General features: G+C 66.0%; 48 protein-coding genes and 3 pseudogenes (2 of these 51 running past the window's edge). 13 read left to right on the top strand and 38 right to left on the bottom strand.

The features are described 5' to 3' along the window. The 3 genes from trhA to EKK97_RS00765 all read left to right on the top strand — a co-directional run. Nucleotides 1-559 carry the 3' portion of a PAQR family membrane homeostasis protein TrhA gene (gene trhA, locus EKK97_RS00775; RefSeq protein WP_159548006.1) on the top strand. Its footprint begins 116 nt before the window's first position, so only the last 559 of its 675 coding nucleotides appear in the window; its start codon lies off the left edge, out of view; it ends in the stop codon at nucleotides 557-559. Nucleotides 560-987: 428 nt separating this feature from the next. Continuing rightward, nucleotides 988-1,848: a dienelactone hydrolase family protein gene (locus EKK97_RS00770; protein ID WP_159548004.1), complete on the top strand. Its 861-nt coding sequence runs from the start codon at nucleotides 988-990 to the stop codon at nucleotides 1,846-1,848. A gap of 35 nt (nucleotides 1,849-1,883) precedes the next feature. Further along, nucleotides 1,884-2,432 (top strand): thioredoxin family protein, encoded by a 549-nt coding sequence (locus EKK97_RS00765; RefSeq protein ID WP_159548002.1) that lies wholly within the window; start codon nucleotides 1,884-1,886, stop codon nucleotides 2,430-2,432. A gap of 40 nt (nucleotides 2,433-2,472) precedes the next feature. Here the strand turns inward: EKK97_RS00765 and EKK97_RS00760 are convergent, their stop codons facing one another. From EKK97_RS00760 to EKK97_RS00745, 5 genes are read right to left on the bottom strand one after another with little or no spacing between them, the layout of a single operon-like run. After that, entirely contained in the window at nucleotides 2,473-3,336 is an 864-nt protein-coding gene (locus tag EKK97_RS00760) for a DUF6999 family protein (RefSeq protein WP_159548000.1), read from the bottom strand. Next, entirely contained in the window at nucleotides 3,329-4,012 is a 684-nt protein-coding gene (locus EKK97_RS00755) for an iron-containing redox enzyme family protein (protein ID WP_159547998.1), read from the bottom strand. The genes EKK97_RS00760 and EKK97_RS00755 overlap by 8 nt, the downstream gene beginning before the upstream one ends. A gap of 2 nt (nucleotides 4,013-4,014) precedes the next feature. Then, nucleotides 4,015-4,275, bottom strand: coding sequence for a 3-oxoacyl-[acyl-carrier-protein] synthase III C-terminal domain-containing protein (locus EKK97_RS24135; RefSeq protein WP_236551338.1), 261 nt, complete (start codon nucleotides 4,273-4,275; stop codon nucleotides 4,015-4,017). Nucleotides 4,276-4,313: 38 nt separating this feature from the next. After that, the gene (locus tag EKK97_RS00750) at nucleotides 4,314-5,114 is read right to left on the bottom strand and encodes a 3-oxoacyl-ACP synthase (protein WP_236551337.1); all 801 of its coding nucleotides are present in this window, start codon (nucleotides 5,112-5,114) and stop codon (nucleotides 4,314-4,316) included. After that, on the bottom strand, nucleotides 5,111-5,626 hold the full coding sequence (locus EKK97_RS00745; RefSeq protein ID WP_236551336.1) for a diguanylate cyclase: 516 nt from the start codon (nucleotides 5,624-5,626) through the stop codon (nucleotides 5,111-5,113). Before EKK97_RS00745 ends, EKK97_RS00750 begins: the two co-directional genes overlap by 4 nt. Nucleotides 5,627-5,908: 282 nt before the next feature. On the opposite strand from EKK97_RS00745, the gene EKK97_RS00740 reads away from it, so the two are divergent. Further along, nucleotides 5,909-7,183 (top strand): acyltransferase family protein, encoded by a 1,275-nt coding sequence (locus tag EKK97_RS00740; RefSeq protein ID WP_277987347.1) that lies wholly within the window; start codon nucleotides 5,909-5,911, stop codon nucleotides 7,181-7,183. Between the two features lie 280 nt (nucleotides 7,184-7,463). On the opposite strand, the gene EKK97_RS00735 is transcribed toward EKK97_RS00740, so the two are convergent. The 26 genes and pseudogenes from EKK97_RS00735 to EKK97_RS00615 form a co-directional block, all read right to left on the bottom strand. Further along, entirely contained in the window at nucleotides 7,464-8,096 is a 633-nt protein-coding gene (locus tag EKK97_RS00735) for a hypothetical protein (protein ID WP_159547994.1), read from the bottom strand. 330 nt (nucleotides 8,097-8,426) lie between these two features. Then, on the bottom strand, nucleotides 8,427-9,428 hold the full coding sequence (locus tag EKK97_RS00730) for a hypothetical protein (RefSeq protein ID WP_159547992.1): 1,002 nt from the start codon (nucleotides 9,426-9,428) through the stop codon (nucleotides 8,427-8,429). 389 nt (nucleotides 9,429-9,817) lie between these two features. Continuing rightward, on the bottom strand, nucleotides 9,818-13,147 hold the full coding sequence (locus EKK97_RS00725; protein ID WP_159547990.1) for a toxin VasX: 3,330 nt from the start codon (nucleotides 13,145-13,147) through the stop codon (nucleotides 9,818-9,820). Continuing rightward, complete coding sequence (locus EKK97_RS00720) at nucleotides 13,144-14,040, bottom strand: DUF4123 domain-containing protein (protein WP_201296978.1); 897 nt, start codon at nucleotides 14,038-14,040, stop codon at nucleotides 13,144-13,146. Before EKK97_RS00720 ends, EKK97_RS00725 begins: the two co-directional genes overlap by 4 nt. Nucleotides 14,041-14,048: 8 nt before the next feature. Then, nucleotides 14,049-16,136 carry a type VI secretion system Vgr family protein gene (locus EKK97_RS00715; protein WP_159547986.1) on the bottom strand — a complete coding sequence of 696 codons (2,088 nt, stop codon included), beginning with the start codon at nucleotides 16,134-16,136 and terminating at the stop codon, nucleotides 14,049-14,051. Nucleotide 16,137: 1 nt separating this feature from the next. Beyond that, nucleotides 16,138-16,425 carry a type VI secretion system PAAR protein gene (locus EKK97_RS00710; protein ID WP_159547984.1) on the bottom strand — a complete coding sequence of 96 codons (288 nt, stop codon included), beginning with the start codon at nucleotides 16,423-16,425 and terminating at the stop codon, nucleotides 16,138-16,140. Between the two features lie 22 nt (nucleotides 16,426-16,447). Beyond that, a complete protein-coding gene (locus EKK97_RS00705; protein ID WP_159547982.1) occupies nucleotides 16,448-17,026 on the bottom strand; it encodes a GNAT family N-acetyltransferase in 579 nt (192 codons plus the stop codon). Then, nucleotides 17,010-20,681 carry a type VI secretion system membrane subunit TssM gene (gene tssM, locus EKK97_RS00700; RefSeq protein WP_159547980.1) on the bottom strand — a complete coding sequence of 1,224 codons (3,672 nt, stop codon included), beginning with the start codon at nucleotides 20,679-20,681 and terminating at the stop codon, nucleotides 17,010-17,012. Before tssM ends, EKK97_RS00705 begins: the two co-directional genes overlap by 17 nt. Before the next feature lie 94 nt (nucleotides 20,682-20,775). Further along, the gene (gene tssA / locus EKK97_RS24130; protein WP_236551335.1) at nucleotides 20,776-21,642 is read right to left on the bottom strand and encodes a type VI secretion system protein TssA; all 867 of its coding nucleotides are present in this window, start codon (nucleotides 21,640-21,642) and stop codon (nucleotides 20,776-20,778) included. A gap of 248 nt (nucleotides 21,643-21,890) precedes the next feature. Continuing rightward, nucleotides 21,891-22,091 (bottom strand): annotated as a pseudogene (locus EKK97_RS24125) (type VI secretion system ImpA family N-terminal domain-containing protein); the annotation flags it as partial. A gap of 121 nt (nucleotides 22,092-22,212) precedes the next feature. Beyond that, on the bottom strand, nucleotides 22,213-22,869 hold the full coding sequence (vasI, locus tag EKK97_RS00690) for a type VI secretion system-associated protein VasI (RefSeq protein WP_159547979.1): 657 nt from the start codon (nucleotides 22,867-22,869) through the stop codon (nucleotides 22,213-22,215). Then, nucleotides 22,866-23,816 carry a sigma-54 interaction domain-containing protein gene (locus tag EKK97_RS24120; RefSeq protein WP_236551334.1) on the bottom strand — a complete coding sequence of 317 codons (951 nt, stop codon included), beginning with the start codon at nucleotides 23,814-23,816 and terminating at the stop codon, nucleotides 22,866-22,868. The genes vasI and EKK97_RS24120 overlap by 4 nt, the downstream gene beginning before the upstream one ends. Nucleotides 23,817-24,472: 656 nt before the next feature. Continuing rightward, on the bottom strand, nucleotides 24,473-27,208 hold the full coding sequence (gene tssH, locus EKK97_RS00680; protein ID WP_159547977.1) for a type VI secretion system ATPase TssH: 2,736 nt from the start codon (nucleotides 27,206-27,208) through the stop codon (nucleotides 24,473-24,475). A gap of 8 nt (nucleotides 27,209-27,216) precedes the next feature. Continuing rightward, a pseudogene (icmH, locus tag EKK97_RS00675) lies at nucleotides 27,217-27,848 on the bottom strand (type IVB secretion system protein IcmH/DotU). Nucleotides 27,849-28,064: 216 nt separating this feature from the next. Further along, nucleotides 28,065-29,399, bottom strand: a complete 1,335-nt coding sequence (gene tssK, locus EKK97_RS00670; protein ID WP_159547975.1) for a type VI secretion system baseplate subunit TssK — start codon at nucleotides 29,397-29,399, stop codon at nucleotides 28,065-28,067. Beyond that, nucleotides 29,399-29,953 (bottom strand): type VI secretion system lipoprotein TssJ, encoded by a 555-nt coding sequence (tssJ, locus tag EKK97_RS00665; RefSeq protein ID WP_159547973.1) that lies wholly within the window; start codon nucleotides 29,951-29,953, stop codon nucleotides 29,399-29,401. Before tssJ ends, tssK begins: the two co-directional genes overlap by 1 nt. Before the next feature lie 26 nt (nucleotides 29,954-29,979). Next, a complete protein-coding gene (gene tagH, locus EKK97_RS00660; protein WP_159555639.1) occupies nucleotides 29,980-31,218 on the bottom strand; it encodes a type VI secretion system-associated FHA domain protein TagH in 1,239 nt (412 codons plus the stop codon). Then, complete coding sequence (locus EKK97_RS00655; protein WP_159547971.1) at nucleotides 31,140-31,361, bottom strand: hypothetical protein; 222 nt, start codon at nucleotides 31,359-31,361, stop codon at nucleotides 31,140-31,142. Before EKK97_RS00655 ends, tagH begins: the two co-directional genes overlap by 79 nt. Before the next feature lie 4 nt (nucleotides 31,362-31,365). Next, nucleotides 31,366-32,384, bottom strand: a pseudogene (gene tssG, locus EKK97_RS00650) (type VI secretion system baseplate subunit TssG). Continuing rightward, entirely contained in the window at nucleotides 32,348-34,111 is a 1,764-nt protein-coding gene (gene tssF, locus EKK97_RS00645; RefSeq protein ID WP_159547969.1) for a type VI secretion system baseplate subunit TssF, read from the bottom strand. The pseudogene tssG and the gene tssF overlap by 37 nt, the downstream one beginning before the upstream one ends. Nucleotides 34,112-34,171: 60 nt before the next feature. Continuing rightward, nucleotides 34,172-34,603 (bottom strand): type VI secretion system baseplate subunit TssE, encoded by a 432-nt coding sequence (gene tssE / locus EKK97_RS00640; protein ID WP_159547967.1) that lies wholly within the window; start codon nucleotides 34,601-34,603, stop codon nucleotides 34,172-34,174. A gap of 15 nt (nucleotides 34,604-34,618) precedes the next feature. Next, entirely contained in the window at nucleotides 34,619-36,100 is a 1,482-nt protein-coding gene (tssC, locus tag EKK97_RS00635; RefSeq protein WP_159547965.1) for a type VI secretion system contractile sheath large subunit, read from the bottom strand. Between the two features lie 82 nt (nucleotides 36,101-36,182). Continuing rightward, nucleotides 36,183-36,692: a type VI secretion system contractile sheath small subunit gene (tssB, locus tag EKK97_RS00630; RefSeq protein WP_159547963.1), complete on the bottom strand. Its 510-nt coding sequence runs from the start codon at nucleotides 36,690-36,692 to the stop codon at nucleotides 36,183-36,185. A gap of 514 nt (nucleotides 36,693-37,206) precedes the next feature. Then, nucleotides 37,207-39,156, bottom strand: coding sequence for a 1-deoxy-D-xylulose-5-phosphate synthase (gene dxs / locus EKK97_RS00625; protein ID WP_159547962.1), 1,950 nt, complete (start codon nucleotides 39,154-39,156; stop codon nucleotides 37,207-37,209). A 36-nt stretch (nucleotides 39,157-39,192) separates the two neighbouring features. Further along, nucleotides 39,193-40,077 carry a (2E,6E)-farnesyl diphosphate synthase gene (gene ispA, locus EKK97_RS00620; RefSeq protein ID WP_159547960.1) on the bottom strand — a complete coding sequence of 295 codons (885 nt, stop codon included), beginning with the start codon at nucleotides 40,075-40,077 and terminating at the stop codon, nucleotides 39,193-39,195. After that, nucleotides 40,067-40,360, bottom strand: coding sequence for an exodeoxyribonuclease VII small subunit (locus EKK97_RS00615; protein ID WP_159547958.1), 294 nt, complete (start codon nucleotides 40,358-40,360; stop codon nucleotides 40,067-40,069). Before EKK97_RS00615 ends, ispA begins: the two co-directional genes overlap by 11 nt. Nucleotides 40,361-40,572: 212 nt before the next feature. On the opposite strand from EKK97_RS00615, the gene serA reads away from it, so the two are divergent. Next, complete coding sequence (serA, locus tag EKK97_RS00610) at nucleotides 40,573-41,823, top strand: phosphoglycerate dehydrogenase (protein WP_159547956.1); 1,251 nt, start codon at nucleotides 40,573-40,575, stop codon at nucleotides 41,821-41,823. A 57-nt stretch (nucleotides 41,824-41,880) separates the two neighbouring features. On the opposite strand, the gene EKK97_RS00605 is transcribed toward serA, so the two are convergent. Further along, nucleotides 41,881-42,240, bottom strand: coding sequence for a hypothetical protein (locus EKK97_RS00605; RefSeq protein WP_159547955.1), 360 nt, complete (start codon nucleotides 42,238-42,240; stop codon nucleotides 41,881-41,883). Between the two features lie 120 nt (nucleotides 42,241-42,360). After that, nucleotides 42,361-43,116, bottom strand: coding sequence for an aspartate racemase/maleate isomerase family protein (locus EKK97_RS00600; RefSeq protein ID WP_159547954.1), 756 nt, complete (start codon nucleotides 43,114-43,116; stop codon nucleotides 42,361-42,363). A gap of 310 nt (nucleotides 43,117-43,426) precedes the next feature. Between EKK97_RS00600 and EKK97_RS00595 the strand changes: the two genes are divergently transcribed. Next, nucleotides 43,427-44,326, top strand: coding sequence for a DMT family transporter (locus tag EKK97_RS00595; protein ID WP_159547953.1), 900 nt, complete (start codon nucleotides 43,427-43,429; stop codon nucleotides 44,324-44,326). A 50-nt stretch (nucleotides 44,327-44,376) separates the two neighbouring features. Here EKK97_RS00595 and EKK97_RS00590 read toward each other — a convergent pair whose 3' ends face one another. Further along, nucleotides 44,377-45,615 carry an amino acid deaminase gene (locus tag EKK97_RS00590; protein ID WP_159547952.1) on the bottom strand — a complete coding sequence of 413 codons (1,239 nt, stop codon included), beginning with the start codon at nucleotides 45,613-45,615 and terminating at the stop codon, nucleotides 44,377-44,379. 120 nt (nucleotides 45,616-45,735) lie between these two features. Between EKK97_RS00590 and EKK97_RS00585 the strand changes: the two genes are divergently transcribed. Continuing rightward, complete coding sequence (locus EKK97_RS00585; protein ID WP_159547951.1) at nucleotides 45,736-46,527, top strand: enoyl-CoA hydratase; 792 nt, start codon at nucleotides 45,736-45,738, stop codon at nucleotides 46,525-46,527. A 138-nt stretch (nucleotides 46,528-46,665) separates the two neighbouring features. Next, on the top strand, nucleotides 46,666-47,517 hold the full coding sequence (locus EKK97_RS00580; protein ID WP_159547950.1) for an IclR family transcriptional regulator domain-containing protein: 852 nt from the start codon (nucleotides 46,666-46,668) through the stop codon (nucleotides 47,515-47,517). A 15-nt stretch (nucleotides 47,518-47,532) separates the two neighbouring features. Here EKK97_RS00580 and EKK97_RS00575 read toward each other — a convergent pair whose 3' ends face one another. From EKK97_RS00575 to EKK97_RS00560, 4 genes are read right to left on the bottom strand one after another with little or no spacing between them, the layout of a single operon-like run. Then, a complete protein-coding gene (locus EKK97_RS00575) occupies nucleotides 47,533-48,045 on the bottom strand; it encodes a MarR family winged helix-turn-helix transcriptional regulator (protein WP_159547949.1) in 513 nt (170 codons plus the stop codon). A gap of 31 nt (nucleotides 48,046-48,076) precedes the next feature. Next, the gene (locus EKK97_RS00570; RefSeq protein ID WP_159547896.1) at nucleotides 48,077-49,372 is read right to left on the bottom strand and encodes a TRAP transporter large permease; all 1,296 of its coding nucleotides are present in this window, start codon (nucleotides 49,370-49,372) and stop codon (nucleotides 48,077-48,079) included. Next, on the bottom strand, nucleotides 49,365-49,919 hold the full coding sequence (locus tag EKK97_RS00565) for a TRAP transporter small permease (protein WP_159547894.1): 555 nt from the start codon (nucleotides 49,917-49,919) through the stop codon (nucleotides 49,365-49,367). The genes EKK97_RS00570 and EKK97_RS00565 overlap by 8 nt, the downstream gene beginning before the upstream one ends. A gap of 27 nt (nucleotides 49,920-49,946) precedes the next feature. Beyond that, nucleotides 49,947-51,002 (bottom strand): TRAP transporter substrate-binding protein, encoded by a 1,056-nt coding sequence (locus tag EKK97_RS00560; RefSeq protein ID WP_159547947.1) that lies wholly within the window; start codon nucleotides 51,000-51,002, stop codon nucleotides 49,947-49,949. Nucleotides 51,003-51,423: 421 nt separating this feature from the next. Here EKK97_RS00560 and EKK97_RS00555 point away from each other — a divergent pair, with 421 nt between their 5' ends. From EKK97_RS00555 to EKK97_RS00535, 5 genes are all read left to right on the top strand, one after another. Beyond that, on the top strand, nucleotides 51,424-52,392 hold the full coding sequence (locus EKK97_RS00555; protein ID WP_159547945.1) for an MBL fold metallo-hydrolase: 969 nt from the start codon (nucleotides 51,424-51,426) through the stop codon (nucleotides 52,390-52,392). A gap of 95 nt (nucleotides 52,393-52,487) precedes the next feature. Then, the gene (locus EKK97_RS00550; RefSeq protein ID WP_159547943.1) at nucleotides 52,488-54,200 is read left to right on the top strand and encodes an FAD-dependent oxidoreductase; all 1,713 of its coding nucleotides are present in this window, start codon (nucleotides 52,488-52,490) and stop codon (nucleotides 54,198-54,200) included. Further along, entirely contained in the window at nucleotides 54,187-54,411 is a 225-nt protein-coding gene (locus EKK97_RS00545) for a DUF2783 domain-containing protein (protein WP_159547941.1), read from the top strand. The genes EKK97_RS00550 and EKK97_RS00545 overlap by 14 nt, the downstream gene beginning before the upstream one ends. 73 nt (nucleotides 54,412-54,484) lie before the next feature. Continuing rightward, a complete protein-coding gene (gene hmgA / locus EKK97_RS00540; protein WP_159547939.1) occupies nucleotides 54,485-55,795 on the top strand; it encodes a homogentisate 1,2-dioxygenase in 1,311 nt (436 codons plus the stop codon). Between the two features lie 90 nt (nucleotides 55,796-55,885). After that, on the top strand, nucleotides 55,886-56,723 hold the 5' portion of the coding sequence (locus EKK97_RS00535; RefSeq protein ID WP_159547937.1) for a fumarylacetoacetate hydrolase family protein. It continues 197 nt past the right edge of the window; only the first 838 of its 1,035 coding nucleotides appear in the window; it begins with the start codon at nucleotides 55,886-55,888; the stop codon falls past the right edge of the window.

The following is a 56,723-nucleotide window of genomic DNA, read 5'->3' as shown; positions in this document are numbered from 1 at the left end:
GGTACTGGCCAGCATGGCCGCCCATGTCGACCCGTGGAAGATCGTCGGCATCAGCCTCTACGGCATCACCTTGGTGCTGCTTTATACCGCCTCGACGCTCTACCACGGCGTGCGCCATCCGCGGCTCAAGCGCATGTTCCAGCAGTTGGACCACTGCGCCATCTACCTGCTGATCGCCGGTACCTACACGCCCTTCCTGCTGGTCAACATGCGTAGCCCCACCGGCTGGACGCTGTTCGCCATCGTCTGGGGCCTGGCGCTTGCCGGCATCGCCTGCAAGCTGGCCTGGCCCCACCGCTTCGGCGCACTGCGCGTGGCGATCTACCTGATCATGGGCTGGCTGATCGTGTTCGCCGGCGGCGAGCTGAGCGCCAGCCTGCCCACCGCCGGTATCGCCCTGCTCACCGCCGGCGGCATCACCTACACCCTGGGTGTGATCTTCTTCGCCATCAGCGCGATTCCCTTCAACCACGCCATCTGGCATTTGTTCGTGCTCGGCGGCAGTACCTGCCACTACTTCGCGGTGTACGCCGCGGTACTGCCATTCGGGGTGAGATGACCTCTGGGCATCGCCATCGCACCTCCGCGAAGTAAGAAATGACTTACAAGGCGTGTAGGCAATTTCCTACATGAATTCTTGCCGCAGGTTAACGCCAACCAAGCATTCGGTTGGCAAAGTGGCACTGTACCTGAGCACGGAGGCTCAGCCAGGGACGACGAGTCAGGAAGACTCAGCTATCCAGGGATGCTCGAGCGGTAGGGAGGCTCGAGGAGGATGTAAGGAAGCGAAGATCCAGCCCGGCCGCAAGGCCGGGCTTTTCGTTGGGCCGCCGCCACGGCGTTAGCGGCAGATACACCAGCCCAACCCGAAGGATTCAGGCCAGGGCAGTATACGCGGGCTTCCGAGGGCAGCTATGTTAATAAAGGGTGACTCACGCCCTCTGTCTCCTAGACCTGACCAAGAAAAACGAGCAAGGAGAGCTTCGCATGCGCCCATTATTCATGCTCTTGTGCCTGATCGCAGGGTTGATGACAGGCTCGGCCATGGCCCAGGAAGGCAGCCTACCGACAGGGGCTGACCCTGAGTCCGAGCCGGAACGCATCACCTCGTGGGGGCCTCGCGTCGAAGGCGAGACGTTCGAGTATTCGACCGGTGGCCAAACCTATCAGGGATACCTGGCGCGCAACGTCAACGACAATAGGCCCCGGCCGGCCGTCCTGGTGGTGCACGAGTGGTGGGGGCTCGACAGTTATGCCCGCGCACGTGCCGACCAGCTCGCCGCGCTGGGCTTCGTTGCATTGGCCGTGGACATGTACGGCGACGGCCAGGTCGCCACGCACCCCGATCAAGCGGGCGAGTTCTCCTCACAGGTCATGCAGGATTGGCCAGCCGCACGCGCCCGCTTCGAAGCGGCAATGTCCCAGCTGCGCCAGCATCCTGCCGTGGCGGATACCGGCATGGCGGCCCTCGGCTACTGCTTTGGCGGCAGCGTGATCATGAACATGGCATTGTCCGGCATGCCGCTCGAGGCCGTCATCAGCTTTCACGGCGCCCCCATCCAGGCGGCCTCCGCACGCGGGGGATTCAACGGTGCCGTGCAGATCCACAACGGTGGCGCGGATTCGCTCGTCGAACGTGGCGACCTATCGGCCATGGCGCGTGCGCTCGAGGCACAGGGGGCCGACGTCGATGTCATCACTTATCCCCAGGCCCTCCATGGCTTCACGAATCCCGGTGCCGGCGCGCTGGCCGAGGAATTCGGCCTGCCCCTCGGCTACAACGCCGCCGCCGACGCCTCCTCCTGGCAGGCAGCGCTGCTGTTGTTGGACAGAACCCTCAACCAATGAACTCTCGGCATCAATGAACGGGAGGCTTCGCATCCATGTCACTGACGCCTTCGAACATGATGGAACTGGGCAGTCCCTTGCCGGCATTCCGCTTGCCCGACCCACACGGCGTGGAAGTCGACAGCAAGCAGTTCCATGATATGCCCCTGCTGGTGGTCTTCATCTGCAATCACTGCCCCTTCGTGAAACACATCGCCGATGCCTTCGCCGATTTCGCTCGCGAGTACGGAGACCGGGGCCTGGCGGTGGTGGCCATCAACAGCAACGACTTTAAAGCGCACCCGGACGACCGCCCCGAGCGCATGGTCGAAGAAGCCCAGGCACGCGGTTACTCCTTTCCCTATCTAGTGGACGAATCCCAGGAAGTGGCCCGCGCCTTCCAGGCCGCCTGCACGCCGGACTTCTTTCTCTACGACCGGAACCATCGACTGGCCTACCGCGGCCAATTCGACGACAGCCGCCCCAGCAAGGAGACACCGGTAACCGGCAAGGACCTGCGTGCCGCCGCGGATGCGGTACTGGCCGATCAGGCACCGGATGCCAAGCAGATGCCTTCCATGGGCTGCAACATCAAGTGGAAATGAAGCGCCCAAGATATTGCACCTGACTTGCTACAGGTTAAGGCTAGGGGCGCGGCTTGCTTGCCACCGACGCCAGCCTGAGCCGCTCCAGCCGGGCGTAGAGGTACTCGGTGAAGAAGCCGTGCATCAGGAAGCGCTGGCTCAGGTTCCACGGCCCGACCAGGTAGTGCGGGTACTTGTTGTAGGCCATCTCGGCCAGGGTCGGGTCGCCGATCAACTGGCCGACGCGGATGGCGATGGACTGGTCGAGGTTGAAGCCATTGATCGCGTCGCGGTACTCCTCGCGGGTCAGCAGCAGGCAGAACAGGCACATGAACAGCGCATGGGCGCTCTCGAAATCGAGCACCTGGGTGCGCCTGCGCGGCAGCTCGAAGTCGCTCTCTGCCAACGGACGCCAATGCGCCCAACTGATCGCCTGCGGCGCCAGGGGGGCCGGGCGCTGCCGCCAGAGGCCCATCTCCTCGATCGCCCGGAACAGCTCCTGATCGTGCTTGACGAAGCTGGCGTCGAGCATGTCCTCAATGCGGCTCGGATAGAGCGTGAGCGGCTCCACCGAGACCTCCGGGCAGTTGTCGATGAGGAAGTTGAGGATGTTGGACTCGGTGGCGAAGTGACGCAGGATCAATTGATTGGCGCTAGGGCTGACGAAGTGGGTGCAGAACCAGCAGATCAACCGCTGCAGCAGGCCGTGAGCGCGAAACTGTGGCAGCGGCAGGCGCTTCACGAACCAGATCAGATGCAGCAGCATCGCCAGCAGGAACTGCAGCAGCGGGCGCAGCGACCAGCGCGTCGGGCTCTCGATGTCGTTCAGCCACAGCCGCACCGCCTCGGGCTGGATGGGCAGCGAATCGTCGAATTCCAGCGCACGAAGAAAGGGGCTGCGGGGCCTTCGCCTGCTGTCAGCCATGGTCGACCTCCTCCAGTTGCAGGGCATAGAGCCGCGCCACCACCCGCGCGGTACGCAGGATCGACTTCTGGTCTTCCGGCGTGAGGCAGACCCGGTCGATCAGCGAGTAGAGCTTGTCCAGGTGGGCGTCGTCGTTCTCGCCGTGGTAGCGCATGAAGCAGGTGTAGCGGCCATCGCCACCGGTGGCCTCGTCGATCCGCCGCGCCCAGTCGCTGGCCATCTTCTGCCCCAACCCTTCGATGATCCACATGGCGCCGATCAAATCCACCGGGTTGGGCTGGCTGGCGCGATACATCATGAAGGCGTGCAGCGCCTCGCTGCCGGCGTTGCGTCGGCCGGCGCGGATCTCCTCCAGCGCACCGCCCGCCGCCACGAAGTCCGCCTCCAGCATCTCGTAGTCGCGATGCTCCTCCTTGGCGTGACCGATCACTTCCGAGCGCACGTCGGCGTAGTCGCGCTCGAAGCTGGAGGCACCGCGAGTGATCCAACGCGCGCCCTCGATCACCTGCTGGCGCAGGTGCAGCAGCAGGTTGCGGTAATCCTCGCGGGTGAACCTGCCGCGCTCCAGGCGCTGGATGATCGGCACCCGCCCCAGCTGGCGCTCGAAGTCGAACCACACACGCATCAACCCTTGCAGGCACTCCTGGCCCAACTGGGTGGTGACCTTGCTTTCCATGGTTACTCCTCCACGACCGTGAGCTGCATGTAGACGTTATTGAAGCGACCGCTCTCCGGCACCATGCACAGGATGGTGTCACCGGCTCGATGACTCTGGGTGCGCCGGAACTCGTCGAGCATGATGAACATCGAGGCGCAGCCGGTGTTACCGCGGGTATAGAGATTGGTGTACCACTTCTCCTCGGGGATGGCCGCGCCGGCCTGGATCAACATGTCGAAGATCTTGCCGCGAAAGTAGTGCGACGAGTAATGGCACAGCACGTGGTCGATCCGCCCTACCTCGACCCGTCCCTCGTCGATCAGCCGCAGCAGGCCGTCCCCCCCAGCTTGACGATGTTGTCGAGCAGGCGAACGTCCTGACGGATCAGCAGGGCGCCGGCGGCCTCCGCCTCGGCGTAGGTGGCGAAGTCCTGCCAGCTGCGCCCATCGCTTTCGGCGCGGCCGACGCTCATGCACACCGGGTAGGCGTCGGCGTGGGAGAAGCCGCGAATCCAGTCGATGCGGAAGCAGCGCCGGCGCGGCTCGTTTTCCAGCAGCAGCGCCCCGGCGCCGTCCGACAGCATCCAGCGCAGGAACTCGGCATTGAAGTCGATCTCCTGCGCCACCACCTCGTAGCGGCTGGCCTTGAACAGCCGCGAGGCCAGCTCGCTGGCGATCACCAGGGCATTGTCGTGCTCGCCGGCCTTGAGCCCGGTGTAGGCCGCCTTGAGCGCCATCATGCTGCTCGAGCAGATGCCGTGACTGCTGTGCAGCTCGACATCGGCCACACCCAGCTCGGCCTGGACCATGCTGCCGAATCCCGGCAGCACCAGGTCGCCCTGGCTGGTGGCCACGCTGAGCATCTCGAGCCGCGACTTGTCCAGGTAGCTGTCGTCGAGGCAGGCCCGGCCCGCCCGGGCGGCCATCTCGCCGTTGCTGATCAGGGTGTTGTGCTCGGCATCGATGGCGTAATGGCGCTGGCATATGCCGTTGGACTGCAGGATGCGGCGCTTGAGCCGGCTCGGTTTGCCGTGCACCAGGCCGAGCACCGCCTCGATCCGCTCGTTGTCCACCGGCTCGCCAGGCAGGTAGTGGCCAGTACTGGTGATATAGACGCTCACGCCGGCTCTCCTCTGTGCTTCAGGTAATACCGCAGGCAGCGCAGGTTCTCCTCCAGATAGGGAAATACGCACAGCAGTGCCATGAAGGTCAGGTAGTAGGGCAGGTAGCGCTCGCCGCCGTGTGGCACCTCGACGGGAATCAGCCGCATCTGCCCGGCCCAGTTGAGGGAGACGAGGTCGATCACCACCGGCCAGTTGATCACCATGATCATCGCCAGCATGTAGAACGGCAGGCTGGCCAGGTAGCTGTGTGCGTGCATCTCCCAGATGCTGATGTGACGCCGGGGAGCGGCGTAGTGCACGTCCCAGTGAGCCACTGCCTCGTGCAGTACCCAGGCCAGCAGGCAGATCAGCAGCACCAGCACGTTGATGCGGTAGAGCAGGCACATGAGGATGGGGATGCCCACCTGAATACCCATCGCCGAGTGCATCAAGGTCTCCTTCAGCCCCGAGGTCTCCTCGATGTGCGTGGCACGGTGACAGCACCAGTCGACGAAGCCGGCAATTCCCATAGCGGCAGGAAAACGTACAGCAGGACATGGACCAACAGCGTGTGGGTATCCATGGCGATTTCCTCTGTTCAGCGACTCTCACGGCGTTCTTGCAAGGCGCTTACGTTTCATGGATGATGTTAGGAAACACTGTTCGATAACTAATATCCACCAGGCATATACCATTTGCAAGCGCCAAATCGAATGGGAACGAGACACCATGAAACAAGCAACCCACAGGCGAGGCCCGGCTTCGGATAGCACAGCCACACCGCAGCCAGCTCGGGATCGCTACCCGATGCCCTGCGTGCCGGCGCGCTGCTGGTGGTGGTATTCGGCCACTGGATCGCCACCCTGCCACGGCTGGAAAACGGCCTGATGACCACCACCGATCATCTGCTGCTGGTGTGGACCGGCGCCGGGGTGCTCACCTGGCTGCTGCAGGTGGTGCCGCTGTTCATCTTCGTCTCGGCCGCGGTCAGCGCCGACGGCGCCCAGCGTCGGCTGGATCAGGGCCAGCGCCAGCTGCACTGGTGGGCGGGCCGGGCACTGGGCCTGGCCCGCCCCACCGTCACCTACCTGGCGGTGCTGGTGGCCTTCGTCCTGCTGGCGGCCTACACCGGCGGACGCCTGCTCGGCCCGCTCAACCACTCGCTCACCGTACACCTCTGGTTCCTGATGATGCTGCTGGGCGTGCAGGCCCTGCTGCCGCTGAGCGTGTGGGCCGACAACCGCTGGGGGCTCAAGGCCGTGGCAGGGCTGCTGCTGATCGCCGCCGCCGTGGACCTGCTGCGCGCCGGCATTAGCACTCCCGGCGAGCTGCTGGAGCTGGGCACTCGCGTCACCGCCAACGGTGGCGGCATCGGTTGGCTCAACGCCGCGGTGGTCTGGCTGCTGCCGCAGCAGCTCGGCATCGCCTGGAAGCGCGGCCGCTTCTCGGGCCTGGGCTGCGGCCTCGCCCTGCTGCTGCTCGGGCTTCTGTGGCTGGCCGCCGCCGTGGCCTCCGGCTACCCCGTGGCCATGGTCGACGGTGCCTTCGGCGTGCCCAGCAACCTGCTGCCGCCCACCCTGGCGCTGGTCGGCGTGATGTGGATTCAGGTAGGCGCCGCGCTGACCTTCGAAGCCCCCGTGCGCCGCCTGCTGGAGCGCCGCCGAATCGACCGGACGGTGACGATCCTCGGCGCCCTGGGCATGCCGCTCTACCTCTGGCACAAGCTCGCCGAACTGCCGGCCGCCTGGCTGGGCGAGCGCCTGGGCCTGCCCATCGACGCCGGCATACCGGGCGAGGTGGGCTTCTGGCTCGGCCGCCTGTGGTGGATTGCGCTGTGCATCGTGGCCGTCGCCCCCGTGATGATCGCGGTGGTGACCTTCGAGATGCGCCGCAAGCGCGACGTGGTTTCCGCCACCGCCGCACCGGCTATCTTCGCCGGCGGCGCGGCGCTGCTCGGCGGCATCGTCGCCAGCCTGGCGCTCGGCGCCCTGCCCGGCGCCATCTTCGGCCTGACCGGCGTCGCGGCCGCTTCCTGGCTGCTGCGCGTCCATCCGCAGCCGGGAGGTGCGACACAGCGCCACGCCTGACCAACCCCACAAATGCCGAATCGACACGGGCAAGATGCTACCGGCGACTCGGAAGACGATTTTCTACCTTCTCCTTGCTACAGGTTAAGGCCGAGGGCACTTCGAGTTGGCAAAGTGAAGGCGTACTGGGCACGGAGGCTCAGCCAGGGACGACCGAGTCAGGAAGACTCGATATCCAAGGATGCTCGGGGTGGAAGGATGCCCGAGGAGGATGTAAGGAAGCGAAGATCCAGCCCGGCCGCAAGGCCGGGCTTTTTGTTGCTGGCACCTATTCGTCTCACTACTGAGGTAAAGAAGCTTCCGATATCACTGCATCATCACCCTGCCGCAGTAGGCGCTGCAACTTGGCACGGCCTAGCGCCGTCATCATGGGAAGCACCAGCAGGCTCGCAGGTGCCGTAGGCAAGGCTCCAATGCCCAGGCATGCCAGGCCAGGAATTGCCCATGCCTCGTTGCCTTCCTTATAGGCGTGCGCCATCAACGCCACCCCAAGCAGCGTGCAAGCGATACAGGCTAGAAGGATCAGAAACAGGACCGGCATATAGTTTTGGCTGGAATAAAGGAACCCGACAACAGCCACCAGGACTGCATACGCACAAACGCCGATGGCACCTAGATCATAGGTGACGTCTTGCTGACCGACACCCTCCTCCTTGAGACAGGCCAGTAGCGGTGCATCGAGGCTCCCAGCCTTCTTGAGGTGCACGATTCCTTCCTTCCCATTCATGCCAAAGAACATTTTTCCCTTGGCATTTCGAATTTCACCAAGAGCTGCCTTTTCTGCATCGCTTGTCTTACGCCCACTCTTGGTTCTCAGCAGCAGCGCAATCGAATCGTCATGCTCGCGCAACTGATGGTAGAGACGTGTGATGAATTGGATGTCGAAGGAGGTCTTGAAACTGATTGGCAGCATTTCACTATCCCTGTCGTTGGTAACATTATGGCTGCATCGATGGGCTCGCAGCCTCGCTTATAGAGCATGAAACTTCACGGGCAAATAATTAGCTTTGCCTTATAAGTTCACGCTACCGCCGGGGCAGACGCTCAGGCGCCTTCCCTGCTTTCGTCGTTTTCCGCCCCGCTGCGCGATTTCAGGCAACAGCGGGGCCAGGGCCTCCCCATAAAGGCCCAGTTATTGGCTCATTCGCTACGGCTTAGCGAAGACGGATATTCTTGCGGTACTTCTCTTCCTGGATCTTCTTCACGCTGGCTTCGTCCATGCCAAGCCAGCCCCTTTCTGGTATCAGCCTGAGTGGGCGGCAAAGGGCACGCTGGGATAGGCTGCCTTCGGCGTCTCGCCGGCACTTGGGTGCCCGAAGCGTTCCTCAACCGGCCCGAGATCGAGGAAAGTCTCGCCACGCTCGTAGGCGGCCTCTACCTGACGGGTCAGTTCGGTGAGTGCCGCCGAGGGCCTGGCCCATTGGGATTCGGGAAGCGGTTGGGACCACTCCTGTAACCAGCCCTTGGGGCTGGCCTTGGGCAGCACATGCTTGGCGCGGTACTCGGTGTACCAGCTGGCGAAGTAGGCCAGTTCCATCCAGCACTTGAGGCGGTAGCGCCAGAACGGCTTGCCCTCCCGCTCATGGCGCTTCCGTTGCCGGGCCATCTCTTCCTTGTACCAGGCCACGCTATAGTCGTCGGCGCGTTCGGGTGTCGCCTCGGGGCCCTCTTCCATGTAGCGACGGATCAGCTCCCATTGCATCATCGCCATCTGCAAGCCGGTCATGCCGGCCGAGACACCGGCACCGGCCAGGCTATAGCCCGGCCGCTCGGGGTCCGGCGGCAGGATGTGCAGTTCCCAGCCCAGCCCCGCCGGCCCACCGACGGTGACGGCCATGTTTCGGGTCGCCACCGCCACCACGTCTTCCCAGGGAACGAAGACGGTCTCCTTGCGCCAGCCGGCCAGGCGCCGCACCCAGCGGTAGAAGAGGACATAACCGATGGCCAGGGCGGGGGAGATGATCAGGTGAACAGTCGCCATCAGCGCAATGCCCTGGCGATCTAACATATGCATCTCGCCTCCGCGTCCACCGAGACTGACCAGCGTGAACATGCCACTCATGGAAAACAGGGCAAACCAGAAGCCGTACATCAGGTGCGCGCTGGGGGCCGGCAGAAAGACCTTCCGCCCAGGGCGTTCCACCACGAAGGCCACCTCGCGGCGCTGGCGGTGAAAGCGTACCGGGGCGGTACCGCGAAGCCAGAGATCGGGAATAATGAGCAAGGCGCCAAAAAACAAGAGCATCGCATAGCCCCCCCCCCCAGATACCCAGCGCATCCCCCAGGTAAAGCCGCCATAAAAGACCATAAAGACAGCTGAGGCCCAGACAAAAATAAAAAACAGCACCATCCCAACTGCCGCCCCCCCCAGGCCAGCATGCCGTTACGACTGACGTTATGCAGCAGGTCCAGCGTCGCCTCGTCGCGGCGATGGACCAGCCGGCCAATATCTGCCCCGCCGCCCGCCGTGGGCCCCAGGGGGACGGGTCGGGGGCTCAGACTATAGAGCTCGTTGGGGCCGCGTGTCAGATGCTCGCCAGCGCGCAGCGCCATGGCGGGCGCTCCCTGTTCCTTGGCTGTGGTGGTCATGGACCTTCCTTCATTCCGTGGTAACCCGTGTTGGTGCCAATTCTATCAAGCAGGCCAGGGCTCGAGGGTCATAGCCTGCCAGGCGCTGGCCTCGCGTCCCACCAAGGGTTCGATTGGCGCCCAGTCCTCCTTGGGCGCGAGGCCATCGAGGCGGCTGAATACCTTGAAGCTAGTGGTGGCGGTCGGCGACGAGGCCCCTTGGGAAGTGATACGCACCACCAGCATCAGGGTATGCCAGTCACCGACCCGCTCGGGGTCGAGGGCATAGTCCAGCCGGGAGTTGCCTTCCTCCAGAGTGATACCGGCATGGGCGAACAGATCATCGTGCAATGCTTGTTGACCGGCATGCGATACGCCCCAGAGCCCGACCCTGAGGTTGTCCGGGCCGGGCGATGTGACTCCCGGGAGGTTGAGGCGCAGGTTCAAGGAACTGGCGGGCATCTGCGGCCCCACGGGCATGGCACTGCGGCGTTCGGGCTGGTGGCCGCGACGCCAGAGTACCGGCCGGCCATGCAGCGCCGCCAGTTGCTGCTGGTGCTCTTGAAAGCTCCAGCCTTCGGGATCTTCGCCCCAGACACTTTTCTGGCACCACTGCTGCAGCGGCGAGAGCGAGTAGTACTCGTAGAGCAATTCGCCCAGCACCACCAGAGCCACGCCGACGGCGGCGACCCAGTTGAGCGACGCTGCCAGGCGCAGCAGGTGCAGCCGCAACAAGACGGCGGAGGTGCCCTTGAACTTTCCCAACAATCCTGCGATAGCGATCGGCAAGGTGCCGCCAACAATCGCCGCGTCTCCCGCCAAGGCGATGCCGGCCGCCAGACGCTGACGGTCACTATTTGCGCGTTCTAGTTTGAGACCTTGGCGGATCATATCGAAGGCTGCCGCTCCAAAAGAGGCACCCGCTACCCAGGTCATGGCGCGATTGGTCAGACGCGCCCAGTCGTCCAGGTGATCCAGGCTGCCGGCCGCCTGCTGAACGGCGCTCTTGAAGGTGCGCCCCTCGTAGAGGCGACGGTAGCGGGTATCGTGGAGGATCTCCAATACAGCGGCCGTAGCGGCGAGCGTCCCGGCGGCACCGGACAGAAAGTTCGCAAATGCTTCCCCTCCGTGTTCTTTCGTGCGCAACGCCGTGCCCAATTGCTGAATGGCGCCGCCAAACAGCCAGCCGTTGAGCAGCAACATCAAGCCGCCGAGCCCCACCGGCACGGCGCGGCCGGGAGCAATCTCACCTCGCTCATTCCGCAGCAAGGCGTCCCAGGCGCGCTCATCCTGTAACGCTTGCTTGACCAGACGCCGCTCGTTCAGCGCCACCCGGGAAGCCTGCTCACCGAGCCCTGCCACCTTGAGGGCATGGCTGCCCTGTTCACCGAGGGGATAGGTGGCCTCGGCGAGCTCATCGAGCACTTCCGTCAGGGCATCTCTTTGCGGACGCAACGCCGCACGTGCCTCGCGAATCCGCTTATCGTAGTCAGGTAACTGCTTGCGTTGGCGTTCGACGGCCTGCTCATAGCGGCTCAGCCTCTCCATGTCGTCAGCCAGCCGTTCGGCACGAGTCAACAGGCGGTTAATACGGTCGAGGATGGCTTGTTCTGGGATATCCCAGCCTAGTTGGTACGTCGAGAAGCGCGTAAACAATTCGTGGCGTACCCCGTTGGAGGTGCGCTCGAACAGGGCGGCGAAACGCTGCTCGAAATCCAGCACTTCAGTCTCGTCCAGCAGGCTTGCCAGCGCGGTGCGCCCCAGGACGCCCTCCTTGGCTGTCAATTCCGTCACGACGGCGGCCCGAGCTTCCTCGCCCAACCCTTCGAGATTCTGCAGGCGAAGCTGGTCCTGCTGATTGAAGCGCTCCTGCCATTCGGCATGTGTACCTGGCGTCGCCTCCGCCGACATCAGTGCCATCAGTGAGCCCTGAGCACTCTTCCAGTCCGACGCCGCGGTGTTGATGAACTCCCAGAGTGGAGTTACGTGCAGGCGATGCGCTACCGTGATCTCTTCGAAATAGTGCTGCACGAGGAAGTCCTGCTGGCCGCAGACCTCCAGGGTCGTGAACAGCCGATGCTCAAGACTGCTGCGCAGGATGGCCTGTGTATCGTCCTCGCCATCGAGGAGGCTGGCGTATTCGTGCCAGCGCGGCAGCAGGGTCTTGATGTCCTCGCCGACCTGTTCTTTGTGGGCACGCCACTCTCCCTGCCATGCATCCGCGTCGGAGAGAAACGCGCGCATCTCGTCGAGACGGATAACATCTTCGATGCCTTGCTGGGCGAGCCAGCGATCGCCCTCCTGGCTGCCGTAGACACGTTCGAAATAGTCGTCATGGGTCTCACGGGCAAAATCGCGTACGGATTTGGCGTCCGTACCCAGGCGCCCGGCGAGATCGCCGCTCACGCGACGGACTTCCGCTTCCAGTGCCTGCTGTTCGCGAGACCGAAAACCGGGATGCCCGCCACTGCTGGCCAGATCCTCCGAGCGCTTGGCATCAAACTGGTTCTGCAGCTCCATTAGATCCCGGAGTTGCGCCTCGTCTGCCTCACTTGCATTGCCCAGCCATTCAGGGATCTCGCCCTTGCCAGCATGCGCAATCATGGGTTGCAGATCGAGTTGCATGAAGCCCTGAATGGCCCGGGCGGCGAAGTGCTTTTCCGGTTCTTCATCCATCCACGCGGTTTCCTGGCGGACGATTTCCGTCCAGGCTCCGACCAGATCGTTGGCACGCGCCACGACATCTTCGACGATCAGACAGGCACTGTCCTGCCGATACTCGGCTTGGATATGCCCCGTAATGGCTCCCGCCCTCGCCGCTTGCCATTCCGCACTGGCAGTCCACTGGTATTGGCCATAATCCAGGCGCTCAGCGGAAGGCACCCGCTCACCTTGCTCATCTGCCAGCACATCGCCCAGCTCCTCGGGAGGCAAAAGGTGTGATGTTCCGTTACCCGGGCAGTAAGCGCCGATGTTGACCGTGAGCATCACCTCGTCTTGAACGTCTGGCTTGGCCAACAGCAGAGCGGCTCGTTTTTCCTCCAGCTCCACTTGGCTAAATAGCACCTTGATACTGCCACGACGTTCCAGAATGATTGGATCACCGCTGCCGTCCGGCGCCATCTGAAAAGTCTGTAATTCGTCGGGGGCGAGGCTATGGATCAGGTAAAGCCACCCATTCCTGACGGGCCGGATGCCATTGGGACGAAAGTCACCACAGATGGGAGGCGAAAACCCCGGGAGGGTGACGGCTTGCTCGGGTTCCACCAAGGCATAGCGCACAGGTATCAGCTGAAGGTCGGTTTTTTGCAGGGGACACTGACCGATTTCCTGTCCCGGGTCGTTGTCCCTCTGGTTGTCAGCTACCCGCTGTGCGGCGTCCGTATCAGTATTCATGCATGCTTTCTCCTGTGCGCCAATCGCTGCGCCTCTGCAGCGGCGATCTTGAGCCGTTCCATCGGTGGCCGACCATCGGGCTGAGTCAAAAGCTTCGCCACGGTGGGCATGGTCTGTTCATCCAAGGCATCATGCCCGTGAGCGCCCAGAACATTGGCCATGTAGTAATGGGCACGCCGACCGGAAAAGCTCAGTTCCTGCGTGGCGGCAATCACCTGCTTGGCCGCGGTTATCGCAGTACCGTATTGACTCAGTAGCGGGCCGTTGACGAAGAACGTCTGTAAGTGTCGAGCAAGCTCCTCGGCAAAGCGTTGCCACGCAATACGACTCAGCGAATCGAGATGGGCCTGTTGCAGAACAAAGCGGGCATCGCGTGGCACAGGCCCCTGGCGAGCATTGACAAGGTACCACCAGGCGACTTCGCCATCCTCATGGGTGGGCAACCACAGCGCATCGAGTTCCCCTAGCAAGGCACTCGCTGCCGGTTGTGGCTCAGCTTCGAGCAAACATTTCATGACTTCTGGAGAGGCCACACGCAGTATTTGCTCGCCCGTCAGTGGATGCTCGACAAACAGCAGCCAGCGCAAATGCGCTACCACATCTTCCTGCGGTGCAGCACTCGCCATCAGCCAACCCCAGCCGTCCTTTACACCATTCTCGATAAACGCCTCCCATACGGGGATGCCTTTATCGAGCCTCACCAGGCAAGGCGATATCCGGCGACATTCGGCCAAAGGCGTATCCAGATAGATCAGTTCATACACTGGATCGTCGAGACGCTCATAAAGCCACCGCTCCAAGGGTTCAAGCTTTATGCCATCAAGCAGCAGGTAGTATTTCCCCTCTGCAATGTCAGCATTCATCGGTGGTACACCGATGGGAAGTGCAGCCATGACCATGTTTATCCTTGACTATCAGCGAGCGGCTTACAGGGCTGCGTCAGTGCCATCTCCTGACGTAGCGCTGCTTCTTGCCGCGGCGGCTCAATGCGCGGGGCCTGGGGCGCCGCTTCCGCCTCCCGCGGCAGCGCCGGTGCCTGGGCGGCCTGGCCGGAACCGGAGCCGGGGCTGCCTCCGGAGTTGATCTTGACCTGACTGCCGACGATGGTGACGCCGCTGGGGTCGAGCTTGACGAAGCTGCCTCCGGCCTTGAGGGTGATCTCGGCGCCGGCTTCGATCACCACCTTCATGCCCGCCTTGTGGTGGATCTCCTGGCCGGCCTCGACGAGCTGGGCGCGGCCGTATTTCTCGTGACGGCTGGCGTCGACGATCAGGTGATCGTCGCCGTCGATCTGGGTGTGGCGGCTGCCGTGTACCGTCAGGTGATCGTCGGCGTAGATCTCGCCGACGCGGTCGTGGTGCACGGTGAGGAAGCTGTCGTGGCCGATCTCTTCGGTGCGGTCGTTGTGGGTCAGCAACTCCAGGTCCTTCTGGGCGTGGAGCCAGATCTGCTCTTCGCCGGCCTGGTCCTCGAAGCGAAGTTCGTTAAATCCTTCGCCTTTGTGACTCTGGGTGCGGATGACGGTGCGCGTCTTATGCTCGGGCAGCGCGTAGGGCGGTGTATTCACCGCGTGGTAGGTGCGCCCGGTGATCAGCGGCTGGTCGGGATCGCCCTCGAGGAACGAAATCACCACCTCATGCCCAATCCGCGGAATTGCCATGCTGCCGTAGCCGCCGCCGGCCCAGCCCTGACTGACGCGCACCCAGGCGCTGGCGGTTTCGTCAGGCTCGGCGTAGCGATCCCAGGGGAACTGCACCTTGACCCGGCCGTGCTCGTCGCAGTGGATCTCTTCGCCCTCGGGGCCGACGACGAAGGCGATCTGCGGGCCGTCGACACGGGGCTTGGGGTTGGGCGTGGGGCGCCAGGCGCGGTCGGCGGGGGTGAGGATCAGTTCGTTGTCGAACTTGGTCACGGCTTCCGAGCCTGCCCGCCCCCGCAGGCCCATGCCGGCCGCATCACTCTGCGTGACACCGTCTTCTTCCAGGGCCTGGGGCTGGCTGCCGGTGTGCTTGACCTTCACTACCTGCCAGTCGCGGTTGAGTTCACTGAGGTCGTGGTCGGTGAGGGTGAACTTGACCCCCGGGGCGAGCTCGGGCAGGTCGCTCTCGGCGGCGCAGGTCAGGGCGTCGTTTCTCAGGTGTTCGAGGCGAATGCGGGTGAAGGCCTGGCCGGAGGCGTCGGCCTTGTAGCGCCCGGGATAATCGAAATGCTCGTAGTCCTCTCGCTGACCATGGGCCTCGAGTTCATTTTCCACCTGCTCGTGGAGCTGCGCGTAGGCCGGGTTCTTGAACGAGTAGTCCTTGAGCGTGACAGAGGCCGGGGCGACCCGGGCGAGCTGCTCGAGCTTGCGCACGTGGCGGCTCGGCGGGGTGCCGCCGGCGCGACCGTGGTAGGTACGCTCGCCCAGGTGGGCCAGCACCTGGGGCGCGTCGGCGAACACCAGGCGGTGAGCGCCGTTCGGCGCATCTTCGAATTCATGAAAGTAGAACAGCCCCTCCTCGGCGGCCAGACGCTCGACGAAGGCGAGATCGGTTTCCCGGTACTCCACCAGGAACTCTCTTTGCTGCAGCTCGCGGGTGACGGCGAAGGCCACGTCGGTGAGGCCGAGCTCGTCGCACAGGGTATTGATGACCGTGAGCGGCGAGACCTCCTGGAAGATGCGCGAGTTGTGGCGCAGGCCAAGGCGCCACAGCGCGGGGCGGGCGACCAGCGAGTAGATCGTGCGGCGGTGGCCGCGATCGCCACGGCCGAACTCGGTGACGATGGCGTGTACCCGGCGCAGCGCCTCGCCGTCCTGCCAGATGGTCAGGCTCACCGGGCGGTCGAGCAGCTCGGTGGCGGAGAGGCTGCCATCGCGGCTGGCGAAGCGCAGCGTGAGGGTGAAGGGCGCGGAAAGCGCCTCCTCCAGGGTGAAGTCGATCACCGCCAGCTCGGCCGTTTCGGCCCCGGCGAGCGCAAGGGTGAACTGAAGTCCGGTCTGGTTGGCCATGTCAGCTGCCCTCCCCGCTGGCGGAGCCGATCACCACGCCACCGCAGTCCACCGCATGGCCGGTGAGTGCCGCCGGCTTGCCGTCGATCAGGATAGTGCCGGAGCCTTCGGCAATGGCACGCGGATGCGGTGGATGCTTGGGCTTGTCGTGTGGCGCCAGGGGGTCGCCCAGGCGCGCTGCCGGCTTGCCGTCGATCAGCACGGTCGGACTGCCGGCGGTGACTGGCGTCGGCGGAAAACCATCGTGGTCGGTGCCGATGTCACCTACGAGTACGAGTTTGCGTCCCATCTAGCGTTCTCCTGTTCCTGGCCTAGTCCCACTCGGCGGGCGCCTCGAAGCTGGCCACCTCGTAGGCGTTGACGTACATGCGCGTAAAGCCGGCCTGTTCCAGGCTGCGTACCGCCGCCTGGCACGCCAGGGGCAGCCGCGCATGCAGCGGTACGCCGTTCAGGCTGCGACGCGCGGCCAGCAGCAGGCGGGCGCCGTGGCCGCTGCCCTGCCATTCCGGCTCGACGAAGAAGAAGCGCAGCTGCCAGGCGGCTTCATCATCCGGTCGGCACGCCAGCAGCATGCCGAGGGTGGGCCCTTCACCGTGGCGCAGCTTGAGCAGCCGGCCCTGCCAGCGGGCGATGCTGCCGTCGTCACGCTGCAGCCACTGGCCGTGCTGAACGGTGAACTCCAGCGCCCGACGCAGCGTGGCCAGGCGGGACTCGTCGCGCAGCACCCAAGGCGAGTGCCCCTTGGCATCGGCACGCCGGGCGGCCTCGAGAAAGCCTTCGATGTCCTCCATCGAAGCCGCCTCCAGCCCCTTCGTCGCCTCTTCCGCGTCGACGGCAGGCGTCGCGTTCTGGCGTTCGCCTCCGAGCAGGCGCTTAAAGGCTGCCCACATCGAAGCCTCCTTCGGCATACAGCGCAGTGGGCAGTTGGAAGCCGGCGACCAACGGACGGGTGAAGGGGTTGCGCGAGCCGGTGGCGTAGAGCCGGTAGCGCGCCGAGCCGCCGTCGACCTGGAAGCGCAGCTCCAGGTCGCGCTCGCTGGCACTGGTGATCTCCGCCTCGTCGAGCAGGCGGAACCAGGCCCAGGCGCCGTCGCGGCTGAGGCTGCGCGGCGAGCGGTTGACCTGGCTCGGCACCAGGGTAATGCGGCTCTCGTTGCCGCCGCGCAGGGCGTTGGGCCAGATCATCGAGACCCGCGAGCTGGCGCTGTGGGCGTAGTCGATGATCTGACCGTCGATATTGATCACGCTGCGGCGCTTGTCGGGGCTCAGGCTCACCGGCTCCAGGGCAAACTCCACGTCGAGCACACCGTCGCGACCGAAGTAGGCCTGGCGGATCTGCTCGGCGCGCTGGATGGCGGTGAACACACTGTCGCGCAGCAGCGGATTGCCCTCGGCATCGACCAGATACTCGGGGGCCTCTTCGATGAAGGGCCGCAGGTTGTCCTGATAGAAACGATCGAGGATGCCGCCGGCGGCAAAGAAGGCCTCGAAGTCGTTCAGGGCCACCTCACGCGAGGCGCTGGGCACCAGCGGATAGCGGCCCGCCAGACGCTCCTGGTAGGGCGCCACTACCTCGTCGAGCCACTGGTGCTCGAGGTGGCGAATGGCGCTGGCCATCATCAGCTGCCAACTCTGGTCGGCCAGGCTCTCGAGCATGCGATCCACCGGGGCCGGGGTGTTCTCGGCGATGCGCTTGAGGTTATGGATGGGATCGCCGCCGCGCAGCGCCAGGCGGTCGCGGGCGCTGACGAAGGCCGCCCGGCCCGGGTCACTGGCGCCCTGTACCTGACGCAGGTAGTCGCGCAGCTCGCCGATGGCCACCTTGATCTCGGCGATGGCGGCAGGGTTGTCGCCGCGGGCATCGAGCAGACCGTTGAGGTCGCGGAAGTTGCGTTCGATCTCGCCGGCCAGGCGGTAGCGCGGCGAGCGCTCCAGCGCCTGACGCGCCACCTCGTCGTCTGCCGGCAGCTCGGGATAGAGCCGGGTATGGTGGGCCACTTCACCAAGCAGTCGATCCAGCGGCCGGCTGGCGCCCAGCAAGGTATCGGCCACCACCACGGCCTGGTCGATGTCGGGCAGCGGCACCAGGTAGAGGTCATCGAGTACCTGGCGCCAGGTCACGTGATAGTCGCCGACGTAGCGCTCGTGCAGGGCATCGCGCAGCTGACGCTCGTCGGCGGCGCTGAAGGCGATGTCGTCACGCTGGCCCAGTACCCAGAGGTCGATCAGCGCCAGCTCGGTGGCCTGCTCGATCTCCTTGAGGAAATAGCCCTCGAAGCCATCGCGGGTCAGCAAGGTGGGCAGGCGCAGGCGCTCCAGTTCGTCGTCGCGGGCCATGAACACGGCGTTGAAGGAGGGACCGACGCCCTGGTGCAGGTCGAGCGCCGCCCCACTGCGGCTACCGCTGTTGGCCTTGAGTGTGGCATAGACGCGCTCGTCCATGGGCTGGCGGGCAAGCTCCTCCTGGGCAGCCCGCAGGCTACCGCGCAGTGCCGCCATGGCTCGCTCGGCGTGACGATCGCCCTTCGCCACCCGGCCTTCGAGGTCGGTGTGGGCCATGGCGTAGGCAAGGTGGTCGAGCAACCGCTCCTGCACGCTGCCGCGCTGGGGGAAGTCGCGCTGCCAGCGCCGCGCCATGAACTCCTGGACCCGTTCGGGCTGGCGCCCGCTGGCGTCGGACATCATGCGCAGCACGCGCAGCAGGGCGAGCTTGTCGTTGCTGCCCGCCTCGGCACGGTTCATGTCGTCCATGATGCCGATCATCAACGAGGGCAGGAAATGATAGCTCAGCATCGCCAGGTAGGCGTCCTCCACCTCGCGGCCCACCGCGTGGCCCTGGTAGAGGCCCATGTCGGCCAGCCACGGCAGGTGTTCGCGGTAGTCGCCGAACTCCAGGGTCGCGGCACGTAGCCGGTCGAGGGGCTCCAGCAGCGCATAGCCGGTCGGGTCGTCGCTACGCAGTTCGTCGGGCTGGGCGGCGAGGAAGGCCTCGGCCTTCTCCTCCACCGCCGCCAGGGCTTGGGTGTTCTTCTGGTAGAAGTGGCTCCAGCCGCCCACCAGCGCCAGCCCGGCCAGCAGGCAGGCGAAGGCGCTGGTACGCCGCAGGCGACGCCGATGGCGGGCAGCACGGGCGTTATCGCCGGCCAACCCCGCCTCGGGGTAGATCACCTTCTCGAACAGCTCCTCGGTGAAGTAGAGCGCACTGCGCGCGGCACGGTGGGCCGGCTGGGTGGTGTCGGTCATGCCGTAGCGGCGCGCGGCAGCGTCGACGAAGGGATCCTCCGGTACGCCTTGCTGGTAGACCGAGGTGAAGTAGGTGCCGCGCACCATGGCCGCCGTGGAGTAGCGGTCGCTGGAGAGCGCCTCGCGCAGGAAGCCGAGCAGCACGTCGCGCAGGCCGGCGAGCTGGCGTACGAAGCGGAACACCGATTCACGCTCCTCGCGGTCGCGGCACTCGGCCAGCAGCGTGGGCAGGCTGCGGTTGAGCCGCTCGAGCATGGCGTCGTAGGAGGTGGCGAACTCATCGGCCCACTGGTCGACGCGCTCGATGCTTTCAGGGCTGAAGGTGAAACCCAGCGGTGCGCGGCGTGCGGCGCGGGAATAGTGGCGGAAGAAGTCGTCGAAGCCGTGCAGCAGGTCCATCTTGCTGAAGGTGACGTAGACCGGCAGGCGCGCGCCGTGGCGTTCCATCAGCTCGCGCAGACGCGCGCGCAGCAGCGAGGCGTAGGCCTTGCGCACCGCCACCCTGGCATCGCTCAAGCGCACCAGGTCGAGCACCAGTACCACGCCGTCCAACGGACGCTGGGCGCGGTTGCGCTCCAGCCAGTCGACGAAGTGATCCCATAGCCGGCGCTGGGGCTCCTGGGTCTCGCCGCCTTCGGCTTCCAGCGCCCCCTGGGTCAGCAGCTCGCCGTCGGGGTCGATCAGCACTGCCTTGTCGCCGATCCACCAGTCGAAGCCGTATTGGCCCTGCTTCTTGCCTTGGCCGGAGGCCTTCATCACGTGGGTCAGCGAGAAGTTCTGACCGGAGCGGTTGATCAGGCTGGTCTTGCCGGCGTTCTCCACGCCCATCACCAGATACCAGGGCAGCTTGTAGCGCGCCCCGGGGCCGGCACCGAGATTGTCGAGCAACTCGCGCAGTGTGGCATTGAGGGTCGCTTCCTGCTGCTCCACCTGAGCCAGCACCGGGTCGAGCTGCAACTGTTCGTTGTGGTGGCGCTCGTCGTTTACCTCACGCAGCCGACGCGCCAGGCGGACGCCCCACACCACGGCCACCAGCGTGGCCAAGGCCAGGGTGGCGAGCAGGCGATTGAGCCAAGGCGCCAGCGGGTAGCTGTCGCGCACCTGCCACATCGGGCCCAGCCACCAGATGGCGACTACCAGGGCGGCCAGCAGCAGCCACCAGAGCACGGCGGTAAGCTTGCTCGCCTTCTTGCCGATACCCTGGGCCTTGTTGCCGTGTGCCTTGGCCAGGTTGGCGTTGCTTTCTGCCCGAGAGGCGCCGGGAACCCAGCGACTCAGACCGGACTTCACACTTTTCCACATGAGCCTTAGCCCTCGTCCCTGTCGATGATGGTGATGTTGTTGGGGTTGCTGGCGGGCACGCCGCGGCGCCCGTCATGCTGCGATCGGATCGTGTTCATTTGGCCTTCTCCACCGCGCGTTCGAGGCGCTTGAGCAGCGCCGGCTCCCATTGTTCGAGGCCAAGCCCGGCCAGCGACTCGCGTACCGCGCGATAGTGCTGGCCAGCCAGCGCTGCCAGCCCGGCATCGCGCAGCAGGTCGGCGCTGGCCAACCGCCAGTAGGCGACCTCGCGTGGCGAGCGGGCCTGGGCCAGGCCACGGTCGAGGCCCGCCAGGGCCGCCTCCAGACCCTCCGAAGCCAGCCTCTCGCGGGCTTCGGCCAGCCCCTCCTGCCAGGGGTCGCCGCCGCCCTCCTGGCCCCCTGCCGCGGCACCGGCCGGCACGGCCTGCAGCCAGTGGCGGGTCTCGTCGTCGACGAAAGCGCTGCCATCGTTGAAGGTCAGCGACTCGATGCCGGGCAGGCGCTCGACGAAGCGGCTCGCCTCGTCGCGAATGGCCGCGGCGCAGCGCGGATGACCGAGACGCTCGGCGGCGCTGGCACTGAGGCGGTGCCCCTCGAGCCAATAGGGGCTGACGGCCAGGCTGTTCTCGATACGCTGCCACAACGCCACATCGGCACCTCGGGTCAGCGCCTCGCGATACTCCGCCACGCGATCGGCGGAAGGCGGCGCCAGCTCGGAGCGCACGCCGTCGCGGGTAGCCGGCAGCGCCTGGATAGCGTGCCAGATGGCATGGCGCCTCAGCCGGTAGCCGAGCGGATCACCGATGCCCTGTTCGCTGAGAAAATCGGCCATCTTCAACAGCGCCTGGCGATTGCCGCGCTCGTTGCCAGCCTCCAGGCGCATCTCGGGCAGCTTGGCAGCCGCAGCGCCCGCCGTGGCTGGCCCAGCGCTGGCAGCCTGCCCGCTGGGGGCTGACGGCACCGCCTCGGCAGCGGCCTGGCGGGGCGCGCCTGGCGCAGTTGCCGCTGCAGGTCCACCAGCGCTTCATCCGGCAGTTCGCGAGTCCTGGCCGCTTCCAGCAGCGCCTCGAGGGCGGCCTCGCAGGCCTGGTGCTCGTCGGCGGCATTGTCGAAATCGAGCGCAGTGGCCAGCGCCAGGGCACGTTGGGAGAACTGCTGGAACAGCCGCGGCCGCAACCGCGCTCCCTTGACGCCGCCATAGGGGTAAGCGGTTTCCCACCACTGCTCGAGGCTGCCTGACAGCAGGCGCAGCGACAGGGCGAAGCGCACGCCATCGCCGCCGCGTTGCAGGCAGTGCAGCAGGTGGCCCAGCACCTTGAGGTCCTTGCCGGTAGTGCTCAACAGCCTCACCGCGCGGGTCTCGGCCCCCTCCCAGTCGACGCCGCCATGCTGCAGCGAGCCGATCTTCATCATCTCTTCGTCGAGCCAGGCGTAGTCGCCGCTGTCGTCGACGGGCCTGCCGACGCCCTCCGGAGGCAGCGCGGCCAGCACCTTTTCCAGCTGTGTCTCGTTGACGATGCGCATGCTCACCTCACCAGCGACAGGCGTCGCGCAGCGGCTGGATCGCCTGGCGCAGCCCGGCGACCTCGAAGCGCAGGCCGTCGAGCGTGGCCTGGTCGCTGGAGAACGTCAGTTCGTCGGCATCCAACAGCTGCTGCAGCGTGGCGATGGCCGGCAGCCCCCTGCCGCCGCTGACGACATAACCTCCGTCACGGGCCTGCCAGGTCTGCTCCAGCTCGCGCGCGCCGGCACGCATGCGGACCTGTACCCGCGGTGCATGCAGCGCCTGGGGCAGGTGAAGCTGAAAGCGGGTGATGGTCTTCTCGCAGGCCATTACCAGTTGCGGACGCGGCGGCACGCTACCCAGCGCCGGCACGCTGATCCGCACGCCGGCGGCGTCCTCGCGTACCAGCAAGCCCATGTCGTCGTCGCCACGTTCGGCCTCCTGGGCGTTGACGGCGTGCCACAGCGCGGGGCGCGGGTCATCCGTCACCGGGGCCTCGGCCCGGGCCTGGAACAGGGCGTCGTAGCAGCCCAGCCGCTCCAGGCGCGATTCGAGCGCGACACATTCATGCGCCTGCCTCACCAGCGTCTCGGACGCGGTATCGGCCTGGGCGGAGGCATTCAGGGCCATGCTTGTGGCCAGCGCCAGCCACGGCACACTGCGAAAGATCAGGGTCGAACTCATTTGGCATCCAGTTCCAACTGACGGCACTTGTGTGCCAGGGTGCGCTTGGGCAGGCCGAGACTCTCGGCCGCCAGGGCGCGGTTGCCGCCGAACAGCAGCAGACGCTGGCGAATCAGCTCCGCTTCGTAGTCGCGCAGGGCGCGACGCAGGTCCTTCACGCTTTCGACGTTCGCCTTGGCGGGCGCTGTCGAGGCGCTGCCATCGTCATCGGGCTGAGCCTCGACATCGGCCTGGGCAGGCAGCGCCGCCGGGGAGATGTCCTCGCCCGGTCGCGTCATGGCGCAGGCGTAATCGATCAGGTTCCTCAGCTCGCGCACGTTGCCGGGATAGTCGCGCTCGCGCAGCAGGCGCAGCGCGGCCGGGGTGATGCCCACTTCCTCGCGTCCCTCGCGGGCGCAGAAGTCGGTCACGAAGGCCGCGGCCAGCTCGGCGATGTCCCCGCTGCGCTCACGCAACGGCGGCAGGCTGAGCGGAAACTGGCCCAGCCGGTAGTAAAGGTCGGCGCGGAAGCGCTGGTCGCGAATCCGCTCGCGCAGCGGCTGGTGGGTAGCCGCCACCAGCCGCAGGTCGGCGCGGCGCTCCTCACTGGCACCCAATGGCCGATAGCGACCACTCTCGAGCACCCGCAGCAGCTTGGCCTGCAACGGCAGCGGCATGTCGCCGATCTCGTCGAGGAACAGGGTGCCGCCGTCGGCCTGGCTGATCAGCCCTTCGCGGGCCCGGTCGGCGCCGGAGAAGGCCCCCTTGGCGTGACCGAACAGCTCCGACTCGAGCAGTGACTCGGGAATCGCCGCGCAGTTGATCGCCATGAAGGCCCCCTCGCGGCGCGACGAGAGGCGATGAATGGCGCGCGCCACCCGGTCCTTGCCGGTGCCAGTCTCGCCCTGCAACAGCACCGCCAGGTTGGTCTCGGCGGCACGCACCACCTGGCTGCGCAGCGCCTGCATGGCCGACGATCCCCCAGCAGGTCGCCAGCCAGCCGCTCGGCCAGTGCCTGGCGCCGGGCGCCGTCGTTGAGCTGGGCCAGCGACCGGCGCAGGTTCGCCTCGCGCTGGCGCTCTCCCAAGTGCCGGGTCAGCCCTGCCCATAGCCGGCACAACAGCGCCTCGAAGGCAGAGAACTCGGGATCTTCCTCGAGTCGGGCCAGCACGTCCCCCTCGCCGCCCATGGCCAGTGCACCCAGCCATTCGCGCTTGCCATCGAGGGCACGCAATGGGCGCACGATCAGTTGCAGGCTACTGGGCAGCTCAGCCACCTGGCCCTGGAAGCCGGGATGGTCTAGCCGCGAGCGTGCCTCCAGCAGGCCGAGGCGCAGCGGCTTGTCCTGACGAATGGCATGGGCGTAGGGATGACGGAAGTCGTCGCAGTCGAAGCGCAAATCATCGCCATCGCTGCCCAGCCAGCGACCGCTACCGTCGAGATAGAGACAGGCGACCCAGGCCAGACCATGGCTGGCCTGGAGAATATCGCTGGCGCAGCCACGCAGCTCGGCGGGCGAGGCGCTTTCGACCAGCGCCAGCGCGCGGGCCATGCCGCCGAGGCCTGGCCCCGTTGGCAGGTCGCCTTCGCACCAGCGCATGTCGATCGCCTTCGCCGTCATCGCCTACACCACCTCCGCCGTGAACGCGCCCGCCTCGTCGACACCCAGCGCTACCCGGGTGACCGGCTCGCGCCGCGCCAGGCGGTCGAGCAGCGCCCGCGACACCGGCGGCAGCAGCTCACCGTCGATTACCGACTCGAGCATGCGCGCGCCGTTCTCGCTGCGCGTAGCGCGCGCACAGATGGCGTCGCGCAGGCTGTCGTCGAGCACCACCTCGGCCTGGCGGTGGCGCGTGCGGATGCGCTCGGCCAGGGTGTCGAGCTTGGCCGCCACGATGTCGCGCAGGGTATCGGCGCCCAGCGGGAAGTAAGGCACCACCTCCATGCGCGCCAGCAACGCCGGCTTGAAGAAGCCCGCCAGCACCGGGTAGAGGGCATCGTCCAGCGCCGCAGGGTCGTCGGCGTGGGCGACGATAGCCTCATAGCCCAGGTTGGAGGTGAGGAAGAACACCACGTTCTTGCAGTCGATCAGGCGCCCTTCGCCATCGGCCAGCTCGCCCTTGTCGAAGGCCTGGTAGAACAGGTTGAGCACGTCCGGATGGGCCTTCTCGACCTCATCGAGCAGTACCACCGAGTAGGGACGCTGGCGGATCGCCTCGGTCAACAGGCCACCCTCGCCGAAGCCCACGTAGCCCGGCGGCGAGCCGATCAGCCGCGACACGGTGTGCTTCTCCTGGTACTCGGACATGTTGATGGTGGTGAGGAACTGGCGACCGCCATAGAGCCGTTCGGCGATCTGTACCACGGTCTCGGTCTTGCCCACGCCGCTGGGGCCGACCAGCAGGAAGGCGCCCAGCGGGCGGCCGGGGCGGCGCAGGTCGGCGCGTGCGGTGAGCAGATGGCGGTGCACGCGCTGGATGGCCGTGTCCTGGCCCTGCACCAGCCGGCTGAGGTGCTCGGGCAGCTCGGTGAGGCGGGTCAGCTCGTCGCTGGTCATGCGCTCCACCGGCACGCCGGTCCAGTCGCCGATGACCTGGGCGATCTGCGCCTCCTCGACGCTGGCGTTGACCAGCGCGAACTCCTGTTGCAGCTCGGCCAGGCGCGCCTCGTGGGCGGCCAGTTGGGCATGCGGATCGACAACAGCGGCTGAGTCATCCGACTCAACCGTGTCAGCCACCGCTTCGCCGTCGATTGTGCTGTCAGCGTCGCTCTCTTCATCGATTTCGCCATCGATCACCGCCTCGGCCTCGGCACTGGCCTGCTCGACGGCGGCCTCATTCCTGCCCGCATCGAGCAGTTGGCGATGCAGGGCGATGATGGCATCGACGCACTCGCGCTGGTCAGCCCAGGCCGCCTCGAGCCGTTCGACCTCTTCTTCCAGCCGCGCCAGGCGGGCGTCGAGTTCGGCCTCGCGGGCGGCATCGGGGGTGCGCCCCAGTAGGCGCTCGCGATCGAGCTGCTCGCGCTCGCGCTGGGCGGCGATATGCTCGCTCTTGAGATGGCTGAGCCGGCGCGGCGGGGTATCCAGCGCCTGGGAGAGCCGTGCGCAGGCGGTGTCGAGCACGTCGATCGCCTTGTCGGGCAGCTTGCGGCCGGCCAGGTAGCGTGCCGAGAGTTCGGCGGCGGCACGCAGGCCGCTGTCGCCGACCAGCACGCCGTGGGCGGTCTCGTAGGTGTCGCGCAGGCCACGCAGGATCACCAGTGCCTGGTCGATGCTGGGCTCGGCCAGGGCCACCGGCTGGAAGCGTCGCGACAGCGCCGGGTCCTTCTCGAAATACTTCTTGTACTCGCGCCAGGTGGTCGCGGCGATGGTGCGCAGTTCGCCGCGGGCCAGGGCCGGCTTGAGCAGGTTGGCGGCATCGCCGCCGCCCTCCTGGTTGCCGGCACCGATCAAGGTGTGGGCCTCGTCGATGAACAGCAGGATCGGCCGGGGCGCGGCCTTGACCTCCTCGATCACCGCCTTGAGGCGCTTCTCGAACTCGCCCTTCACCGCGGCGCCAGCCTGCAGCGCGCCGAGATCGAGACTCATCAGCTCGACGTCGGCCAGCGCCGCCGGCACGCGACCTTCGACGATACGGGCGGCGAGCCCCTCGACCACGGCGCTCTTGCCCACCCCGGCATCGCCGATGACGATGGGGTTGTTCTTGCGCCTACGACCGAGGATGTCGAGCATCTGGTCGATCTCGGGGTCGCGGCACAGCACCGGGTCGAGCTCGCCGCGCCGGGCCTGCTCGGTGAGCGAGGTGGCGAAGCGTGCCAGGGCGCTGTCGCCCTGGGCGGCCTGGGCCGGGCGACGACCGGCATCGCCGGACTCGGCGCGGGGCGCTTCGGCGGAGTCGGCGGCCAGTCGCTCGAAGCCGCGACGCAGCCCTTCACGGTTGATTTCGGCCAGCAGCGCGGCACTGCGCGGCCCCACATAGCGCCCGGTGTTGTGCAGCATGGCGGTGAAGATCAGGCCGCTGCGCAGGCTGTCATAGCTGAATTCGGTCGTCGCCAGCAGCCAGGCGTCCTGCAGCAGCTCGACCAGCAGCGGCGAGAAGCTCGGCGTGGTGACGGCCAGGTCCCGCGGCGGGCGGGTCTCCTCGGCCAGCCGCGCGCGCAGCTCGTGGAGGTCGACGCCCTGTCCGTCGAGCAGACAGCGCAGGTCGCAAAGGGGCTGATCGATCAGCGCCAGCAGCAAGTGGCCAGCAGTGACCTCGGGGGCCTGCTGTTCGGCACACAGCAACGCGGCCTGTTCCAAGCCTTGACGGGAAATGGCGTTGAGGCGGCCGATGAGCGCGGGTAGCTCTACCCTGAGCATGGTGTCTCCTAACGAGTGATCTGGTCGAGAAGGGTGCCGACCTGGGCTGCCTGCTGGTCGAGCGACCAAGCGAAGCCCAGGTAGGCACCGACCATGGCGACGGCGAACAGCGCGAAGACGCCCCACACCGGCAGGCCACGGCCGCGGTGGCGACGGCCCGGCACGACATTGTCGAGCGGCTGGGTCAGGCTGTCGTCGGGGGTGTCGCCGAGTGCTGCCAACTGGTCGCCGAGGGTGCGCACGATGTGTTCGTACTCCTCGCGACCGTGGTCCATGACCTTGTAGCGCCCTCGAAACCGAGGCACAGACAGAGGTAGATGAACGCCAGCATGTCGCGGTAGCGCTGCGGCTCCTGCTGCAGCCGGGCGAGGATCGAGAAGACCTTCTCGCCGCCCCAGGTCTCGTTGTGGAAGCGAGTCAGCAGCGAGTGCTCGGCCCAGCGGCTCTGCTGGCCCCAGGGCGTGCCCATCACCGCTTCGTCGATGAACGAACAGAGCACGTAGCGGAAGGCCAACAGCGTGGGGCGGTCGTAGCCCTGCTCGGTGAGTTCGATCTCGATCGCCGCGATCTCGTCGACCACCTGGCGGTAGAGCCGGTCGATGTCGCTCATGCCGTCGAGCTGGCGCACCCGCAGCACCATGCCCAACAGCGAACTGGCGGCATCCACCAGCGGGTTGAGGTTATGGCCGCGCAGGCGGAACCAGTAGTCCTCGTCGGCATCGAGTTGCTCGGCGTGGCTGTGGATCAGCCGCTCCAGACCGCGTTCGTCGATGCGGTCCTCGTGACGAGTGGCGGCGTAGCGCGCCACGGCGCCAACCTCGGGTTCGTGTTGCGTGGTGGCAAGTTCTTGCATGGCTTAGCTCCTGATCGCCCAGAACTGCAGCTCCAGCCCCGGAAATTCCCCCGCCACGTGAAAGGCGAAGCCGCTGGCGCCATCGAGCATGCTCCAGGCCTGGCTCTGCCGGTCGAGGCGGAAGTAGCTGTAGCCGGCGTGATAGGGCAGTTCGCGCGGGGCCACCGGCAGCGGCTCGAGCGGCACGCCGGGCAGCTGCAGGCTGATGAGATCGCGAATGCGCTCGACGCTGGCCACCTTGGTCTGCTGCAGGAACAGCTTGCGCAGCCGCTCGTTGGGCATGTCGGCGCGCACCGCAAGGATGAAGTCGGCACTGTCGAGCAGGGCCGGGTCTGCCAGCGGGGCCACCAGCAGGCCGTAGCGCCGCGACTGCAGCTGGATCGCCAGCGCACGAGGCTCGAGCACTGTGGAGAGCGCCTGACGCAGGCTCTGCATCAGCAGGCGGAAGGCACGCTCGGGGTGGTCATGGTCATAGGCCGGGTACTCCGGCGGAAGGCGCGACTCGTCGGTAAAAGTCACCAGCTCGCTGGCGGTCTCCAGCATGGTGGCGAACAGCCGCTCCGGGTGCAGGTGCCCCAGGCGCGCCAGATGCTGGAAGCGCGGCTGGGCGCGGTTGAGCAGCTGCAGCAGCATGAAGTCGGAGACGTCGGCCACGCCAGCCTGGTGCGGCGAGGCCAGGCGATGGGCGATGTTGCGCGCGCGCTCGCGCATCAGCCCAGCCATCTCGCCGACGAAGCGCTGCAGTACCGGCGCCGCCTGGACGTTGAGCAGGGTGGGAATGAACTGCTCGTCGAGCACCAGGCTGCCATCGGGGCGACGCTCGTGAATGCGCGCCACCGCCAGGCAGGTGTAGGCACTGCGGTCGTCGCGCTCGAGCAGCAGCCTGGGGGCGACCCGGGCGACGTCGAGCATCGCGGTGTCGCCGTCGCGGGAGTGCAGGTCGCGCACGCTGCGCTGGGCCAGGCGATAGCGGGTCGGCAGATTGTCGTCGGGCCAGCGCACCTCACCCACCGCATCGGTGGCCAGCGGCAGGCACAGGTAGACGAGCTGGTTGGCGATACCGGCGTCATCGATCTCCAGTGGCTGCGGCTCGATGTCGTCATCGGGCAGCTGGAACGCCGTGCCGTCGGGCATCACGCCGCTGGCGCGGCTGATGGCGATGCGCCCGAAACTCAGGTATTCGGCATTGAGTTCCAGGGTCTGGAAGCCGTAGAGGGTGTGACTGATACCGCGCAGCCGCGCCTCGAGCAAGCCTTCCAGGCTGCGCTGCTGCTGCTGGAAGTGCTGCGGCTTGATGAACAGACCCTCGCTCCATACCACTCGGTTGCGGCTGGCCATCAGTCTTCCTTCCTCAGTTCGGCCTCGCTGGCACGCAGGTGCACCAGCAGGTGGTAGTCCTCGCTGCGCGAGGCGACCTTCACCACCTTCTTCCATTCGGCCTGGTCGGGGTCGCTGTAGAAGGCGATCAAGCCGATGTAGCGGGTCTCCTCATCGATTTCGAACGGTTCGTAGAACTTCCACTGCCCGGGCAGCAGGGTGAAATCGTCGTGAGTCAGGTAGTTGGTACCCAAGGCGCCTTCCAGGTCATCGCGCAGCTGATGATGGTCGGCCGCCATCAGCATCGAGTCGTCCTTGAGCTGCAGGATCTGGAAGCGCAGCGGCGTACCGTCGCCCTCGAAATTGGGGTTGACGTCGAACTCCGCCAGCATGGCGAGGTCGACCCGGCTCGGACGATCCTCCGGATAGCCCACCGGGATCGAGGGATCACGCATCACCTGCCAGGTCTTGCTGGCGGTGGTGCAACCGCTCAGCACCAACGCCATCAGCAGCACCGCCAGCCACGCCAAGGAGCGCTCCGAGGCCTTGCTTGCGCGCAAAAGTCTTGTGCTCATGTTTCCTGCGTCCCGTCTTGTTGTGTTCACTTGGCTTCGCGCTGCTGGCGCCGCACCGATTGGTCGTAGGCCTGCTCGAACACCTCCCAGAACAGCTTGGCGAAGCCCTGCTGGCGGCCGGAGTTGAGCTCCTGGTAGTAGTGGCGGTACATCTCCCAGGCCCAGCTGCCCTCGTCGTCGAGCCGGTTACCGGCACCGCGATAGGCGTGGAAGCGCTTGAGCAAAGCCTGCGGAGCGAAGGCATCGAGAATCGCCTGCAGCGCCTCGCCGATGGCCTCCTCCACCGCCGCCTGGTGCTGGCCCTGATGGTTCAGGCATTCGGCCACCGCGGCCGGCGCCGAGAGGTGCACCGGGCTGCGGCGCGCGGAGAACAGGGTTTCCACGGTGTCACGGTAGGGCTGGCCCAGGCGCAGCGGGTTGTCCTCGATCGGCTGCAGGCGGCGGTCGCGCAATGGATAGCGGCTATCGTCCTGAGCCCGGTGGAGCGCCTGCAGCCCCTCGATCGCGGCGCGCAGGGTGTGGCCGGCCTCGGCGAGGAAGTTGAGCTGCTCCTCGCTGTCGGCGAAGCGCAGCTCGGCCCCCAAGGCGCGGAGCAGCGGGTCGGTACCGGCGGGTGAGGCGCTCGACGGCACGGCATCCTGCCAGCGCTCCTCGAGTTGCTCGCCGACGGAGCGTTCCAGATCGTTCAACAACCCTTCGTCCATTTCCCGGTTCATCTGTGACTCGTCCTCGTATCGTCGATTCGTCGACGGCGCCTCGCGCCGCCCCTGCGGTTCATGTGGTATGGCTTCCCCCCAGCCCGCCTCCTCGAGGGTGTCCAGCAGCGTTCCTTCCTCGGCCTCCGGTTCGCCGTCACAGGACAGCGCCGTGAGCGGATCGCGCTGGCTGAAGCCCGGCGTGGCTTCACCCAGCGCCTCGAGGGGGTCGTCGCGACGCGGCGGCGGAAAAGGCACCGCCGCCATCGCGCGGTAGGGCGCCACGCCCTGGTCCGCCAGCACCTCGTACTCTGCATCGATCAACGTCGCGAGCGGCTGGGAGCCGGGTAGCCCGGCCTGTCGGTCGCCCAGGTGCACGCGCACCCGGTACTCGCCGAGGCCGAGTTCGTCACCGTCGCGCAGGGCGACCCGGCGATCGCGGCCAAGCGGCAGGGTGGCGTGGTTGATGAAGGTGTGGCCACTGCGGTCGATCAGGCAGAACTGACCGTCGGACAGGCGGATCTCGGCATGCGCGGGCGGATGCGCCCGGCGTGGTCCTGCAGCAGCCAGTCGTCGCTCTCGGCGCTGCCCAGGGTGCCCCCCGCGGCCGGGAAGACATGGCTGCTGGTGGAGCGCCCCTCCAGCCGTTCGCTGTTGATCACCACCAGCGTCACGGCATCTGCAGCGGCCTGGGGTCGGGTAACAAAGGACATGGGTTTACCCCGTCATCTGGATGCGCACCCGGCGTCGCCGCGAGGCGGCACCGGATTCGGGATTGACGAAAGTGGTCCAACCGAGCTGACAGCAGCCGTGGTCGCCAAGGCGCATGGGCTGCACCGCACTCTCCAGCAGCTCGAGTTCGAGGTCGTAGGCCAGCGGCTCGCGCAGCACGAAGCTGACCAGTGTCTTGAGCGGCGCATGTTCGCGGCCGTCGGGCAGGAAGTCGCGAAAGCGGGCGAGGCTGAGCCCTTTCAGGCATAGAGCAAACTTGCCGCCCACGTCGGCGACCCGCTCGCCGGCCACCATGTCCTCTCCCAGGGTCATGCCACCGAGGCCGGTGCGGCTGCGCTGGTCCTCGGGAATCTCGACCCAGCGGTGCACCCACTGCTCGACGCTCACGTCGTCGAGGTCGAAGCAGTGGCCGACCACGCTCTCGACCACCTCGGGGAGCGCGAGCGCCCCGCCAGCAGGCCGGCGTAGGCGAGCATCTTGCCCCAGTTGATAGGCGTCTCGCCGCGCAGGTCCTCGTCTGCCAGCCCTACCAGGGCGAACACCGCGGCGGAGAAGCCGTCGCTGGCGCCGTCCTGGTAGCGCACGTAGTGGCGATACTTGCGCCAGCTGCGATGCACCAGGGTCAGCAAGCGGTGGTTGAAGAAGTCGAGGAAGTCGCGGGCGACCCCTTCGTGGTGGGCCGCCTCGTGGGCCAGCGACTCCAAGTAGTAGCCGGGTAGCGGCGACTGGGCTCCCTGCAAGCCGAAGAAACTCACTTCCAGCGCATACTCGCCGCTGGGGCGGGGCTCGAGCGCCACCACGTCGCTACCCGGGAAGCCGAGTGACGCCGAGGCGCTGAAACGCACCCGCTCGCGGCCCGGGCGCACGTTGGCGGCACGCTCGAGGTCGTCGTCGTGGTGACGGTGCAGCAGCTCGACGAGCTGATAGAAATCGTAGCGCCGGGCCCCCTCGATCAGGGCCGCCGGGGCTAGATCAGGGGTTGTTGGCCCGACTGTAAGGTCCATGCGTAACGTTCCTGGTTGTGACGATTGACGACGTGCAGTTCATGGAACGAGTTGATGCTGGCGTAGAGCGAGAAGAAACGCGCCAGCACGCTGCCAAAGAGATAAAGGCTGCCCTCATCGCCGAAGGCTTCCTGATCCAGGGTCATGACCGAACGCAGGCCGCGTACCGGCAGCCCACGCTTGAGCCGGTCGATGGAGCGGGTTTCGATGCTCACCACCCCGGCCAGGCGCTTCTGCGAGATCCGCTCGGCCTGGCGGTCGACCAGAGCGCGAAAATCATAGGCGCGCAGTATCGAGCACAGGGCGTCGCGCTCGAGCAGCGACAGGTAGTTGAGCGAGAGGTTGGAGATCAGCGTCCATAGCAGGCTGCCGTCCAGGGTCGGCCGCAGCGCCGGCGTGGGCCGGGTGATGTTGCGATAGGCGGCGATCACTGGGCTGGTGTCGGTGGTGGCGCTGATATCCCCTACCGCCAGCCGCTCGGGCAGGGCGCGGTTGCTGCAGGTCAGACGCAGCGAGACGGTCTCGCGCATGCCCAGGCAGGCCTGCTCGTCGCCGCGCACGAAGGCGATGTCGTGATCGAAGCCGTCGCCGCGCAGGCTGTCGCGCACGCGCACCCGGAAGTAGCGCGCCTCGCGGCCGCGGTCGCGCTCGATCTGGTGCTGGAAGCTCTCGAACGGCACATAGTGACGCGGTTCGCCGCGCAGCTTGCCGCTGTCGCTCTCCAGCCAGCCCTGTACCGCGTCGACGCTGAACACCTCAAAGTGCTCCGCTGAGCGGCTGCTGGGGCGAATGCGGTATTCGCTGCGCTCGCCGTTGAGATCGATGGGATCGGCGTCGTGATTGAACAGGTTGATCGCCGGAGCGCAATAGAGCGCCAGGTGCTCATCGCGCACCTTGGCATCCGCCGGCAGCGTGCGCGAGAAGACGAAGCGCAGCACGATCCGCGGGGCTTGCCGCGGCGGCAGGTGGCGGCCCAGCCCGACCAGATCGACGAAGTGGAACGCCTCGGGGAAACAGAGGTACTCCTGCAGAATGCGATAGCCCTGATGGACGTTGCGCGGATAGGGCAGCAGCGCATGCTCGCGATCGAAGCCGACCGGAGCGAGCATGTCGCGAGGCAGCGGTACGACGGTACCGTCGATCTCCAGTTCCAGGCGCGAAAGGTAGTGGCCCAACCACAGGTAAAGGGTGCGCGCGGTATAGCCACCCCCGCCCAGGTGCAGGCGCAGGTGGTCGACCCCCAGCGTATCGAGAGGCTGATCGCCATCCACGTCGAGGGCGAGTTCGACGATCGAGGACTCGCGTGAATGCCGTGCCTCGACCCCCGCATGAATCAGCGGATAGAGGGTCACGTCGTGACAGGTGCGAAAGCGGCAGGCGGTGCCGTCGATCGGCCGCGCTGCCACCAGGGTGCCCGCTGCTACGTTCTGGTCCTCGCTCAACGCCCCCTGCCGGGGCGTGAACTGCATGATCGTCATGCTCGGCACCGGACGCAGGTAATTGGGCCACAGCATGGCGATCAGCGAGTGAGTCAGTTCGGGAAACTCGTCCTCGACCTTCTCGCGCATGCGGCCAGTGAGGAAGGCGAACCCCTCCAACAGGCGCTCGACGTCCGGGTCGGTGCTGCGCTCGGAGAGGAAGCGGCTGAGGCCAGGATTGGCCTCGGCGAACTCCCGTCCTTGCAGCTTCAGGTAGTCGAGCTCGTCCCGGTAGTATCGATTGAGCATGCGCGCCTCGTTCCCTGGTGCTTGTGTTCTTGTGTTGTTGCGTTCTTTCGCCTCAGCTGCTCAGTTCAGGCACTGATAGCGTTTATCGTTGAGCAAAAGGTCGATAGTGGCCTCGCCCTGGTCACGTCCGAGCTCCACCGTGGCATGCACCTGAAAGCGCAGCTGCAGCGGGTCGCTGCCACGCGGCAGCGATTCGACCTCTACCCGTCGGACGCGAGGCTCGAAACGCTCGATACACTGGCGAATGGCACGCTGGATGTTGCGCTCCAGATCGAGCACGCCGATGGTCGCGTCGTTGAAGTCGAGCAGTCCCAGCTCGGGGGCGCATTCGCTGTGTCCCGGGTGGCTGTTGAGTAGATCGACCAGATGGCGCTTGATGGACTCGACGATCTCGGTGAGGCTGGCCTCGGCAGCGGTACCCTCCGGCTGCTCGGTTGCCGCCAGGCGCTCGAACAGCCGGTTGCCGAGTACGCCGCCACGGTGAAGTGTCATGGCCGCGCCCTCCCCTTACTCCTTGTCCAGGCGACCCACCAGCGACAGCTCGAAGTTGGCGCCCATGTACTTGAAGTGCGGACGCACGGCCAGCGACACCTGGTACCAGCCCGGGTCGCCCTCGACGTCGGAGACCTGGATCGAGGCGGCCCGCAGCGGACGGCGGCTGCGCACCTCGGCCGGCGGGTTCTCCTGATCGGCAACGTACTGGCGAATCCACACGTTGAGCTCGCGCTCGAGGTCCTGGCGCTCCTTCCAGGAACCGATCTGCTCGCGCTGCAGCACCTTGATGTAGTGGGCCAGGCGATTGACGATGAACATGTAGGGCAGTTGGGTACCGAGCTTGTAGTTGGTCTCGGCGGCCTTGCCCTCGGGCGTGTTGGGGAATACCTTGGGCTTCTGCACCGAGTTGGCCGAGAAGAAGGCGGCGTTGTCGCTGCCCTTGCGCATGGTCAGCGAGATGAAGCCCTCCTCGGACATCTCGAACTCGCGGCGGTCGGTGACCAGCACCTCGGTGGGAATCTTGGCCTGCAGCTGACCCAGCGCCTCGTAGGTATGCACCGGCAGGTTTTCCACCGCGCCGCCGCTCTGCGGCCCGATGATGTTGGGGCACCAGCGGTACTTGGCGAAGCTGTCAGTGAGGCGCTCGGCGAGCAGGTAGGCGGTGTTGCCCCACAGGTAGTGCTCGTGGTTCTCGCTGACCGTCTCACGGTAGTGGAAGGTCTTGACCGGGTTCTCCACCGGATCATAGGGCATGCGCAGCAGGAAGCGCGGTGCGGTCAGGCCCAGGTAACGGGCATCCTCGGACTCGCGCAGGCTACGCCAGCGGGCGTACTTGGGCCCTTCGAAAATCGCCTTGAAGTCCTTGATGTTGGGCAGCTCCTGGAAGCTATCGATGCCGAAGAAGCTCGGCGCCACCGAGGAGAGGAACGGCGCATGGGCCATGGCGCCCACCGCGGCGGTGAACTGCAGCAGCTTGATGTCGGGGGTCGAGGGCGAGAAGTCGTAGTTGCCGATGATGGCACCTACCGGCTCACCGCCGAACTGACCGTACTCGGCCGCATACACATGCTGGTAGAGTCCGCTCTGGCTGAGTTCTGGAGCGAACTCGAAATCTTCCAGTAGCTCTTCCTTGGTGGCATGCAGCAGGTCGAGCTTGATGTTCTGGCGGAAGTCGGTGCGATCGACCAGCAGCTTGAGGCCGCGCCAGGCCGATTCGATCTGCTGGAAGCTGCGGTCGTGGAGGATCTCGTCGACCTGATTGCCGATCTTGCGATCGAGTTCGACGATCATGCGGTCGACCACCGCCTTGTTGACCTGCGGAGCATCATCCTTGCTCTGCAGCAGTTCGGCGATGAAAGCCGCCACGCCCTGCTTGGCGATGTCGTAGCCCTCCTCGGTCGGCGCCATGCGGGTCTGCGCCATTACCTGATCGAGAAGGGAGCCCTCGGCCTGGGCCTCGGCGGCCTGTCCCTGCGCTTGTGCCATATCGCTCATTGTCGGTGCCTCGAATCCTTTGCCTGCCCGGCGCACGCCGCACTATGGCTCGGCGTCGCCGTGGTGCGTTGTCATGGGTGCGTCAGTCGCGGGAGTCGTCCTGCGAATCCAGCAGTTCGAGCTCGGAGAGCAGTTGGGCCCGCGCCTCTTCGCTTTCCATCAACTTCTGCAACTGGTCACGGAAAGCCGGCACGTTGCCAAGCGGCCCCTTGAGAGCGACCAGCGCCTCGCGCAGTGCGACCAGCTTGCTCAGCTCCGGCACCTGGCGCGCCACGCTGTCGGGCGTAAAATCCTCGAGCGACTTGAACTTGAGATTGACCGCCAGATCACCGGCTTCCTCGCCCTCTTCCAGGCGATTGGGCACGCTGGTCGTCAACTCCAGGCCGGCTTCACGCATCACCGACTGGAAATTGTTCTTGTCCACCGAGACCTTTTCCCGCGCCTCGATCGGCGTGGCCTCGGCACCGCCCTTGAAATCGCCTACCACCAACAGCTTGAGCGGCAGTTCGGTTTCCGCCTGCTGATCGCCGGTGGCCGGCACGTACTTGATGTTGATGCGCTCTTTTGGCGCAACGGTTCCTTCCTTCGCCATGCTGAAGCCCCCTGGTGGCCGCCCTGTTGGAATCGCTATGCTCGAAATCGCTATGCTTTAGCTTTACCGGCAACGCCCCACGACCCACCCGCATCGGCCCGGTGTCCTCAGGCAGATGCGTTCGGCGGTAGGTAAGAAGCGTTATCCCCTTGCTCGTGAGGCGTGAGGGTAATCAGATGGGCAGCACGTGCCAAACGGCTCAATTCCCCGCCTTCCAGTTACAAAGCCATGACATCACGTGGCACAGGCTTACACGATTCCGCCGGCAGCGCCGGAACGGTGCGGATTGTCGAGACCACGTCAGCATAAAGCGACATGCCCTATCGGCAATGTCTTACAAACCGTGTAGGAAATTAGCTACAGGAATATAAGAAATATAGGGCAAGCAGATACGCCAATTGCCTCGGTCGGCGAATCGAGTAAGGACTTGCGGGCATGAAAAACGCCAGCTGCAACGGCTGACAGAATTCGGCCGGGCAATGCCCGGCCGGTAGAGGGGACAGGCGAGGTGGGATCAGGCGAGGCGGGCGCGAATCGACGCCTCGATGCCAGCCGCATCCAGGCCGCATTCGGTCAACAGCTCGGCGGGCTTGCCGTGCTCGACGAAGGCGTCGGGCAGGCCCAGGTTGAGCAAGGCGACCTGTACGCCTTCGGCGGCGAGCAGCTCGTTCACGCTGCTGCCGGCGCCGCCGGCCACTACGTTCTCCTCCAGGGTGACCAGCAGCTCGTGGTCGGCGGCGGCGGCCAGGATCGCCTCGCGGTCCAGCGGCTTCACCGAGCGCATGTTGAGATGTGTGGCGTCGAGGGCCTCGGCAACCTTGGCGGCAGGGCCGTTGAGGCTGCCGAAAGCCAGCAGGGCGACCCGCTTGCCCGGCTCGGCGCCGCTCTCGCGTCGCAGCTCGGCCTTGCCGATCTCCAGCGGCTCGAGGTGCCGAGGCACCTCGACCCCCGGCCCATTGCCACGGGGATAGCGCACCGCGGCGGGGCCCGGATAGTGATAGGCGGCGCTGAGCATGGCACGGCATTCCGCCTCGTCGGCCGGCGCCAGGATCACCATGCCCGGTACACAGCGCAGGTAGGAGAGGTCCATGCTGCCGTGGTGGGTGGGGCCATCCTCGCCCACCAGGCCGGCGCGGTCGATGGCGAAGGTGACGTCGAGCTCCTGTACCGCCACGTCGTGGATCAGCTGATCGTAGCCGCGCTGCAGGAAGGTGGAGTAGATCGCCACCACCGGCTTCATCGCCTCGCAAGCCATGCCGGCGGCCAGCGTCACCGCGTGCTGCTCGGCGATGGCCACGTCGTAGTAGCGCTCAGGGTACTCCTTGGAGAAGCGGATCAGGTCGGAGCCTTCGCGCATCGCCGGGGTGATGCCGATCAACCGCTCGTCGGCAGCGGCCATGTCGCACAGCCACTGGCCAAAGACGTTGCAATACTTGCGCGGCTGCGGGCGCATTGAATCGCTCAATTTCTTCCTGATCGGTGCGGCGGGCTTGCTGAGCGGCGCCTCGACGTTCTTCTCCGGTTCACTCTTTTCCAGCTTGGTGATGGCGTGATAGCCGATGGGGTCGGCCTCGGCGGGGAGGAAGCCACGCCCCTTGCGGGTCTTCACGTGGAGGAACTGTGGGCCATCGAGGTCGCGGATATTGCGCAGGGTCTGGATCAGCGTGGGCAGGTCGTGGCCATCGAGCGGACCGATGTAGTTGAAGCCCATCTCCTCGAACAGCGTGGCCGGGCTGACCATGCCCTTCATATGTTCTTCGGTGCGCCGCGCCAGCTCCAGCGCGCCAGGCAGGCGGGAGAGCACTCGCTTGCCCTCTTCGCGGAAGGTGAGATAAGGCTTGCTCGACAGGATGCCTGCGAGATAGCTGGCAATCCCTCCGACGTTCTCGGAGATCGACATCTCATTGTCGTTGAGCACCACCAGCAGGTTGGCATCCAGATGGCCGGCATGGGCCAACGCCTCGAAGGCCATGCCGGCGGTCAGCGCGCCGTCGCCGATCACCGCGCAGACCCGGCGCCTGTCGCCACGGGTCGCGCTGGCCAGGGCCATGCCCAGCGCCGCCGAGATCGAGGTGCTGGAATGTCCCACGCCGAAGGTGTCGTAAGGCGACTCGGCGCGCCGCGGGAAGGCGGCCAGACCGCCGTACTGGCGAATGCTGGGCATTGCCTCGCGCCGGCCGGTGAGGATCTTGTGCGGATAGGCCTGGTGACCGACATCCCACACCAGTCGGTCGTGGGGCGTCTCCAGCGCATGGTGCAGCGCCACGGTGAGTTCCACCACGCCCAGGCCGGCGCCGAAGTGGCCACCGCTGCGGCCCACGCTGTAGAGCAGGTAAGCGCGCAGCTCGTCGGCCACCTGCAGTAGCTGGGCGTTCGTCATGGCCCGCAGTGCCGCCGGCGTGTCCAGCGAATCGAGCAGCGGGGTCAGCGGGCGCTCGACAGGAATTACATCGTAGAGCTTCATGTGCGGTTCGGTCGTCCTGGCTGTCATGCCGTGTGGCTAGTGGTCGCGCTCGATCATGTATCGGGCCAGCTGTGCCAGCGGTTTGCCCGCCTCGCCCAGCGGCGCCAGGGCCAGCAGGGCCTCGTCGGTGAGCTCGCTGGCCTTGCCCCGGGCCCCCTCGAGGCCCAGCAGCGCCGGATAGGTCGGCTTGTCGCGCGCGGCGTCGGCGCCCGAAGTCTTGCCCAGAGTCCGGGTATCGCCGGTGACGTCGAGAACGTCGTCGTGAATCTGAAAGGCCAGGCCGAGCGCTGCGGCGTAGCGATCCAGCGCTTCGACGCGGGGATCGTGCTCGGCCACGGCGGTCAACGCCCCCATGCGCACGGCAGCACGGATCAGCGCGCCGGTCTTGTGCCCATGCATGGTGGCCAAGGCTTCCACGTCAGGGTGGCCGCCAACGGCGGCCAGGTCCAGCGCCTGACCACCGACCATGCCATCGCGCCCGGCGGCGGTGGCCAGCGTCAGCATCAGTGCCGGCAGGCGTGGATGGGCGGCACGGGCGAGCACTTCGAAGGCCAGTGTCTGCAGCGCATCGCCGGCGAGTATCGCCGTGGCCTCGTCGAAGGCGCGATGCACCGTGGGCTGGCCGCGGCGCAAGTCGTCGTCGTCCATGGCCGGCAGGTCGTCATGTACCAGCGAATAGGCATGGATCAGCTCGATGGCTGCCGCCGGAGCGTCGAGTGCCTCGTCGCTCGCGCCCAACGCGCGCCCGGCAAGGTAGACCAGCAGCGGACGCAAGCGCTTGCCGCCCACCAGCAGCCCGTGGCGCATGGCCGCCTCCAGCCGCGGCGCCGGCGGCTGGCGCGTCTCGAACAACCTGGCCAGGCAAGCGTCGACGCGCGCCCGGTCGGCGGCCAGATGGGCCGCGAGCGAGTCAGCGTTCACTCTCGTCCTCTCCTGCCGGGGTGTCGAAGGGGGCGAAATCGATGTTGCCGTCGGGACGTTCGATCAAAGTGCGTACCCGCAGCTCGGCCTCGTCCAGGCGACGCTGGGCATCACGGGTCAGGCGTACGCCCTGCTCGAACGCGGCGAGCGAGCCCTCCAGCGACAGGTCACCGGACTCCAGCTGCTCCACCAACCGCTCCAGTCTCTCCACGGTGGCGGCGAAGTCGATCTCGGCATCTTCGCTCGCCGTCTCGCCTGCCACCTGCTCGTCACGTTCGGCCATGACACCTCTAGCTCGTCGCCGCTGTTTTCAGGAGGCACAGTATACACGCACTGCCCTATACGCACTGCCCCAGGGGTCGTCTGCCTGCGTCGCGCAACGTGCAGCTCGCTCATCTTCGCGACGCAGCATTTTCATCTTCGCGCGTAGCGGTTGTGTTAACATGAGCGCCCTGTTTCCCGCACGCGCCGCACCTAGAAGGGGTTGATTCGACCATGGCCAAAACGTCCCTGGACAAGAGCAAGATCAAGATCCTGCTGCTCGAGGGCGTCCACCAGAGCGCGGTGGACAATTTCCTGAATGCCGGTTACACCAACATCGAGCATCTACCCACCTCGCTCGACGAAGCCACGCTGATCGAGAAGATCCGCGACGTGCACTTCCTCGGCATTCGCTCGCGTACCCAGCTCAACGAGCGCGTGTTCGCCGCCGCCGAGAAGCTCAACGCCGTGGGCTGTTTCTGCATCGGCACCAATCAGGTCGACCTCAACGCGGCGCTCGCGCGCGGTATTCCGGTATTCAACGCGCCATACTCCAACACCCGCTCGGTGGCCGAGCTGGTGCTGGCCGAGGCGATCATGCTGCTGCGCGGCATCCCCGAGAAGAATGCCCGCGCCCACCAGGGCGGCTGGCTCAAGAGCGCCAAGGCCTCCCACGAAGCCCGCGGCAAGACCCTGGGCATCGTCGGCTACGGCAACATCGGCGCCCAGCTCTCGGTACTGGCCGAGTCACTCGGCTTCAACGTCATCTTCTACGACGTGGTGACCAAGCTCGGCATGGGCAACGCCAACCAGGTAGCCAGTCTCGAGGAGCTGCTGGCGCGCTCCGACGTGGTCAGCCTGCACGTGCCCGAACTGCCCTCCACCAAGTGGATGATCACCAAGGACCAGCTCGCGCTGATGAAGCCCAGCGGCATCCTGATCAACGCCTCCCGCGGCAGCGTGGTGGTGATCGAGGACCTGGCCGAAGCGCTTCAGGCCGGCCGTCTCTATGGCGCTGCCATCGACGTCTTCCCGGTGGAGCCCAAGGGCAACGACGAGGAGTTCGTCAGCCCGCTGCGCGGCCTGCCCAACGTGATCCTCACCCCGCACATCGGCGGCTCCACCCTCGAGGCCCAGGAGAACATCGGCATCGAGGTTTCCGAGAAGATGATCACCTACTCGGACAACGGCACCACCGTCACCTCGGTCAACTTCCCCGAGGTGGCGCTGCCCGCTCACCCGGACAAGCATCGCGTGCTGCACATCCACGACAACGTGCCGGGCGTGCTCTCCGAGATCAACCGGGTGCTGTCCGAGAACGACATCAACATCTCTGGCCAGTACCTGCAAACCAACGAGAAGGTTGGCTACGTGGTCATCGACGTGGACAAGGCCTACGGCCCCCAGGCACTCGAGGCACTGCGCCAGGTCGAGCACACGCTGCGTGTACGGGTGCTCTACTCCGAGACCAACTTCGAGGAGTGACCGCCCGCTTCGACGAGGCCGTTCCAAGCCGTCGCGCCCTAGGCGCGGCGGCTCTCGTTACAGGCTCTGAATGTCGATGACGTATCCGATGATCGGGAAGCCGGCCTGCTTGGCCGCCTTCTCGGCCTCGAGCTGGGCTTCCAATTTGGAGATGCTGGTGGAGCGATGCTCGAAGACGGTATCGGCTTCCAGCTTGCGCGTCCTCACCGCGAGCCGGACCAGGTGTCCGGTCTTGTAGGACTGGGCAGACTTCCCGGCCGCCTCCGTGCCGGCACTCTTCTTCTTGCCACGACTTTTTTGCTCGTCCTTCTTATCGCCCAGCAGGTCGCGCGACGGCGACGGCTCGTTGTCGGGCTTCATGAAGGCATCGATCTCGCGCTTGATGCTCCGCTCGAACTCGCTCAGTTCGTCGCTCATTCATCCTCCAATGACAGATGTTCGCGCCCCGTTTGGAACATATCAGAACCTCTTCTCATGAATTCCTAACCCAGGTTATGCCCTACAGGCAGCGCCACGACTCGGTGCTGGCGAGGGATGTCAGGAGTGCGGCAAGTCGGTCCCGGTGAGCGTCTGCAGGTAGCGGGCCGGACCACCACGACGTTCCAGCAACCTCAGGCCCGCCCACAGGCTCACCTGATTCGCCGTCAACACCATCCGGCCAGCTTCACGCTGCATCGCCTCGACCAGCTCGAGGGTATTGATTGCCGTATCGGGCACCAGCAGGGGGTTGCGCGACGCCCCGTGTTCGTTGGCGAAGTCGCGTACTGTCGTGACGATATCGAGCCGGTGGGAGTCGGCCGCGTAGGGACAGTTCAGCGCCTGCAGGTTATCCACCTTCACATCGCTGTCACGCAGGAACTGCACCAGCTGTTCGGTAACTTCCGGTGGATAGGGGCTCAGCAGGTCGACCCTGCGCTGATCGAGCGCGGCCAGGGCAGCACAAAACGCCATGGCGGTACTGGTGACGGGCACACCGAGCCATTGCGAAAGCTCGCGGGACTGGGCAATGGACCACTCCAGCCCACCGATGAAGCTGCCGCTGGTACAGGCCCAGACGACCGCCCGGGCCCCGGCGTCCCTGACCAGCGACTCACCCACCGCAGCGAGGCGATCGGTAGCGCCGAGCGCCATCAGGGCGGTGTGTTCATGGTGGCCATCGCTGAGGACCTTGCCAACGGCGATGGTCGGCAACTCATCGGCGTCAGGTTTGCCCCGCTGGTCCAAACCGTACCATTCGTAATCGGGAGGACCATCCTCGGGTAGCAGGATACCCAGACACTGTGCGTCTTTCATCGATACCTCTCGGTCGATCATGCCTGACATGACAGGAGCGGCAGGGATACTATCCCCGCGCCCGGCAGATAACTTGCGTACAGAGCTTGCGTATAGGACTTGCGTGCAGAAAAGGGTGACACACGGCCGCGCGACACCCTAAGCAAGATGCCAGATATGACGCCCCGGTTCACGCCCGTCCCGTATGATGGCTCGTTCAGGCACAGCAGGGCCTCGCTTCTCCCCTGTCGGTTCGACGTAGAAGCCATTGCTGTGCTAATGATTATTCTTCGAAGCGCACTCGCGCATTCCATTTGCCAAGGAAGACCGCATGCCAACTGCCGCCGCCTACCTGATCGTAGTGTTGGTATGGGCTACCACGCCACTGGCCATCAAGTGGAGCGCCGAAGCGGGAGCCCCCGTGGGCAGCGTGCTGTTACGAATGGCGCTTGCCTTCCTGGCGGGGCTCGTGGTGCTGATGGCAATGCGCCGTGACCTGCGTAGGGACAAGCATGCCATGAAGAGCTACGCAGCGGCGGTTCCCGGGGTGTTTGGCGCCATGGCATTGAGCTATCACGCCTCGATGACGCTACCCTCCGGCATGATGTCGGTGATATTCGGCATGGCACCGCTGGTCTCGGGGCTGATCCTGCAACTGCTGCCCGGCGCCGTGAAGCTGCGCCGCTGGCACTGGTTCGGTTGCACGCTCGGCGTGCTGGGCCTGGCCGTGGTGTTCGCCGACAGTCTGATACTGGGTAGCGACCAGTTGCCGGCTCTGCTGATGATGCTGCTCGCCGTCACCCTCTTCAGCGCCAGCGGCATCGCCGTGCAGCGTGTAGCCGCCGGTCTCGGCCCACTGGAGCAGACCTTGGGCGCCCTGGCCCTGAGCCTGCCGTGCTTTCTCGTGCTGTGGCTGGCCAGCGGCGAGCCCTTGACGGTACCGCTCAGCTCACGTGGCCTGTGGTCGGTCATCTACCTGGCGCTGTTCGGTTCGCTGCTGGGCTTCCTTTGTTACTTCCTGATTCTGTCACGTCTCTCGGCGGCTACCGTGGCATTGGTCACGCTGATCACACCGGTGCTGGCACTGGGCCTGGGCATGACCTTCAATCAGGAACAGCCATCGTCCTCGATGCTGGCAGGCGCCGTGCTGATCCTGGTAGCGCTCGGCGCCTACCTGTTCGGCGACAGGTTGACGCGGCTGAAGGCCGAGCGCGAGCTGAAGCGATCCTGAAGCTGCGGTTTCAACCCGTATGCCCAGCACCGCCTCTTCCCATGCCGAACCTAGAAACAGGTCTGCATTACCTCTACCACCTCCAGCCGCTCATCGACGCGACAGAGCCGCCGCCACTTGTCGAAGGTCAGGCAGGGGTGGGAGACGCCAAAAGCCACGATGTCGCCCACTCGCACCCGCCCGTTGCCGTTTGCGGGTTCTTCGTCCTCCTCGGGCAGCCTGACGAAGGCGTGCTGGTCCATCAGCTTGGTCAATTGCCAGCCCTCCACTGACAGCGGATGCAAGCGCTCGTCGCCTTCGCGATAGCGCCGCAGCGGTTCGGGCATCTGGTCATGGCCGACGTCGCGCTTGCCCATGCCGACGATGGCGAGCCCCGGCTCGGGCAACGAGATCACCTGGGCGTAGACCTCGAGCGCCGGTTTGAGTCCCCGCTCAAGCTCCGGACGGCGCGCCAGGACTTCACGCTGAGCCTGGCGATAGATGCCGTGGTCGTGCACCACGTAGCAGCCAGGGCGCAACACCGGCACGAACTGCGACCCCAATCGCGCTTCACGGAACACCCCGGCAATCAGGTCGTACCAGGCCGAACCGGACGCCGTGATCAGCGGCTGTGGACTCTCGATCAGAGCGTCGCGCTCCAATGCCTGGGCCGCCTCGACCAGTTGCCAGGCATAGGCCCGCACGGCGCGTTCGGGATCGCCTCCATGCACCACTCCCTCGTAGCCCTCGAGGCCGGATAGCACCAGAGCCTGCTCACTGTCGATACGTTCGGCCAGCGCCATCACCTCGTCGGTATCGCGGCAGCCGCAGCGACCGCCCGGCACCCCGAGTTCGATCAGCACCTTGAGACGCAGGTCGCGGGCGGTGAAGTAGCGTGCCAATTGATCGACATTGCGCGCACTGTCGACGACGCAATAGAAGTCGGCACCGGCCTCGATCAGCCCCGCAACGATGGCCATGTTGGCCTCGCCAACGAGCTGGTTGGCCAGCATCAGGCGATTGACACCGTGATGGAAGGCTGCCCGGCACTGGGAAGCCGTGGCCAGGGTAATGCCCCAGGCGCCGGCAGCGAGCTGGCGATGGAACAGCTCGGGGCACATGGTGGTCTTGCCGTGGGGGGCCAGTCGCGCCCCATGGTCTTCGCAGAAGCGCTGCATCCAGGCCAGGTTATGGGCCAGCGCCGGTTCGTGGATCACGGCGGCCGGCAGGCTGACGTCGGCCAGCAGCCGGTTACCGGTCTGCGGCATGCCCTTATGCAGGGCCTCGTGGTCGGAAAGTGAGTCGTTCATGCTTCGCTCTCGCTAGGCGGAATCCGGGCAGCGTGGCATACCGCCTTTGGTCGCAGGGGTGACGAATTGTGCGCGCGACAGGCTAGGCTGGTGGCGGGCACGTTTCTACAGGATACGACAATGAATACGACCGTCGACGAACGCCCGGTGATTCGTCGCGACCAGCGCGGCGTTGCCACTCTCACGTTGAACCGTCCCCGCCAGTTCAATGCACTGTCGGAAGAAGTGCTCAAGGCACTGGGTGGCGAACTCTCGCGCCTGGCCAACGAGGACTCGGTGCGCTGCGTGGTGATCGCCGCCGAAGGGCGCGCCTTCTGCGCCGGGCATGATCTGAAGGAGATGCGCGCCAATCCCGACAAGGCCTATTACCAGGAGCTGTTCGCCCGCTGCGGCGAGGTCATGCAGCGCATCGTCCAGCTGCCGGTACCGGTAATCGCCCGAGTCCAGGGATTGGCCACCGCCGCTGGCTGCCAGTTGGTCGCCAGCTGCGACCTGGCGGTGGCAGCGCGTTCGGCCCGATTCGCGGTGTCGGGCATCAACGTGGGGCTGTTCTGCTCGACCCCAGCGGTGGCGCTGTCGCGCAACATCGGCCGCAAACGCGCCATGGAAATGCTCTTCACCGGCGAGTTCATCGATGCCGATCAGGCACTCGACTGGGGGTTGGTCAATCGCGTAGCCGACGACGAGGCCCTGGACGAAGTGCTCGATGAGCTCACCGCCAGCCTCTGCGCCAAGAGCGCGGTGGCACTGCGCACCGGCAAGGCGCTGTTCCAGCGTCAGCTGCAACTGCCGCTGAGCGAAGCCTACGCCCTGGCCGGCGAAACCATGGCCTGCAACATGATGGCCGAGGATGTGGCCGAGGGTATCGATGCCTTCATCGCCAAGCGGGAACCCCAATGGCGCCACCGCTAGCCATCCCGTCCTGCGCAAGACCTCCCTGCGAAAGAAGAGTGGAAGGTATTTCCGCAATCGAGACAAGCCAGCGCCGAGCGGGTATCCTGTTGCTGGCCTTCGAAAAGGCTGTCAGGTCAAAGCAGAGGAATGACGCAGGTGAGTGAAGTCAAACGCAGAACGGCGGGGCGCCCGCCCGGCCCCGGCAAGAGCGCTAGCGGCCATAGTCAATCGCTGGTACGCGGGCTCAACCTGCTCGAGCGGCTGGCCGCCACACCGGGTGGCCTGGCGCTGTCCGAACTGGCCGAGATGGTCGATCTGGCACCCTCCACTACCCATCGCCTGCTGCAGGCGCTGCAGGGGCAGGGCTTCATCACCCAGGATGCAGAGCTTGGCGTGTGGAAGATCGACGTCAAGACCTTCCGCATCGGCAACAGTTTTCTCGAGGCGCGCGACTTCGTCGCCACCAGCCGCCCCTTCCTGCGTCGCCTGACCGCCGAGACCGGCGAGACCGCCAACCTGGGCATTCGCGACGGCGCCACCGCGGTATTCCTGGCCCAGAGCGAATCGTCGCAGATGATGCGCATGATCACCCGGCTCGGGTCGCGCGCACCGCTGCACGCTTCGGGAGTGGGCAAGGCGCTGATGGCCTGGCTGCCCGACGACGAGTTCGAGCGGGTGCTGGCCGAGCGCGGCCTCACGCGAGTCACCCGCAATACCCTGCATACCCCCGAGGCGCTGCGTGCCAATCTGGCCGAGGTGCGGCGCCAGGGCTTTGCCTGCGACCGCGAGGAGCACGCCATCGGCCTGCACTGCGTAGCCGCCTGCCTGCACGACGAACACGGCACGCCGCTGGCGGCCATTTCGGTATCGGGCCCGGTGGCACGCATTCCCGAAGCGCGGCTGCCGGAGCTGGGCGCACTGGTGCGGGAGACCGCCGCCGAGATCACCGCCCGAATCGGCGGGCGCGTGCCCAGCCCTGCCGAGGCAGAGGCCACCGCAAGAGCTTGAAGCGACCCGAAACCGTTACTGCCCGATCCGCTCCAACTGACGCTCCAGCTTGCGCATCACGTTGAGCAGGTCGCGATACTCACCGGCGGTGAGAGTCGCGACCAGCTCCGCCTCCCAGGCCTGGGCCTCGGGAATCAGCTTGGCCAGTAGCGTCTGACCGGCGGCGGTGAGGTGGAGATCCTGCTGGCGCTGGTCCTCGGGAGCGGGCGTGCGGCTGATCAGCCCTCGCTCCTCCAGTGACTGGATCGCCCGCGAGACGCGGGCCTTGTCCATGTTGGTGTAGGCGCAGATCTTCTTCGCCGTCAGCTCGTCGCAGTGGCTGAGCCAGGCCAGCACCCGCCACTGAGCAATATTCAACTGGTAGCGCTCTTCGTAGAGCTCCGCCAATGCCTGGCTGATACGATCGGCCAGGCTGTTGAGCCGATAGGGCAGGAACTGGTTGAGATCCAACTCCTGCTTGGTTGACGGTTCGACCAGACTCTCCTCGCCCTCCCTGGCGAGCCCCGCCCGGTTCTCCTCCATGTTCATCAGGAACTCCTCACCCTGCGCTTGGCAGCGATTAATAGAGCAGTTGCGGCAGGAACAGCACGATACCCGGGAACACCAGCACCAGCAACGCGCGCGCCATCCCCGCCACCCAGAACGGCGTCACCCCGCGGAAGATCGTCCCCGTGCTCACGTCCGGCAGCACCGCCCGCAGCACGAACACGTTCATTCCCACCGGCGGCGTGATCAGACTGATCTCGATCACGATCACCACCAGGATGCCGAACCACACCAGGTCGAAGCCAAGCCCCGCCACCACCGGGAAGAACACCGGCACGGTGAGCAGCAGCATCGACATGCTCTCGAACACGCAGCCGAGCAGTACGTAGATGGCCAGTATCACCAGGATCACCAGGAACGGCGCAATGTCGAGTCCGTTGACGAACGCCAGCAGGTCGCTGGGCAGCCCCGCGCGGTTGATGAAGTTGGCAAAGATCAGTGCGGTGAGTACCACGGCGAACAGCATGGCGGTGGTACGCACGGTGTCCATCAGCACGTTCATCAGCACCTGGGGGGTCAGCGCCCGGCGCCACAGGGCGATGAGGAAGGCGCCCATGGCGCCGATGCCCGCCGCCTCGGTGGGGGTGAACACGCCGAGGTAGATGCCGCCGATCACCAGCACGAACAGCGCCAGGGTGCTGCCGACGCTCTTGAGCGCCGTCAGGCGTTCGGGCCACTCGACCTTCTCGCCGGCGGGGCCGGCCGCGGGGTCGCGCCACAGCACCCACTTGACCGCCACCAGGTACATGACGATGCCCAGGATGCCGGGAATGAAGCCGGCGGCGAACAGTTCGCGGATGCTGGTCTCGGTGAGGATGCCGTAGATCACCAGCATCACGCTGGGCGGGATGAGGATACCCAGCGTGCCGCCGGCGGCGATGGACGCCGAGGCGAGGGTGTCCTTGTAGCCGTACTTGCGCATCTGCGGCATGGCCACCCGGCCCATGGTGGCGGCGGTGGCCAGGCTCGAGCCGCAGATGGCGCTGAAGCCGCCGCAGGCGACGATGGTGGCCATGGCCTGGCCGCCCTTGCGGTGGCCGAGAAAACCGTTGGAGGCGCGGAACAGGGCATCCGACAGCCCGGCGTGCGACACCAGGTTGCCCATCAGGATGAACAGCGGGATCACCGACAGGCCGTAGTCCATGGCGGTGTCCACCACCCGCCGCGCGGCCATGGCCTCGGCGGCGTTCCAGTTGCCGGTGAGGTAGTAGAAGCCGGCGAAGCCGACGATGCCCATGGCAAACGCCAGCGGCACGCGCAAGAATGCCAGCAGCAGCAGGGCGGCGAAGCCGTAGAGTGCTTCAGTCATTGTCGCCTCCCTTGCCTTTCTCGGGACTGAGCGGGCCGCCGCGCTCGAGTACGCCCACGCCTTCGAGCAGGTAGCATAGCGCCCGCAGCAGGGTCAGCACGGCCGAGGCGGCGAGCATGATCGCCATCAGGTAGATGAGATAGCCGTTGGGGATGCGCAGGAACTCGGTGACGTCGCCCCACTGCATGGCGCGCTCGCCCAGGGCCCACACCCGCCGCGCCATGACCCACAGCGCGCCGCTGACGATCAGGTTGACCAGCACCTGGCGAACCCAGATCAGGCGCGCGGGAAACACGCTGTCGAGCAGGTCGACGCTGACGTGCTCCTCGCGCCAGCACACCACCGGCAGCGACAGGAACACCAGCGCCGCCAGCATCAGCTGGGTCAGCTCGACGGTGCCCAGGATCGGCGAATTGAAGAAGTAGCGTCCGGTCACGTCCGCCGTGGTCAGCAGCATCATGGCGAAGAGGGTGGCACCGGCCACCCCCTCCAGCGTCAGCTGCATGACACGGCCGACCCGCAGCCAGTATGTCGACGTGGTCGGCATGGTCAAGCCTCCAGGGGTCACAGCGAATTACGGGTGAACGACGCGATCGGCGATACCTTCGCCTTCGGCGGCCAGGGCGAGCTGCTCGCGGAAGTGTGCCAGCGCCGCTTCGGTATCGATTCCGCGCCCTTCTACAGCGGCATTCCACTCGGCGATCAGCTCATCGGTCACTCCGCGCAGATGCTCGATGTCTTCCTCCGAGGCCTCGGTGAAGGTATTGCCCTGCTCCTTGGCGAAAGCCACGCCGCGCTCGTCCATGGCATCCATCATGTAACCGAACAGCCGCGAGAGGCCTTCACCGGAAACGGCTTCGATCGCCTCGCGATCCTCGGCGGAGACCTGGTCCCAGAACATCGGGTTCATGACGATGGCAAAGCTGCCACGGTAGAAGCCGCCATCCACCGTCAGAGTATGCGGCAGTACCTCGGCCACACGGAAACTACGCAGCCCTTCGAGCGTCAGCATGGCGCCCTGGATGACCCCCTGGGAAGCCCCTTCGTAGACACTGGTGGGCGGCATCGCCACACCGGAGACATCCATGGCACTGGCCAGGTTGCTCATCACGCCACCGCCGACCCGCATGCGCATGCCCGAGAGCTGATCGAGGGAATCCACCTGGTCGCGGGTGAAGATCTGGCCCGGCCCGTGCACGCCCATGGCCATCACGTCGACGCCATTATGCTCGTCGGCTGCCGCCAGATACTCCTGGTAGGTGTTCCAGTATGCCGCCGAGGCCGCCTCGGAAGAGAAGGCCTCGAAGGTGGGGAATTCCGGCAGTTGGGTCAGCTCGAAGCGTCCCGACATGTGGCCGTGGAAGATCCAGGTGGCGTCGGCGATGCCGTCGGCGACGATTTCCATCTGCGCCGCTGGCGGGCCCATGTCGTGGACCACCTCGACGGTGACGCGACCTTCGGTCGCCTCCTCGATCCACGCCTTCCAGGTGGGCCAGACGATGGTGTTGATGCCGTGGTTGGGACCACCCCAGGTGCTGACGGTAATGGTGGTCTGCGCCAGCACCGGCGCGGCGAAGCTGAAACCGAGCGCCGCCACGGCGCCAATCATGAGGCGGTTGGTCATTTTCATTGTGAGCTCCTGGGTCGTCACGGGAGGCGTGCTCGCGCCACGCTGCGTATTCAATTGTTCGTCGTTGCGCCGTTGCGTTTTTATAGCGCTGTATCGCTGGCTGGTGCTCGCTCTATGCGGGAGGGTAAGGAGCGCATCAGCCCGGCGTATTCTGCGCCTCCACCTTGCCGCCAGATACTCTCCTCTGCAACTAATTTGAGACAGCCATGTACTAGACTTAGGTCGTAAAATTGTCGAAAACCCATGATACAAGACAATTTTTCCTCAGCCTCTAAGGCAATGACCCGTGCTTCTGGTCGACGACTTGCTGGACATATAGTTTCAATAGCAACTATGCTCGCTGCATTCAAAACATCGAACGAGGCCAACAGCGGCCCCTTGACGTCGCCCACCGTGACGCCCCGACGACACTGGAGGAACCATGAGCAAGAAATTCGCTTCCCATGCCGATACCGAAGAGAAGCAGGTCAGCTTTACCCAGCTGGCCGAGGGCCTCTATGCCTATACCGCCGAGGGCGACCCCAATACCGGCGTGGTGATCGGCGACGACAGCGTGATGGTGATCGACACTCAGGCCACGCCGATCATGGCCCAGGACGTGATCCGCCGCATCCGCGAGGTCACCGACCTGCCGATCAAGCACGTGGTGATGACCCACTACCACGCCGTGCGCGTGCTCGGCGCCTCGGCCTACGAGGCCGAGAACATCTACGCCAGCCAGAACACCTATGATTTGATCGTCGAGCGCGGCCAGCAGGACTACGAGTCCGAGGTCGGCCGCTTCCCGCGCCTGTTCAAGGGCGTCGACTCGGTGCCCGGCCTGACCTGGCCCAACATCGTATTCCAGCGGGAGCTGACGGTGTTCATGGGCAAGCGCGAGGTGCGCATCATTCACCTCGGTCGCGGCCACACCAAGGGCGACACCGTGGTCTGGCTGCCGGAGGAGAAGGTGATGTTCTCCGGCGACCTGGTCGAGTACGGCGCCACTCCCTACACCGGCGACGCCTACCACGAGGACTGGCCTTCCACTCTCGATCGCCTGCAGGCGATGGCCCCGCAGAAGCTGGTGCCGGGCCGCGGCGAGGCACTCACCACACCCGAGCAGTGCCAGGAGGCGATCCAGGGCACCCGCGACTTCCTCGCCGACATGTACGACAGCGTCAAGGCGGGCAAGGCCGCCGGCAAGTCGCTCTCCGAGTGCTACGCCGAGACCTACGCCAAGCTCAAGCCGAAGTACGGCCACTGGGTGATCTTCGACCACTGCCTGCCGTTCGACATCACCCGCTGCTATGACGAGGCCGGCGGCGAATACCCCGACCCGCGCATCTGGACCGCCGAGCGCGACACGGCCATGTGGCACTCGCTGCAGGAAGTCGTCGAGAACCAGTAAGCGCTGTTTTCACAATAATCCTGGCGCGTGGTGCCGGGGCCGGCCGCAGCGTTCTGACGCAGGCCTGCCCCGCAGCAGCCGCAGTCGGAGGAAGCATGCCCACGACTTACAACAATCCCGTCTACCCGTACCGGCGCCCGCCCGAGCTTGACCGCGACGAGGTGCGCCACTGCCCGGTGGTGATCGTCGGCGCCGGCCCCACCGGCCTGGCCATGGCCATCGACCTGGCCCAGCAGGGCATCGCCAGCATGGTGCTCGACGACAACAACACCGTCAGCGTCGGCTCGCGGGCGATCTGCTTCGCCAAGCGCACCCTGGAGATCCTCGACCGCCTCGGCTGCGCCCAGCCGATGGTCGACAAGGGCGTGACCTGGCAGCGCGGCCGAGTGTTCTTCCAGCAGCGAGAGGTCTACGACTTCGACCTTCTGCCGGAAGAGGGCCACCGCATGCCGGCCTTCATCAACCTGCAGCAGTACTATTTCGAAGAGTATCTGGTGAATCGCGCCGACGCGCTTGCCGATCGCATCGACCTGCGCTGGAAGCACAAGGTCACCGAGGTCGACAGCCAGGCCGAGCGCAGTGAGGTCGTGATCAGCACCGAGGACGGCGACTACCGTCTCTCCTGCGACTACCTGCTGGTGGCCGACGGCGCCAACAGCAAGATCCGCGACATGCTGGGGCTGGAGAGCAAAGGCCAGATCTTCCAGGACCGTTTCCTGATCGCCGACGTGATCATGAAGGCCGATTTCCCCACCGAGCGCTGGTTCTGGTTCGACCCGCCCTTCCACCCCAACCAGTCGGTGCTGCTGCACCGCCAGCCGGACAACGTCTGGCGCATCGACTTCCAACTGGGCTGGGACGCCGACCCGGAAGAGGAGAAGAAGGAGGAGAACATCCGCCCGCGGGTGCAGGCGATGCTCGGCGCAGACGTGGAGTTCGAGCTGGAGTGGGCCAGCGTCTACACCTTCCGCTGCCGCAAGATGGACGACTACATCCACCAGCGCGTGTTCTTCATGGGCGACGCCGCCCACCAGGTCTCGCCCTTCGGCGCCCGCGGCGCCAACGGCGCGCTGCAGAGCACCGAGAACCTAGCCTGGAAGCTGGCCCGCGTGCTCAAGGGCCAGGCCCCCGCGGCGCTGCTCGCCACCTACAACGACGAACGCCAGCACGGCGCCGCCGAGAACATCCTCAACTCGACCCGCGCCACCGACTTCATCACGCCCAAGAGCCGCGTCAGCCGGCTGTTCCGCGACAGCGTGCTGGAACTGGCTGAGCACTACCCCTTCGCCCGGCGCCTGGTCAACAGCGGCCGACTCTCCATGCCGTGCCACTACGACGACTCGCCGCTCAACGGCCCCGAGACCGAGGGCCTGCCCCACGTGCTGCGCCCCGGCAGCCCGGCCAAGGATGCCCCGATCGGCCTGGCCGGGCGGCGCGCCTGGCTGCTCAACCAGTTGGGCGATCGTTTCACGCTGCTGCTCGACGGCCGCGTCGACAGCGCCCAGGCCGAGGCGCTCAGGACCGAACTCGAGCCGCTGCTCGCGCACCAGGCCGATCTCGATCTGCTGGTCGTCGGACCGGCGCCGCATGCCCTGACCGAGCTGCCACGCAGCCGCCAGATCGAGGACGTGGAGACCCTGGTCGGAGAACGCTACGGCCTGACCGGCGGTGTCGCCTACCTGATCCGCCCCGACCAGCACGTCAGCGCCCGCTGGCGCCAAGTCAGCGCCGCCGACATCGAGACGGCGATCGATCGCGCGCTGGGTCGTCACCTTGGTGCCGAGGAGGTACGCCATGCCACGGCTTGAGCTCAACCCCAAATTCACCGACCCGGACGCCTTCTATGCCGCGCTGACCGAACTGCACCGCGAGCGCAGCGAGGCCGAGAGCGAACGTATCAACGCCCGGCTGATCCTGCTGCTGGCCAACCATATCGGCGATCAGCAGGTGCTCGAGGAGGCCTTGGCCATCGCCGGCCAGGCCGTGGCATCGCCTTCGGAAGCGCGCGCCGGCGAGTGATCGCCGCCAGCGTCCGGTGATACGCCGAAGACAACGAGTCATCAACAGGACGTTGATAGAGAGGAGCCCCGACATGACGACCCAAACGCTCGAGTACCAGAGCGGCTTTCGCAACCACTTCGCCAGCGAGGCGCTGCCCGGCGCCCTGCCGGTGGGCCAGAACTCGCCCCAGAAGTGCGCCTACGGCCTCTACGCCGAGCAGCTGACCGGCTCGGCCTTCACCGCGCCGCGCCATGAGAACCTGCGCAGCTGGCTCTACCGCATCCGCCCCTCGGTGGTGCAGAGCGCCTATACGCCGCTGGAGAATGGCCGGGTGGCCACCTCGCCGCTGGCCAAGCCCGCCGCCGACCCCAACCAGATGCGCTGGGATCCGCTGCCGATGCCCACCGAGCCCACCGACTTCGTCGACGGCCTGCTGACGATTGCCGTCAACGGCGATGCCGGTACCCAGTCCGGCTGCGGCGTGCACGTCTACGCCTTCAACCGCGACATGACCGAGCGCTTCTTCTACGACGCCGACGGCGAGCTCTTGATCGTGCCGCAGCAGGGCAGCCTGCGCCTGCGTACCGAACTCGGCGAGCTCGAGGTCAAGGGCAGCGAAATCGCGGTGATTCCCCGCGGCATGAAGTTCCAGGTACGCCTGGCCGACGGAAGCGACGCCGCCCGCGGCTATGTCTGCGAGAACTACGGCAGCCCCCTGGAGCTACCCGGCCTCGGCCCTATCGGTGCCAATGGCCTGGCCAACCCGCGCGACTTCGAGAGCCCCGTGGCCGCTTTTGAAGACGTGCAAGGCGACTTCGAGCTGGTGGCCAAGTTCTCCGGCCGCTTCTGGGTGACCAAGCTCGGCCATTCGCCGCTCGACGTGGTGGCCTGGCACGGCAACTACGCGCCCTACAAGTACGATCTTGCACGCTTCAACACCATCAACACGGTGAGCTTCGATCACCCCGATCCCTCGATCTTCACCGTGCTGACCTCGGCCTCCGACACCCCGGGGATGGCCAACATCGACTTCGTGATCTTCCCGCCACGCTGGATGGTGGCCGAGAACACCTTCCGTCCGCCCTACTTCCATCGCAACCTGATGAGCGAGTTCATGGGCCTGATCCACGGCGAGTACGATGCCAAGGCCGAGGGTTTCCTGCCCGGCGGCGCCAGCCTGCACAACTGCATGTCGCCCCACGGCCCCGACGCCGAGACCTTCGAGAAGGCTTCCAACGCCGAGCTGACACCGCAGCGCCTGGATGCGACCCTGGCCTTCATGTTCGAGAGCCGCTACGTCTACCATCCGACCGAAGCGGCGCTCAACGCGGACATCCGCCAGCGCGACTACGTCGACGTGTGGTCGACGCTGCGCTCGCACTTCAATCCGCAACAGCCCTGAGCTGATGAGCCGACTAACAGCCCTGAGCGACACAACGCCGAACCGGACGGGGCCGACGAGCCCCGCCCCTGACGAAAGGATTGCGACACGATGAAACTCGCTACCCTCAAGCTGGATAAGAAAGAGCACGGCCGCGACGGCGAACTGCTGGTGGTCTCCCGCGACCTGAGCCAAGCCGTTTCCGCCGCCGACATCGCCCAGACCCTGCAGCAGGCGATCGAGAACTGGGATGCGGTGAGCCCGAAACTGGAAGCGCGCTACGCCGAACTCAACGATGGCAGCGCCGCCGGCGCCTTCGCCCTGGATCAGAGCCGGCTGCACTCGCCGCTGCCGCGCAGCTACCACTGGGCCGACGGCTCCGCCTACCTCAACCACGTCAAGCTGGTACGCCAGGCGCGCAACGCCGAGATGCCGGAAACCTTCTGGACCGATCCGCTGATGTACCAGGGCGGCGGCGACAAGTTCCTGGCCCCCACCGAGGACATCGAGGCGGTCAGCGAGGAGCACGGCATCGACTTCGAGGGCGAGATTGCGGTGATCACCGACGACGTGCCCATGGCGGTGACCCCGGAGCAGGCTGCCGGCCACATCAAGCTGATCATGCTGGTCAACGACGTCAGCCTGCGCGGGCTGATTCCCGGCGAGCTGGCCAAGGGCTTCGGCTTCTTCCAGGCCAAGCCGGCCTCCGCCTTCTCGCCGATCTGCGTCACCCCGGACGAGCTGGGCGACGCCTGGCAGGAGGGCAAGGTCCACCTGCCGCTGACCGTACACCTCAACGGCGAGAAGTTCGGCGAGCCCGAGGCCGGCCCGGACATGATCTTCAGCTTCCCTCAGCTGGTCGCCCATGCGGCCAGGACCCGCTACCTGGGCGCCGGCGCCATCGTCGGCTCGGGCACCGTCTCCAACCCCGACCCCGACGGCGGCCCCG

The sequence above is a fragment of the Billgrantia tianxiuensis genome, from assembly GCF_009834345.1.
In the GTDB taxonomy this organism is placed as follows: Bacteria; Pseudomonadota; Gammaproteobacteria; order Pseudomonadales; family Halomonadaceae; genus Halomonas; species Halomonas tianxiuensis.
The sequence above is the reverse complement of the archived record's forward strand: the minus strand, read 5'-3'. Positions and strand labels throughout refer to the sequence as shown.

What these genes read in the sequence shown, in the direction of transcription:
- EKK97_RS00605 (WP_159547955.1), bottom strand. Translation starts at nt 42,240, where the DNA reads ATGAGCGACGAACTGAGCGAGTTCGAGCGGAGCATCAAGCGCGAGATC.
- EKK97_RS00600 (WP_159547954.1), bottom strand. Translation starts at nt 43,116, where the DNA reads ATGAAAGACGCACAGTGTCTGGGTATCCTGCTACCCGAGGATGGTCCT.
- EKK97_RS00595 (WP_159547953.1), top strand. Translation starts at nt 43,427, where the DNA reads ATGCCAACTGCCGCCGCCTACCTGATCGTAGTGTTGGTATGGGCTACC.
- tssJ (WP_159547973.1), bottom strand. Translation starts at nt 29,953, where the DNA reads ATGAGCACAAGACTTTTGCGCGCAAGCAAGGCCTCGGAGCGCTCCTTG.
- EKK97_RS00555 (WP_159547945.1), top strand. Translation starts at nt 51,424, where the DNA reads ATGAGCAAGAAATTCGCTTCCCATGCCGATACCGAAGAGAAGCAGGTC.
- EKK97_RS00590 (WP_159547952.1), bottom strand. Translation starts at nt 45,615, where the DNA reads ATGAACGACTCACTTTCCGACCACGAGGCCCTGCATAAGGGCATGCCG.
- EKK97_RS00575 (WP_159547949.1), bottom strand. Translation starts at nt 48,045, where the DNA reads ATGAACATGGAGGAGAACCGGGCGGGGCTCGCCAGGGAGGGCGAGGAG.
- tssC (WP_159547965.1), bottom strand. Translation starts at nt 36,100, where the DNA reads ATGAGCGATATGGCACAAGCGCAGGGACAGGCCGCCGAGGCCCAGGCC.
- EKK97_RS00765 (WP_159548002.1), top strand. Translation starts at nt 1,884, where the DNA reads ATGTCACTGACGCCTTCGAACATGATGGAACTGGGCAGTCCCTTGCCG.
- tssB (WP_159547963.1), bottom strand. Translation starts at nt 36,692, where the DNA reads ATGGCGAAGGAAGGAACCGTTGCGCCAAAAGAGCGCATCAACATCAAG.
- hmgA (WP_159547939.1), top strand. Translation starts at nt 54,485, where the DNA reads ATGACGACCCAAACGCTCGAGTACCAGAGCGGCTTTCGCAACCACTTC.
- tssH (WP_159547977.1), bottom strand. Translation starts at nt 27,208, where the DNA reads ATGCTCAGGGTAGAGCTACCCGCGCTCATCGGCCGCCTCAACGCCATT.
- EKK97_RS00710 (WP_159547984.1), bottom strand. Translation starts at nt 16,425, where the DNA reads ATGGGACGCAAACTCGTACTCGTAGGTGACATCGGCACCGACCACGAT.
- tssE (WP_159547967.1), bottom strand. Translation starts at nt 34,603, where the DNA reads ATGACACTTCACCGTGGCGGCGTACTCGGCAACCGGCTGTTCGAGCGC.
- dxs (WP_159547962.1), bottom strand. Translation starts at nt 39,156, where the DNA reads ATGAAGCTCTACGATGTAATTCCTGTCGAGCGCCCGCTGACCCCGCTG.
- EKK97_RS00715 (WP_159547986.1), bottom strand. Translation starts at nt 16,136, where the DNA reads ATGGCCAACCAGACCGGACTTCAGTTCACCCTTGCGCTCGCCGGGGCC.
- EKK97_RS00730 (WP_159547992.1), bottom strand. Translation starts at nt 9,428, where the DNA reads ATGCTCTTGTTTTTTGGCGCCTTGCTCATTATTCCCGATCTCTGGCTT.
- EKK97_RS00585 (WP_159547951.1), top strand. Translation starts at nt 45,736, where the DNA reads ATGAATACGACCGTCGACGAACGCCCGGTGATTCGTCGCGACCAGCGC.
- vasI (WP_159547979.1), bottom strand. Translation starts at nt 22,869, where the DNA reads ATGAGTTCGACCCTGATCTTTCGCAGTGTGCCGTGGCTGGCGCTGGCC.
- EKK97_RS00550 (WP_159547943.1), top strand. Translation starts at nt 52,488, where the DNA reads ATGCCCACGACTTACAACAATCCCGTCTACCCGTACCGGCGCCCGCCC.
- EKK97_RS00725 (WP_159547990.1), bottom strand. Translation starts at nt 13,147, where the DNA reads ATGAATACTGATACGGACGCCGCACAGCGGGTAGCTGACAACCAGAGG.
- EKK97_RS00755 (WP_159547998.1), bottom strand. Translation starts at nt 4,012, where the DNA reads ATGGAAAGCAAGGTCACCACCCAGTTGGGCCAGGAGTGCCTGCAAGGG.
- EKK97_RS00570 (WP_159547896.1), bottom strand. Translation starts at nt 49,372, where the DNA reads ATGACTGAAGCACTCTACGGCTTCGCCGCCCTGCTGCTGCTGGCATTC.
- EKK97_RS24120 (WP_236551334.1), bottom strand. Translation starts at nt 23,816, where the DNA reads ATGCAGGCGCTGCGCAGCCAGGTGGTGCGTGCCGCCGAGACCAACCTG.
- tssM (WP_159547980.1), bottom strand. Translation starts at nt 20,681, where the DNA reads ATGTGGAAAAGTGTGAAGTCCGGTCTGAGTCGCTGGGTTCCCGGCGCC.
- EKK97_RS00560 (WP_159547947.1), bottom strand. Translation starts at nt 51,002, where the DNA reads ATGAAAATGACCAACCGCCTCATGATTGGCGCCGTGGCGGCGCTCGGT.
- EKK97_RS00655 (WP_159547971.1), bottom strand. Translation starts at nt 31,361, where the DNA reads ATGTCCTTTGTTACCCGACCCCAGGCCGCTGCAGATGCCGTGACGCTG.
- EKK97_RS00565 (WP_159547894.1), bottom strand. Translation starts at nt 49,919, where the DNA reads ATGCCGACCACGTCGACATACTGGCTGCGGGTCGGCCGTGTCATGCAG.
- EKK97_RS00735 (WP_159547994.1), bottom strand. Translation starts at nt 8,096, where the DNA reads ATGCTGCCAATCAGTTTCAAGACCTCCTTCGACATCCAATTCATCACA.
- EKK97_RS00760 (WP_159548000.1), bottom strand. Translation starts at nt 3,336, where the DNA reads ATGGCTGACAGCAGGCGAAGGCCCCGCAGCCCCTTTCTTCGTGCGCTG.
- serA (WP_159547956.1), top strand. Translation starts at nt 40,573, where the DNA reads ATGGCCAAAACGTCCCTGGACAAGAGCAAGATCAAGATCCTGCTGCTC.
- tssF (WP_159547969.1), bottom strand. Translation starts at nt 34,111, where the DNA reads ATGCTCAATCGATACTACCGGGACGAGCTCGACTACCTGAAGCTGCAA.
- EKK97_RS00745 (WP_236551336.1), bottom strand. Translation starts at nt 5,626, where the DNA reads ATGGGAATTGCCGGCTTCGTCGACTGGTGCTGTCACCGTGCCACGCAC.
- EKK97_RS00705 (WP_159547982.1), bottom strand. Translation starts at nt 17,026, where the DNA reads ATGTGGGCAGCCTTTAAGCGCCTGCTCGGAGGCGAACGCCAGAACGCG.
- EKK97_RS00615 (WP_159547958.1), bottom strand. Translation starts at nt 40,360, where the DNA reads ATGGCCGAACGTGACGAGCAGGTGGCAGGCGAGACGGCGAGCGAAGAT.
- EKK97_RS00545 (WP_159547941.1), top strand. Translation starts at nt 54,187, where the DNA reads ATGCCACGGCTTGAGCTCAACCCCAAATTCACCGACCCGGACGCCTTC.
- tssK (WP_159547975.1), bottom strand. Translation starts at nt 29,399, where the DNA reads ATGGCCAGCCGCAACCGAGTGGTATGGAGCGAGGGTCTGTTCATCAAG.
- EKK97_RS00770 (WP_159548004.1), top strand. Translation starts at nt 988, where the DNA reads ATGCGCCCATTATTCATGCTCTTGTGCCTGATCGCAGGGTTGATGACA.
- EKK97_RS00720 (WP_201296978.1), bottom strand. Translation starts at nt 14,040, where the DNA reads ATGGCTGCACTTCCCATCGGTGTACCACCGATGAATGCTGACATTGCA.